This is a genomic window from Spirosoma aerolatum, assembly GCF_002056795.1.
In the GTDB taxonomy this organism is placed as follows: Bacteria; Bacteroidota; Bacteroidia; order Cytophagales; family Spirosomataceae; genus Spirosoma; species Spirosoma aerolatum.
Genome location: NZ_CP020104.1, coordinates 1274045 through 1331715, shown reverse-complemented (window position 1 = coordinate 1331715; position 57671 = coordinate 1274045). Strand labels below are relative to the sequence as shown.

General features: G+C 49.7%; 32 protein-coding genes (1 of these 32 cut by a window edge). 21 read left to right on the top strand and 11 right to left on the bottom strand.

What is annotated here, in order from left to right; translation table 11 throughout:
* Positions 1–219 precede the first annotated feature (219 nt).
* Both B5M13_RS05360 and B5M13_RS05355 read left to right on the top strand, forming a co-directional pair.
* Positions 220–1467, top strand: coding sequence for an efflux RND transporter periplasmic adaptor subunit (locus tag B5M13_RS05360; RefSeq protein ID WP_080054703.1), 1248 nt, complete (start codon positions 220–222; stop codon positions 1465–1467).
* Positions 1468–1529: 62 nt separating this feature from the next.
* A complete protein-coding gene (locus tag B5M13_RS05355; RefSeq protein ID WP_020594761.1) occupies positions 1530–2207 on the top strand; it encodes an ABC transporter ATP-binding protein in 678 nt (225 codons plus the stop codon).
* A 90-nt stretch (positions 2208–2297) separates the two neighbouring features.
* On the opposite strand, the gene B5M13_RS05350 is transcribed toward B5M13_RS05355, so the two are convergent.
* Positions 2298–2744 (bottom strand): PDDEXK family nuclease, encoded by a 447-nt coding sequence (locus B5M13_RS05350; protein ID WP_080054702.1) that lies wholly within the window; start codon positions 2742–2744, stop codon positions 2298–2300.
* 43 nt (positions 2745–2787) lie between these two features.
* Between B5M13_RS05350 and B5M13_RS05345 the strand changes: the two genes are divergently transcribed.
* Positions 2788–5148 carry an ABC transporter permease gene (locus tag B5M13_RS05345; protein WP_080054701.1) on the top strand — a complete coding sequence of 787 codons (2361 nt, stop codon included), beginning with the start codon at positions 2788–2790 and terminating at the stop codon, positions 5146–5148.
* 24 nt (positions 5149–5172) lie between these two features.
* On the opposite strand, the gene B5M13_RS05340 is transcribed toward B5M13_RS05345, so the two are convergent.
* On the bottom strand, positions 5173–5616 hold the full coding sequence (locus tag B5M13_RS05340) for a hypothetical protein (protein ID WP_080054700.1): 444 nt from the start codon (positions 5614–5616) through the stop codon (positions 5173–5175).
* 34 nt (positions 5617–5650) lie between these two features.
* On the opposite strand from B5M13_RS05340, the gene B5M13_RS05335 reads away from it, so the two are divergent.
* From B5M13_RS05335 to B5M13_RS05290, 10 genes are all read left to right on the top strand, one after another.
* On the top strand, positions 5651–8068 hold the full coding sequence (locus B5M13_RS05335) for an ABC transporter permease (RefSeq protein WP_080054699.1): 2418 nt from the start codon (positions 5651–5653) through the stop codon (positions 8066–8068).
* A gap of 96 nt (positions 8069–8164) precedes the next feature.
* On the top strand, positions 8165–10603 hold the full coding sequence (locus B5M13_RS05330; protein ID WP_080054698.1) for an ABC transporter permease: 2439 nt from the start codon (positions 8165–8167) through the stop codon (positions 10601–10603).
* A 94-nt stretch (positions 10604–10697) separates the two neighbouring features.
* Positions 10698–13118, top strand: coding sequence for an ABC transporter permease (locus tag B5M13_RS05325; protein ID WP_080054697.1), 2421 nt, complete (start codon positions 10698–10700; stop codon positions 13116–13118).
* Positions 13119–13121: 3 nt separating this feature from the next.
* A complete protein-coding gene (locus B5M13_RS05320) occupies positions 13122–15563 on the top strand; it encodes an ABC transporter permease (protein WP_080054696.1) in 2442 nt (813 codons plus the stop codon).
* Positions 15564–15662: 99 nt separating this feature from the next.
* Complete coding sequence (locus B5M13_RS05315; protein ID WP_080054695.1) at positions 15663–18095, top strand: ABC transporter permease; 2433 nt, start codon at positions 15663–15665, stop codon at positions 18093–18095.
* Positions 18096–18142: 47 nt separating this feature from the next.
* Positions 18143–20542 (top strand): ABC transporter permease, encoded by a 2400-nt coding sequence (locus B5M13_RS05310; protein ID WP_080054694.1) that lies wholly within the window; start codon positions 18143–18145, stop codon positions 20540–20542.
* A 73-nt stretch (positions 20543–20615) separates the two neighbouring features.
* Positions 20616–22985 (top strand): ABC transporter permease, encoded by a 2370-nt coding sequence (locus tag B5M13_RS05305; protein WP_080054693.1) that lies wholly within the window; start codon positions 20616–20618, stop codon positions 22983–22985.
* 126 nt (positions 22986–23111) lie between these two features.
* A complete protein-coding gene (locus tag B5M13_RS05300; protein ID WP_080054691.1) occupies positions 23112–23339 on the top strand; it encodes a hypothetical protein in 228 nt (75 codons plus the stop codon).
* Positions 23340–23395: 56 nt separating this feature from the next.
* Positions 23396–24505, top strand: a complete 1110-nt coding sequence (locus B5M13_RS05295) for a DUF2911 domain-containing protein (protein WP_080054688.1) — start codon at positions 23396–23398, stop codon at positions 24503–24505.
* Between the two features lie 7 nt (positions 24506–24512).
* The gene (locus B5M13_RS05290; protein ID WP_080054686.1) at positions 24513–26954 is read left to right on the top strand and encodes an ABC transporter permease; all 2442 of its coding nucleotides are present in this window, start codon (positions 24513–24515) and stop codon (positions 26952–26954) included.
* 20 nt (positions 26955–26974) lie between these two features.
* Here B5M13_RS05290 and B5M13_RS05285 read toward each other — a convergent pair whose 3' ends face one another.
* Positions 26975–28933 carry a sensor histidine kinase gene (locus B5M13_RS05285; RefSeq protein WP_080054683.1) on the bottom strand — a complete coding sequence of 653 codons (1959 nt, stop codon included), beginning with the start codon at positions 28931–28933 and terminating at the stop codon, positions 26975–26977.
* A gap of 531 nt (positions 28934–29464) precedes the next feature.
* On the opposite strand from B5M13_RS05285, the gene mgtA reads away from it, so the two are divergent.
* Together mgtA and B5M13_RS05275 are read left to right on the top strand one after the other, a co-directional pair.
* On the top strand, positions 29465–31987 hold the full coding sequence (gene mgtA / locus B5M13_RS05280; protein WP_245859784.1) for a magnesium-translocating P-type ATPase: 2523 nt from the start codon (positions 29465–29467) through the stop codon (positions 31985–31987).
* A gap of 155 nt (positions 31988–32142) precedes the next feature.
* Positions 32143–34560: an ABC transporter permease gene (locus B5M13_RS05275; RefSeq protein ID WP_080054677.1), complete on the top strand. Its 2418-nt coding sequence runs from the start codon at positions 32143–32145 to the stop codon at positions 34558–34560.
* Positions 34561–34583: 23 nt separating this feature from the next.
* Here the strand turns inward: B5M13_RS05275 and B5M13_RS05270 are convergent, their stop codons facing one another.
* Entirely contained in the window at positions 34584–35027 is a 444-nt protein-coding gene (locus B5M13_RS05270; protein ID WP_080054675.1) for a hypothetical protein, read from the bottom strand.
* Between the two features lie 83 nt (positions 35028–35110).
* On the opposite strand from B5M13_RS05270, the gene B5M13_RS05265 reads away from it, so the two are divergent.
* A complete protein-coding gene (locus tag B5M13_RS05265; RefSeq protein WP_080054673.1) occupies positions 35111–37510 on the top strand; it encodes an ABC transporter permease in 2400 nt (799 codons plus the stop codon).
* A 50-nt stretch (positions 37511–37560) separates the two neighbouring features.
* On the opposite strand, the gene B5M13_RS05260 is transcribed toward B5M13_RS05265, so the two are convergent.
* From B5M13_RS05260 to B5M13_RS05245, 4 genes are all read right to left on the bottom strand, one after another.
* Positions 37561–39849, bottom strand: a complete 2289-nt coding sequence (locus B5M13_RS05260; RefSeq protein ID WP_080054671.1) for a family 20 glycosylhydrolase — start codon at positions 39847–39849, stop codon at positions 37561–37563.
* A gap of 84 nt (positions 39850–39933) precedes the next feature.
* Positions 39934–42486, bottom strand: coding sequence for a carboxylesterase family protein (locus tag B5M13_RS05255; RefSeq protein WP_080054668.1), 2553 nt, complete (start codon positions 42484–42486; stop codon positions 39934–39936).
* A 31-nt stretch (positions 42487–42517) separates the two neighbouring features.
* A complete protein-coding gene (locus tag B5M13_RS05250; protein WP_080054665.1) occupies positions 42518–43978 on the bottom strand; it encodes an alpha-L-fucosidase in 1461 nt (486 codons plus the stop codon).
* Positions 43979–44001: 23 nt separating this feature from the next.
* Positions 44002–45159, bottom strand: a complete 1158-nt coding sequence (locus B5M13_RS05245; RefSeq protein ID WP_080054662.1) for a glycoside hydrolase family 18 protein — start codon at positions 45157–45159, stop codon at positions 44002–44004.
* Positions 45160–45399: 240 nt separating this feature from the next.
* Here B5M13_RS05245 and B5M13_RS05240 point away from each other — a divergent pair, with 240 nt between their 5' ends.
* Together B5M13_RS05240 and B5M13_RS05235 are read left to right on the top strand one after the other, a co-directional pair.
* Positions 45400–46635 carry an ROK family transcriptional regulator gene (locus B5M13_RS05240; RefSeq protein WP_080054659.1) on the top strand — a complete coding sequence of 412 codons (1236 nt, stop codon included), beginning with the start codon at positions 45400–45402 and terminating at the stop codon, positions 46633–46635.
* 33 nt (positions 46636–46668) lie between these two features.
* Positions 46669–48231 (top strand): FG-GAP repeat domain-containing protein, encoded by a 1563-nt coding sequence (locus B5M13_RS05235; protein WP_080054657.1) that lies wholly within the window; start codon positions 46669–46671, stop codon positions 48229–48231.
* A 237-nt stretch (positions 48232–48468) separates the two neighbouring features.
* Here the strand turns inward: B5M13_RS05235 and B5M13_RS05230 are convergent, their stop codons facing one another.
* Together B5M13_RS05230 and B5M13_RS05225 are read right to left on the bottom strand one after the other, a co-directional pair.
* Positions 48469–50073: a SusD/RagB family nutrient-binding outer membrane lipoprotein gene (locus tag B5M13_RS05230; protein ID WP_080054655.1), complete on the bottom strand. Its 1605-nt coding sequence runs from the start codon at positions 50071–50073 to the stop codon at positions 48469–48471.
* A gap of 14 nt (positions 50074–50087) precedes the next feature.
* Positions 50088–53402, bottom strand: a complete 3315-nt coding sequence (locus tag B5M13_RS05225; RefSeq protein ID WP_080054653.1) for a SusC/RagA family TonB-linked outer membrane protein — start codon at positions 53400–53402, stop codon at positions 50088–50090.
* A gap of 280 nt (positions 53403–53682) precedes the next feature.
* On the opposite strand from B5M13_RS05225, the gene B5M13_RS05220 reads away from it, so the two are divergent.
* Positions 53683–54138 (top strand): SRPBCC family protein, encoded by a 456-nt coding sequence (locus B5M13_RS05220; RefSeq protein ID WP_080054650.1) that lies wholly within the window; start codon positions 53683–53685, stop codon positions 54136–54138.
* 42 nt (positions 54139–54180) lie between these two features.
* Here the strand turns inward: B5M13_RS05220 and B5M13_RS05215 are convergent, their stop codons facing one another.
* Positions 54181–55359, bottom strand: coding sequence for a hypothetical protein (locus B5M13_RS05215; RefSeq protein WP_080054648.1), 1179 nt, complete (start codon positions 55357–55359; stop codon positions 54181–54183).
* A 179-nt stretch (positions 55360–55538) separates the two neighbouring features.
* Here B5M13_RS05215 and B5M13_RS05210 point away from each other — a divergent pair, with 179 nt between their 5' ends.
* Entirely contained in the window at positions 55539–56255 is a 717-nt protein-coding gene (locus B5M13_RS05210) for a DUF5020 family protein (protein WP_080054646.1), read from the top strand.
* 186 nt (positions 56256–56441) lie between these two features.
* Positions 56442–57671, top strand: the 5' portion of a protein-coding gene (locus tag B5M13_RS05205) for an ABC transporter permease (RefSeq protein ID WP_080054644.1). 1179 nt of this gene lie beyond the right edge of the window; only the first 1230 of its 2409 coding nucleotides appear in the window; it begins with the start codon at positions 56442–56444; its stop codon lies off the right edge, out of view.

The window sequence follows — 57671 nt, the reverse complement described above, 5'->3', positions numbered from 1 at the left end:
GACATTGATTATGGCATAACTCAACCAATTAACGGCTCCCCAAAATCGGACAAAACCCGTCCGAAAGCGGACAAGCGGCTATGTTCTACAAAAGTTAAACTATTGATTATCAACACCTCATTTCATCTGGCATGACTATTGGCACAGGATAGAGTAGTCAATGAGGCCTGCGAATTGAATCGCTCATTAACTAATTCACTCATTGACAATTAAGTAACAATGGATCGCGTCTTACCTAAACGATTTTGGACAACACAACGCATCGCTATTTTTGGTGGCGGTGCCCTTCTGGTAGGCTTGCTTGCCTACACGTTTTTCTTTGCCGACCGTCGGTCGAAATTGAATGTTGAAAAAGATAAAATAACCGTATCGGACGTCACCACCGGCCCATTTGAGGATTTCATTGCCGTTACGGGCGTCGTTCAACCGCTGAAAACAATCCGGCTCGATGCCATCGAAGGCGGATACGTAACGCAGAAACTGGTTGAGGGCGGCAACATGGTTCAGAAAGGGGAAGTACTGCTAAAACTGGAAAACCAAAGCCTGAAACTGAGCTTCTTACAATCGGAAACGGAGGCTAACCGACTCGTCAACGATCTGCAGAATACCCGTCAGCGGATACAGATCGAACGGTTCACCCTCCGCAAAACATTGGCTGATGTAGATGCCCAAATCGCTCAGGCGAAGGATACCTATGAACGGCAGGAAAAGCTCTTCAAAGATAAAGTCGTTTCGGAAGAAGATTACCTGAAAGCCAAACGGGCGTATGATCGGCTGATGAGTCAACGCACGATTGAAATCGAAACGCAGAAGTACCAGGAGGAAAATGCAAAATTCCAGATCAAACAATTAGAGGGCACCTTGCAACGTACGCAGAAAAACGTCGCTCTTTGGCAACAGACACTGGATAATCTCGTAGTAAAAGCGCCGGTTTCGGGTCAGTTATCGAGTATCGATGTCGAAGTCGGTTCAAATATCAACCGGGGCCAGAACATCGGCCAGATCGACGACCTGAATGGGTTTAAAATGCGGGTGGGTATTGATGAACACTACATCAGCCGGGTATTTTCGGGTCTGAAAGGTTCGTTTGAGTTCAATGGAAAAAACCACGAACTGGAAATCAGCCGGGTATATCCAGAAGTAAAAAATGGTCGGTTCGAAGTCGATATGGTTTTCCCGAAAGGTACGCCGGAAGGCATCAAACGGGGGCAATCGTCGCCTATTCAGTTGGAGTTGGGTAAAGCTGCCAAAGCTACACTACTGCCCGTTGGAGGCTTCTTCTCCGACACAGGTGGCAACTGGGTCTACGTAGTGGATAAGTCGGGCAAGCGGGCTGTTAAACGTTCGATCACGCTGGGTCGTAAAAACCCGGAATACTACGAAGTGTTGAGTGGTCTGGAGCCGGGCGAGCAAGTCATTACATCGAGTTACGAGAATTTTGGTGATAACGAAGTCCTGGAATTTTAATTTGTTGACAGGATTAACAGGATTCTCAACGACTCCTACAGTCCTGTCAAAAACAAAAAACTATGATCCAAACAATTAACCTGCAAAAGCTCTTCGCTACCGAAGAAGTAGAAACCACCGCCCTGAACGGGATTAACATGGAAGTTAAAGATGGCGAATTCGTAGCCATCATGGGACCCTCCGGTTGCGGCAAGTCAACCCTGCTCAACATACTTGGCTTATTGGACAACCCAAGCGAAGGCGAGTATAATTTCTACGGCACGGAGGTCGCCAAAATGACCGAGCGTCAACGGGCCCAGCTTCGGAAGGGTTCGATTGGCTTTGTGTTCCAGAGCTTTAACCTGATCGATGAGCTAACCGTTTATGAAAACGTCGAACTCCCCCTCTTGTACCTGAAAACCCCGGCCGACGAACGCAAAAAGCGGGTGGAAGAAGCGCTGGAGCGGATGAGCATCATGCACCGACGCAACCACTTTCCACAGCAACTCTCTGGTGGTCAGCAGCAACGGACGGCTATTGCCCGCGCTGTTGTGGCAAAACCCAAGCTGATCCTGGCCGATGAACCGACGGGTAACCTCGACTCGAAAAATGGCGAAGAGGTAATGAAGCTTCTGGGTGAACTGAATGAGGAAGGGACTACCATTATCATGGTAACCCACTCACCCTACGACGCTGGTTTTGCCCATCGCATTGTCAATCTCTTCGATGGCAAAGTGGTAACGGAGAATTTCCACGTATAATCGCTTCGGTGGCCCGGCAGGTTTGATCGGATTGGTTACTCCACCAATCCGATCAAACCTGCCGGGCCACCGAAGTAGTTCAGCATACGTTCAGACAAATACGCCCAGGTCTACGTTGAGTACTTCTGAAAAGGAAGATTCGGTGGCTACTCCACCATCACCTTTTCGATAGCGAAGCCACTGCTGGGTTTTGTAATTATATACGAAGCCTTCCCGAATACCATACTCATTTTCCTCAATGAGCTTAATGACTTTGTTGGTATCATGTTTATGGCCACTATTCTGACAAACTTCAACAATAACTCGTGCCTGCTCGGCCTGATGGTCGTAAAGAATCAGGTCAGGGACAGGGGTTGCATATCCATCCGTTAACATGGTTTCGGGCAACGGCTCAAATGGAATCTGCCCAGACTGGTAAAATGGGTAAAGTCCGGCAGTCAACCGGGCTATAACGCTTTGATGGATAATAGGTGCATTAACACCCATTTCGTCTTCCATGACGAGCGCTTTTATTGAAGCTGGCAGTGAGTAATTCATTCGAAGTAATACGATTTGTATACCAAATCTAACCAAAACATACATGTTTCGCAACTACATTAAAATCGCGGTTCGGAGCTTGCTCAAACACAAATTTTACTCACTCATCAATGTGTTTGGGCTGGCCCTGGGCATGGCCTGTAGCTTGCTGATTGGTCTGTGGGTCCGCGATGAACTGAGTTACGACCGTTTCCTGCCCAATGCCGAGGCCATCCATTTTGTGCGCGTTAATTTCCCGACGCAGGAAGGCGACACGGTAACCAACACGGTTACGCCCGGCCCTTTGCAGGAAGCCATTGCCAACGATATACCGGAAATAGCTGCGGTTACCAAACTAAATTACGGGCCGGAACTGCTCATTAAAGTCGGCGAAAAAACAGCGAAGGAAAAAGGGCACTATGCAACCGAAGACTTCTTCGGCGTCTTCGATTTACCTGCGCTTAATGGCAATCCGAAAGCGGCCCTACACCAGACCAACCAGATTGTCATTACCCGAAAGATCGCCGAGAAATTTTTCCCGAATGGCCAGGCCGTCGGCAAAACGTTGCAGTTAGACAACGATAAATTTTATGTAGTCGGGGCAGTAATTGACAATCTACCGGCCAATTCCACCCTGCAATTCGACTGGCTGGTAAACTGGAAAGTGCAGGAGCAGGACTGGATGAAAAAATGGGGTAATAATTCCTTCTATACATACGTCCGGCTCAAGCCTCATACGACTGCCGCACAGGCACAAGCAGCTCTGTCTAACATTTATCCGCGCTTTGCCGGGAAAAACTTCGAAACAGCCCGCCCTACCCTACAGCCCATCACAGACCTGCACCTGTATGGCGACTATAAAAATGGCAAGAGTGTTGGTGGCCGGATTGGATACGTCGCCGTGTTCTCTGTGGTGGCACTGTTTATTCTGCTGATCGCCTGCATCAATTTCATGAATCTGGCCACAGCCCGCTCGGCAACACGGGCCAAAGAAGTAGGAGTTCGGAAAGTGGTAGGCGCCATGCGCTCGTCTCTCATTGGCCAGTTTTTAAGCGAGTCGATCCTAACCAGTTTACTGGCAGCTTTGCTGGCGATTGGCTTGGTCTGGTGTGCGTTACCCACCTTCAACGAGGTCTTCGGCAAACAGTTGACCCTCAACGCGGCAGAGCCTGCGCTTTGGCTGATCATCGCCGGACTGCTACTGATCACCGGTTTTTTGTCGGGAAGTTATCCGGCGCTTTTCCTGTCGTCGTTACAGCCAATCAAGATCCTGAAAGGACGTTTACAATTTGGTTCAGGTCCGGCCTTTTTCCGACGTGCGCTCGTTGTGTTTCAATTCTCGCTTTCGATCTTCCTGATTGTCGGTATGCTGACAGTCGGCAAACAAATGAATTATCTGCGTACCAAAAACCTGGGACTGGATCGCGAACATGTAGTTTATATACCCTTGGAGGGTGAAATCGCTCAGCCTAAAAAAATAGAAGCATTTCGGCAGGAAGTTATGCGCAAGCCGGCTGTCGCATCGGCTACCACCACCATGTCGTTACCCATCAATATCCAAAGCACATCGGGCGACCTGACCTGGCCGGGTAAAGATCCTAAGCTGGAAACCAATATTTCCTGCATGTTTGTAGGCAGTGACTTCATCAAAACACTCAACATCAAGTTACTGGATGGTCGTGATTTCCGAAACGGAAGCCTTGCCGACTCCACAAGCTATCTTGTCAACGAAGCAGCTGCCAAACTAATGGGGGTTAAAAATCCGGTAGGGAAAGAGGTTAGCTTCTGGCCGGGCAAAGGGCAGGTAATCGGGTTAATGAAAGATTTTCATATTAACTCGCTGCATCAGGCAATTACGCCCCTGATTCTGTGTTTCGATACTCGTAACACCAGCTACTTACTGGTGAAAACGCGGCCGGGCCAAACCCAGCAGGCCATTGCCGATCTGGAACATTTATCGAAAGAATTTAACCCGAATTACCCGTTCAATTACCATTTTCTGGACGAGGAATATGAGAGTCTCTATCGGTCCGAACAGGTCGTTAATAAGCTGATCAATTACTTTGGCGTACTGGCGATTCTGATTTCATGCCTGGGTCTGTTTGCGCTGGCGGCTTTCACGGCTGAGCAGCGAACGAAAGAAATTGGCGTTCGAAAAGTATTGGGAGCCAGTGTGTCGAACATCGTAGGGCTGCTCTCGAAAGACTTCCTGAAACTAGTCGTTATCGCGCTGGTACTGGCTTCACCGCTGGCCTGGTGGGCGTTGAGTACGTGGCTGGATACATTTGCCTATCAGACGAAACTATCCTGGTGGTTATTCGGAGCCGCTGGCTTCCTGGCTATCGTGATCGCTTTTCTGACGGTGAGCTATCAGAGTATAAAGGCAGCCACAATGAACCCGGTAACGAGTTTGCGCAGTGAGTAAATCCGGCCGGGCCGCCGTAGCGGTTCAGATAAACGTATTGAGATCTAGTTGGAGGATTTCAGAGAAGGATGATTCAGCAATGAGGCCCCCATCGCCAAAGCGGTAGCGGTACCACTGCTGCGTTTTGTAATTATAAATAAATCCTTCCCGAATGCCATACAGGTCGTCATCGATAAGTTGGATAACTTTAGCAATATCACCCTTTTGCCCATTCGTTTTGCAAACTTCAATAATGATTGGCGTTTCATCCGTCGTATTATCAACCAGTGATAAATCCGGCACCGGACTAGCTTTCGCATCATCAAGCATCGTCTCTGGCAGGGGTTCCAATTGGATTGCTTTTTTATGATGGTATAGAACACCCAAACCAATGGTCAACTTGGAGATAATACGCTGATGATCGGCGGGTGCCCATACGCCCTGACCTTCGTTGGCAAGAACAAGTGGATTTGAAGTAGGGAAATACATATGTAACGGTTTTTACCAAATTTACTAAAAAATCATGTTCCGCAATTACCTAAAAGTTGCTTTCCGCACCCTCTGGAAAAACCGGACGCATACACTCATCAACATCGTAGGCCTGTCGGTAGCATTCGGTACGGGCGTGCTGTTGTTTCTCACGGCGGCCTTTGAACTATCGTATGACCGATTCCATACCGATGCCGACCGGATATTCCGGCTTTATTTTCTGTCGTCGAATCGGGATGGTTCGCCCGATAAAGGGTCTACCATGCCTTACCCCATTTCGCCCTCTCTCAAAGCTGAATTCCCCGAAATCGAAGGCGTGACGCGCTGGTTCGACCGTAGTGCCAGCGTCCGGCGGAATGAGCAGACATACAACAAGGATGTGCGGATGGCCGATGCCGATTTTCTACAGATGTTCTCGTTTCCGCTTCGGAAGGGCAATGCCAAAACGGCCATGAACAGCCTGAGCGACGTTGTCATCAGCGAAAAAATGGCCGACGAAATTTTCGGAGCTGAAGATCCTATCGGCAAACCCCTCCAGTTGCGACTCAACAATGCCTGGCAGGCCTTCACCGTGACAGGTGTGCTAAGCGATGCGCCCAAAAATTCGACCTTCGAATACGATGCGCTGATTCGTAGTGAAAACGCAGGCGATTATCAGGAATTTAAAAGCCGCTGGGATCACGGAAACCACGATGTATATATCAAACTGAAACCGGGCACCGATCCACAAACGCTTCAACGACGTACACAAGCGTTTATGGACAAATACTTTGCTTCCGATATTCAGGAACGGCAAAAACAGGGTTGGCCCAAAAACGAACTAGGCTTCCAACGTAGTCTATTATTTCAGCCATTACTCAATGTTCATTTCGATACCGAAACGACCCACGGTATGGGCATCAGCCGGACCTATGTGTTTACACTGTTACTGGTCGGTCTGTTTATTCTGGCCATTGCCTGCATCAACTTTATCAACCTGACCATTGCCCAATCGGTTTCGCGGGCAAGGGAGGTTGGCGTCCGTAAATCGCTGGGTGCCCAACGGGGGCAATTGTTCGGGCAGATCTGGGGCGAAACGGTATTGGTATGCGCCATTGCTCTGTTCATCGGCTTAGGTATGGCGTACAGTCTATTGCCCACCTTCAATCGATTGTTCCGAAGTCACTTGGCCATAGCCGATTTCCTGACCCCGTCCATTTTAGCGGTCACAGGCTTGAGCTTTCTACTGATTACCCTGATTGCAGGGGGCTACCCGTCCTGGTTTGTCACACGTTTCAACGCGGTAGAGGTACTCAAAGGAACGTTGAAAGTAAGTCGTCCGGGGCTACTGCGCAATTCTCTGATTATAACCCAGTTTACCATCGCTTGTCTGCTCATTGTCTGCACGTTGATCATCCGTCAGCAGATAAGTTACCTGCAACAAAAGCCGATGGGTCTCGACAAAGAGCAAGTCATTAGCGTTCCCGTAGGCACCGAATTAGATGGAACTGATGTGCTTAAAACGATGCGAACCCGGCTAGCCAATCAGCCAAATATCGTAGCCATTTCGGGCTCATCAGTAAATATCGGAGCGGGCCTGGATGGCGGCTCATCGCGCATGGTTTTTGGCTTCCTCTATGGGCAACGGGATATTGCCTGCGACTGGTTACGTATCGATACCGATTACCTCAAAACGATGGGTATCAAACTCCTGCAAGGCCGCGACTTCAATGCCAGCTTTAGCACCGATTCAAGTTCATCCGTGCTCATTACCCAAAGCATGGCCAAAGCCCTGTGCGAGAAAAATCCGATAGGAAAGTTTATCAAGCCTGATAATAAGGAATATCAGATTGTCGGGGTTGTATCCGATTTTAACCTGTATTCATTACACCAGGAAGCCCGGCCCATAACGTTGCAAATGCAGTCAAAATGGCCCATTAACTACATCCTGATTCGGGTAAATCCACAAAATCTGATGGGGGCGATGGAAACCATCAAAGCCACCTGGAAAACGATTGCTCCCAAACAGGAATTCATCGGCTCATTTCTGGACGAAAATACCGAACGCTGGTATCGACGTGAGCAACGACTGTCCAACATTTTCTCCTCGGCTGCTGGTATTGCGATTCTCCTCTCCTGCATGGGCCTGTTCGCCATTGCGTTGCTGACCATCCAGCAGCGAACGAAAGAAATTGGCGTTCGGAAAGTGCTAGGGGCATCGGTCGCTAGCATCGTCACGCTGCTTTCGAAAGATTTTCTGAAACTGGTCATTGCCGCCATCTTGATTGCCAGCCCTATTTCCTGGTGGGTTATGGATAAATGGCTGGCCGACTTTGCCTATAAAATCGACATCGAATGGTGGGTATTTGCGCTGGCGGGTACGCTCGCTATGTTGATTGCCTTCGTTACCGTTAGTTTCCAAAGTATAAAAGCGGCCTTGATGAATCCAGTTAAATCATTAAAAACGGAATAATGTAGAGACGCGATCCCTCGCGTCTCATGGGCGTCAGCAATAACCATCCGGATATGAGACGCGAGGGATCGCGTCTCTACAAAAATCTCTAAAACCATGCTTCTTAAATACGTAAAAATCGCCCTGCGTAATCTGTGGAAAGCCAAGATCTTCACAGGTATTAATGTCGCGGGCCTCGCTATGGGCATCACGGCGTTCGTGCTGATTCTGGAATACCTTAGCTTCGAGAAAAGCTATAACCAGTTTCACTCGAATCTTCCTAATCTGTATCGCGTCCTGCTTCAGGATGGCCCGTCTGGTACGCTTGAATCCTACGCCCCTTCGGCAGTTGCCCCAGCCTTAAAACAGAACTTTGCCGAGGTAACCTCCGTTTGCCGACTTGCGGAAGTGCACAAAGGAATTGTCACCCTATCCGACAAAGCCAATACCTTTAAGTCCTTCAAGGAAGAAAACGTTCTGACGGCTGATGGCGATTTTTTTCGGATGTTTTCATTTCCGATCGTAGCGGGTTCATCGTCTCTCAGTCAACCCAATACTGTAGCCATTTCGGCCACCAAAGCCCGTACCTATTTTGGAAATACCAATGCTGTTGGCAAGACCTTCACCCTCAACAACCAGTTTGGCAAAACATTGTATACCGTCACGGCTGTTTTTGCGGATGTACCAGCCAACTCCGACTTACAGTTCGACATGGTTTACTCACTCTCGACGCTGGAAACGCCCGCTGGCCGCAATGGGAACGACTGGGCGAGACTGGATGCCTGGCAGGGCTCGTTTTCACAAACAGTGGTCCAGCTAAAGCCTCAGACAAACGTGGCATCGTTCGAAAAAAGCGCTGAGCAACTTATTCGGAAAGCCCGTCCGAATTCGAAGGGCTTTTTCGCACTACAGCCACTTCGGTATGTGCACCTGGGCGATGGGCTTAGCGATAACCGGCCAACAGAGGCTAAACTAGGCTTCATTTACCTGCTAGGCGGGATTGCCTTATTGATTCTGACGATTGCCTGGTTGAATTACATCAACCTATCGACAGCAGGCGCGATGAAACGGTCGAAAGAAGTAGGCGTTCGAAAAGTGGTGGGAGCCAATCGGGGACAAATTATCAGCCAGTTTCTCAGCGAGTCTCTGCTGCTGAATCTGCTGGCGTTGTTTGTTGCAGCCTGCCTGATCGGTCTGTTACAACGACCATTCAACAACCTGATCGGTAAAGACTTGTCGCTGGCCGTTTTTCAGGGAAATCAGTTATGGGCAGTTGGTCTGGGCGCCATCCTGATCGGGGCGTTGGTATCTGGCAGCTATGCGGCTTTTGTACTGTCGGGCTTTTCGATCATTACCGCCTTAAAAAGCAACAAAGCCAGCGTTGGACGGGGCTCGATAAACTTTACCACGTCGGTTCGGCAAGGGTTGGTCGTGTTTCAATTCGCTATTTCTGTTCTGCTGATGGTGGCTACGGTCGTACTGTACCGACAGCTATCCTTCATGCAGACTCAGGATCTGGGGATGAACATGAAGCAGCTACTGGTTATCAAAGGTGCTGAAGTCGGTGACGACGATGCCCGACGTGCCGGACGGACGGCGTTTCGCAATGAACTCGGGCGTTTACCATATGTCGAAACCTATTGCAATTCGGGCAGTGTGCCGGGTGGCTTTTACAACTTCAACGCGGATGGCATTACCCGCCAGAACCCAGCACCCGGCGACGAAAAAAAGAGCTATGCCATTACTTATGCTGATGATCGGTTCCTGCCAACCTATGCCATCAAACTGGCAGCTGGTCAGAATTTTACCCCCGACATGTGCGACAAAGGGATGAAAGCCCTTCGGATTCTGATCAACGAGAAAGCCGTAAAATCGCTGGGCTTTGCCTCGGCGAAGGCGGCTGTAGGACAAAAAGTAAAATTTGGAGAGGAGTTCGAAATTGTTGGGGTTCTGAACGATTACCACCACGAATCGCTACAGAAAGCGATTCAGCCGCTGATTATTTTTCCCGGCTATCCTAGCAGTAACTATACCCTCCGTCTGTCGACCGATCAGATTCAGGCTAAAATTGGTAACCTGGAAAAGCTTTATAAGCAGCTATTCCCCGGCAATCCGTTTGACTACTACTTTGTAGAAGAGCAGTACGACAAACAGTATAAAACCGAGCAGCAATATGGGCAGATTTTTAGCACAGCCGCAGCGCTGGCGATCCTGATTGCCTGTTTGGGGCTATTTGGTCTTACGACGTTTATGGCCGAACAGCGGACGAAAGAGATTGGGGTTCGGAAAGTACTGGGGGCATCGGTCGCCAGCATCGTTACCCTGCTTTCGAAAGACTTCCTGAAACTGGTAATTATTGCTTTTGTGATTGCCAGCCCGCTTGCCTGGTATGCAGCCAACCAATGGTTAGCTGATTTTGCTTACCGAACTTCGGTCGACTGGTGGATTTTTGCATTAGCAGGTTTCCTGGCGATTCTTATTGCCTTCGCCACGATCAGTTTTCAAAGTATAAAAGCCGCTTTAATAAACCCAGTGAAATCGCTTAAAACGGAATAATGTAGCGACGCCATACCTGGCGCATATACGTCAGCCATAAATCATCTGGTCAGGAGACGCGAGGTATCGCGTCTCTACATACCCCCTCTACCCGATGCTCACAAACTACCTAAAAATCGCCTGGCGGAATCTGACGAAATATCCGACTACTACAGGCATCAACTTAATCGGGCTCACGCTTGGCCTGACGACCTGTCTGCTGATTGGTCTGTTCGTTCACTATGAATGGAGATTCGACCGATTTCACCCATTAGGCGAGCGGATTTACCGCATTAACGAAATCACTCAAACCGGGAATGAAACCGAGAAGTCGGGAATTGTCCCCTATCCACTTGGTGCTGCTATGCGCGCCGATTTCTCAGACTGGCCTGTGGTAGCCAGCATCCACGCCGAAGAGAACACCTCCGTAGTGCTATCGCCCGACAAAATTCTGTCGGAAGAGCGGGTGTTGTTTGCCGAGCCGCAGGTGTTCGATCTGTTTGCCCTGACCATGCGCGTCGGAAATTCAAAAGCGATTCTGGATCAACCCAATCAGGTGATCCTGACGGAAAGTACTGCCCGCAATTTCTTTGGCACAACGTCTGCCATTGGCAAAACATTTAAGCTGGGGCAAACAACCATGCTGCGGGTAGCCGGTATTATGGCCGATATGCCCGCCCAAACGCACCTGAATGCGAGCATGATTGTGTCGTACAAGACCCTGAAATCATATATGTCCTGGGATATTACGCAATGGGGCTTACGGTCGGCGGGAAGTGTATACGCACTACTGCCCGAAGGCCGGCAACCTGAACAGTACGCAAGTCGACTGGCAACGGTATCGAAGAAGTATTTTGCGGACGAAAACAAGACGGGTAGCCAACGGCATCTGGCTTTACAACCACTCGAAGATATCCACCTGAATCCCGACTTTGAAGGTACGGTCTATGTACCGCCCATAGCACCTACTTACCTGTGGGTTTTTGGCATTATCGGCCTGTTTGTGCTGCTGATTGCCTGCGTCAATTTTGTCAATATGGCTACAGCAAGGGCCACAACGCGGGCTAAAGAAGTAGGGGTTCGGAAAGCGATTGGCGCTACGTTCAATCAACTGGTGGGGCAACTTCTGGGCGAAGCATTCTGGCTGTCGATGGTTTCAGCTGGACTGGCCATATTCTTAGCGTACCTTGTTTTGCCATCACTCAACAGCTATTTGCAGAAGCAGATTGCGTTCAACGGAATCATGATTGCCGGTTTCGTGCTAACACTGGCATTGCTGACTACTCTATCGGCTGGCACCTATCCTGCTTTTTTTATGGCCCGATTAAAGCCGGTAAAAGTGCTGAAATCACGCGCCGATGTGGGGCGGGGTAGTCAGAGCTGGATTCGCCAGGGGTTGGTTGTCTTCCAGTTTTCGGTTTCGATTATTCTGGCGGTGGGTGTACTGGTTATTTATCAGCAAATGAAACTGTTCCGGGAAAAAGACCTGGGGTTCAATCGGGATGCCGTCGTGACAGTTTCGCTACCCGATGTTGATAAAAGTACCGCAGCATTCCAGCATTCGCTCCGCGAGATTCCAGGTGTTCAGCAGGTTTCGTTTGCCATTGGTGCGCCCACTTCGCGCAACAACTTTACAACGGGGATGCATCCCGACCCCGCCAATCCAACCCAGCGCATCAATGTCAACGTGAAAGTGGTGGATGCCAATTACCTTCAAACCTATGGGATGAAACTGGCTGCTGGCCGATTCTTTACCGATGCCGATACGTTGGGTTTCTCGAAAACGGTTCCTTTTGAGAAACGGCGGTATGTTTTTGTGGCAAATGAAGCACTGGCCAGATCGCTTGGGTATGCAAAACCAGAGAAACTGCTGGGGCATCGGGTAAAGATCGGCCTGAACGATATAACAGCCGAAATTGTGGGCGTTACCCGCGACTTTCACGCCAGTTCGCTGCGAGAAACGATTCAGCCGGTCATTATGCTCAACTTCCCCGATTACTATTTTACGGCTGGCCTGAAATTGCAACCGACCAATCTCCCAGCAACAATGGCCGCCATTGAACGGGTTTATAAGCAGTATTTTCCGAACTCACTCTATGAAGCCGAATTTCTGGATCAAAGCCTGCAAAAGCTGTATGAAGAGGAATCACGGCAGTTTACCCTGCTGCGGGTCTTTGCGTGTTTAGCCCTGGTTATCTGCTGCCTGGGTTTATGGGGGCTGGCTACGTTTACCATCGAACGGCGCACCAAAGAAATAGGCATCCGAAAAGTACTGGGTGCATCGACGAGCAACGTTGTCACCTTACTCTCGAAAGATTTCCTGAAACTCGTTCTCATTGCCTTAGTGGTTGCCTCGCCCATTGCCTGGTACGCCATGAACCAGTGGCTGGACGATTTTGCCTATAAGATCACCATCGAATGGTGGATGTTTGCCTTAACGGGTCTTCTGGCCGTCGGTATTGCGCTATTAACAGTCAGTTTCCAAAGTATCAAAGCGGCCTTGATGAATCCGGTTAAATCACTTCGTTCTGAATAGCCCATGTTGCGTAACTACCTTAAAATCGCCCTTCGCAACCTGGCGAAGCACAAAGTAAACACAGCCATCAACATGGCCGGTTTAGCAATTGGCATGGCCTGCTGTCTGCTGATTGTTCTGTACGTGACGGACGAATTAAGTTACGACCGCCACTGGTCCAATGGTGACCGAATCTACCGCATGGCACTGGAACGAATCTATCCGGGACGAAGTACCAGGTATGCGATTATTCCGCCTTCCTACGCCCAGTCGGTGAAGAAGGAGATTCCGGAAATCGAGCAAACGACGCGGGTGTTCACCTTCGGCAACAACCAGCAGCCTACGCTCATCAAACTGGACGGCCGGACGCTGGAAGAAAAGGGGTTTCTGGCGGTCGACTCTACCTTTTTTCAGGTCTTTCAAATTCCATTACTACGAGGTCAGGTCGATAAGGCTCTGAGTCGTCCGAATACGGTTGTACTGACCGAAAGCACCGCCCGGCGGTTGTTTGGCACGGCAAACCCAATTGGAAAAATGTTCGAAGTGATACAGGGGCCCAGGCTGGAAGTGACGGGCATTTGTCCTGACCCTACGCATAATGCGCACTTTACGTTTAATTTCTTATCCTCTACGCGCGGGTTTCCGCTGGCCGAACAGCCCAATCATATCAGTTTTGCCGCTCATACGTACCTTCTTCTTCGGCCCAATACCCGACCGGAGGCCGTCGAAGCTAAACTTCCCGCCGTAGTCGAAAAATATGCGGCTGGTGAAGTAGAACGCACTTTTGGTGTTTCATACCCCGACTATGTGAAGGCCGGAAACGGGTATTTTTATTTCCTGCAACCGTTGCCCGCTATTCACCTCGACTCCCATCTGGAAGCTGAATACCAGCCCAATGGGAGTCGGTCGCTGGTATCAATTTTCTCAATCATTGCGGCTTTTGTGCTATTGATAGCCTGTATCAACTTCATGAATCTGGCTACAGCCCGGTCGTCGGAGCGGGCGCGGGAAGTCGGGATTCGGAAATCGCTGGGTTCAACAAATCAACAACTGGCCGCTCAATTTCTGACTGAGTCGGTGTTGCTCAGCCTTGCCAGTTTGCTCGTTGCCGGTATACTGGTTTCGGCACTACTTACCCCATTCAATACCTTAGCAAGCAAGTCGCTTACAGTAAGCTCGCTGGTTCGCTGGGAAACATTACCGTTATTAATCGGAGGTGCTGTAGCCGTAGGCTTATTGGCTGGCAGTTATCCGGCTGGGGTACTATCGGCGTTTGAGCCAATCAAAGTGCTGAAAGGTCGGTTCTCATCAACCAAACAGGGGCATTGGCTCCGCAACGGATTAGTTGTATTTCAGTTTGCGATTTCGGTACTCCTGATCGTCAGCACTATTGTGGTATTTAGCCAGTTGAATTTTATTCAGCAGAAAGAGCTGGGCTTTACTAAAGAATCCGTCGTTACGGTAAAAAGCGCCTTTTTTCTGGGCAACAATACCGAAGCGTTTAAGCAGGAAATTGCCAAGCTGTCGGGTATAGCGAGTGTAGGCGGCACCAGCAGCGCACCGGGCGAAGAAGGCTTCTTCGGCATAACCTTCCGTAAAAACGGCGACAACGAAACCGTAACCGGCAAAGGCTGTGCGGTGGATGAACAATACCTTCAGACCATGCAGATGACGATGCTGGCTGGTCGCCCGTTCAGCCGTCAGTTCGACGACTCGCTTTCGGTTATTCTCAACGAAGAGGCAGCCCGGCAACTAGGTATGTCCGACCCTGTCGGTAAGCAAATTACCAGCCCCGACAACTTCACCCAGCAGGATGGACCTCCCGTTACCTACACGGTGGTTGGTATAGTCCGCAATTTTCACTTTGGTTCGTTGCATCAACGCATCAGTCCGCTGTTTATTCTGAACGACCGAATCTTCCGCCGGACCGACAATCAGGTAGCCATCCGGGTTCGGGCCGATAATCCGAGCACGGTGGTGAGTCAGGTCGAGCAGGTCTGGAAACGTTACCTCCCCGACCAGCCTTTCCATTACTCCTATCTGACCACCGACTGGAGTGACCTCTATAAGTCGGAGCAGGTAGCCCAGCGGATTTTTGGGCTGTTTGCCTTACTCGCCATTTTCATCGCCTGCATGGGATTACTCGGTCTGGCGATGTATGTGATTCGACTACGAACCAAAGAAATTGGCATTCGGAAGGTATTAGGCGCATCGACACCGGGGCTAGTTGCCCTACTCTCGAAAGATTTCCTGAAGCTTGTACTGATTGCCATTGTCATTGCCACGCCCATTGCCTGGTACATGATGAATCGCTGGCTTCAGGATTTTGCCTATAAAATCGACATGGAGTGGTGGATGTTTGCCGTGGCTGGGTTGCTGGCAGTAGGTATTGCCGTACTGACCGTAAGTTTTCAGTCGATCAAAGCAGCGTTAACGAATCCGATTACGTCTTTGCGGAGTGAATAACGTACTGGTAGAGACGCGAGGTATCGCGTCTCATTGCCGGATGGTTTATTGCTGACGCTCATGAGACGCGAAGGATCGCGTCTCTACACGAATTTCCCTATGCTACAAAATTATTTCAAAATCGCCTGGCGGAATCTGGTCCGCAACAAAGCCTTCTCGGCTATCAATATCCTGGGGCTTTCCATTGGCATTGCGGCCTGTGTGCTCATTTTGCAATACGTCACGTTTGAGCTGAGCTACGATAATTTTCATACCAAAGGCGACCGGATCTACCGTGTTCTTCAGGATCGGTACGATAAGGGGAAGCTCAGTACCCAATGGGCTGGTGGCGCACAGGCGGCTGGCAATTCGTTCAAAGCGGCTTTTGGCGAGGTTGAAGACTATGTCAAAGTGCTCAAACAACGAGCGCTCATTGCGGACTATGGCGAGAAAAGCCTGAAAGTTGAGCGGGTCTTTATTGCCAGCGAATCATTCTTCAAGATTTTTTCCTATCCGCTTATTGCTGGCGATGTCAATACGATTCTGGCCGAACCCAACACAGTTGCCCTCTCAGAATCGGTCGCGCATCGGTTGTTCGGCAACGAAAATCCGATGGGCAAAACCATCCGAATCAATCAGGAGCGGGCGGTTAAGGTCACGGGCGTGTATCAGGATATGCCCGCGAATACGCATCTCCACGCCGATCTGCTGATTCCGCACGTAACCTTTATCAAAGATATGGGTAAGGACAACAACCCCGACCAGGCCTGGATGTGGGACGGTGCCCTATCTTATCTGCTACTCCGCCCTGATCGCAACGGCGAACCGGCCAACCCCAAGGCTCTTGAAGCCAAGTTCGAGCCCTATATCCAGAAAACCATTGGCGCTGAACTGAAGAAATACGACGCCGATGCCGTATACAAACTCCAGCCCCTGCACGACATCCATTTGTATTCGCACTATATGGAGGAGGCCGAACCCAATGGCGACGGCAACACGGTGTATCTCCTGCTGGGTATTGCCTTCTTCATTGTCGTGATTGCCTGGGTCAACTACATCAATCTGGCCACCGCACGCGCCATTAACCGGGCCAAAGAAGTAGGCGTTCGGAAAGCGGTAGGGTCGTTACGGGGGCAGCTTATCCGGCAGTTCATGACCGAATCGGTTGTACTCAATGGGCTGGCCGTTGGACTGGCGTTGGTGATTGTTGCCGTATCGATACCGATGTTCAACCAACTGTCGGGTCAGCAGATGTCGTTTTCGCTGCTCGTAAGTCCTACCTTCTGGTTGCCCTTGCTTGGGCTATTTGTCATCGGTGCCTTTCTGTCGGGCTTATATCCGGCGTTTGTACTGTCAGGGTTTAAACCCGTGTCGGTGCTGAAAGGGAAAGTCAGCACCTCATCACAAGGTATTGTCTTGCGCAAATCGCTGGTCGTGTTTCAGTTTGCGGCTTCCCTGTTTTTGCTGGTCGGCACGCTGGCGGTCTTCCATCAGATCCAATACATGCGGGCGCAAAGCCTGGGCCTGAACATCGACCAGACGCTGGTGATCAATCCGCCCATTGTCAAAACCGACTCCACCTTTATGCGGCAGATGCTGGCCTTTAAAGATGAGCTTCTCCGTCGACCCGGCATCCGGTCCATTGCGGCTTCGACAGTGGTGCCGGGTCAGGCTTCGGACTGGAATGCGGGGGGTATCCGACTCAAGGGGACCGACGAAAGTAAAAGTCAGCAATACCGAATCATTGGCGTCGATTACGATTTCCTGAAAACCTTCGATCTGAAACTGCTGGCCGGGCGCAACTTCGCTAAAGAGTTCGGCAGCGACCCCAAAGCCCTCATTTTCAACAAAAAGGCTGTTCAGCAATTGGGTTTCAACCGACCGGAGGATGCCATTGGCAAGCAGATTGAGTTTTGGGGCGAAACCTTTACGCTGGTCGGGGTTACGGACAATTTTCATCAGCAGTCCTTGCGCGATGCCTACGAACCGCTCATCCTGCGCCTGATTCCCGATGTGCGCGGGTATTTCTCTATCAAGCTGGCATCCAGCGAACTCAACAGCACCATCGCAACCATTCGGACGGAGTGGAATCACTTTTTCCCCGGCAATCCGTTCGAGTATTCGTTTCTGGACGAACGGTTCAACGAACAATACCGCGCCGACCAGCGATTTGGGCAGGTGTTTGGCTTATTCACGGGACTGGCTATTCTGGTCGCCTGCCTGGGGCTCTTCGGCCTCGCTTCGTTCACGACGGCGCAACGTACCAAAGAGATTGGCATTCGGAAGGTGCTGGGCGCATCGGTCGCTGAAATTGTGCAGATGCTATACCGTGAATTTGCGGTGTTGATTCTGATCGCTTTTGTAGTGGCTACTCCGCTAGCCTGGTATGCTATTAGTCAATGGCTTCAGGGATTTGCTTTCCGGGCAGCGATTCAGTGGTGGCTCTTTGCGCTACCGTTTGCCTTAGTGCTATTAATTGCGTTACTTACTGTTAGCTTCCAGAGTATCAAAGCCGCATTAGCCAATCCAGTGAAATCATTACGATCCGAATAAATGTAGAGACGCGATACCTCGCGTCTCTACATAAAACCCTCTTTCTTATGCTCCAGAACTACCTCAAAATCGCCTGGCGGGGGCTGCTAAAAAACCGCCTGTTCACCTTCCTCAACTTACTTGGGCTAGCAACCGGACTGGCCGTTGCCCTGTTGCTGATGCTGCATGTGAAAGACGAACTCCTGTTCGACAAGTACCATACTAAAGCGGACCGGATTTACCGGGTCGGTTTAACGGCCACCTTCGATGGCAAAAGCATGAACTGGGCTAATTCGCCTAACGCTGTTGGCCCAGCCCTCAAAGCCGATATTCCCACGGTAGAGCAACAGGTACGTTTTCTTCGTCATAATTTCGGGCAAACCGCTTTTGTTAAATCTGGCAATAAGAAATTTGCGGAGACCAATTTTTACTGGGCCGATGGTAGCCTGTTCGACATCTTCGACGTTGAGTTGGCGAAAGGCAATCCTAAAACAGCTCTGGATGGCCCCCACAAGGTTGTGCTGAGTCAGGCAACCGCCGAACGGTATTTCGGCACTGCTAACCCGGTTGGAAAAATCCTGTACATCGATAATAAAGACACGCTGGAAGTAACGGGGGTTTACAAAAATTTCCCCGGCACCTCGACCCTCGATGCAGACATGATTGGCTCGTTCAGCAGCGTTCGCTGGGCCCGAAATCCAACCTGGGACAATGCCAGTTTTGAAACCTACGTTCTGCTCCGTCCACAGGCAGAGCAAGCTCAAGTCGAACGGCAGATGGCAGGTATCATTAACAAAAACATTCCGAAGGCTGAACAATGGTTCAACATCTGGCTCCAGCCGCTTACGGATGTTCACCTGTACTCGGCCGATATTACCAACGCCAACACCACCCGTATCGGCGATCTGCGTCAGGTAAAGATTCTGCTCATCCTCGCCATTGTCGTCCTGTTAATTGCGTCGATCAATTATATGAACCTGGCAACAGCCAAAGCGCAGATTCGTTTCCGGGAGGTTGGAGTGATCAAAACCGTTGGGGCATCGGCACGGGATCTCATCACCCGCTTCTATCTGGAAACGGGCCTGATGGTTACGCTGGCCCTTATACTGGCGATTGGCCTCGTTACCCTGGGTTTGCCGCTTTTCAATCAGATGAAGGACAAACAAATACCGTTCATGGCCCTGCTAACGCCCGAAGTAGTCGTCGGCCTGTTGCTGATTGGTCTGCTGATTACGCTCATTGCGGGGTCCTACCCGGCCTTTTATCTATCGTCATTTTCGCCCAAATACCTGCTCAGTACTAGCTTCCGAAATCAGTCGGGGGCGGGTCTGTTCCGGCGGTCGCTGGTGGTGATTCAGTTTGCCGCTTCAGTGATTCTGATGGTTTGTACGTTCATTTTCTACCAGCAGTTACAGTTTATTCAGTCGCAAAAACTGGGCTATGAGCCCACGCAGGTTGTGGCGGTTATGACATCGGCAGCGAAGGATATAAGCCAGATCGACGCCCTGATGAACGATTACCGAAGTCTCAGTAGCGTGGTCGATGTGTGCCGGGCCCAGACGTTTCCGGGTCGTGGCGGTAGCGGACGTACGATCAGTCGATCAGGCAATTTGGGCAGTTCCAACGAAGGCATGGCCATTCAGACCAACCGGGTCAGCAACGAGTTTATGAATGTGCTGGGTCTGAAACTCCTGGCTGGTCGTACCTTACCGGCCACCAAAGACGCCAAAGACACAACGGTTCAGGTTGTTCTGAACAAAACGGCGGTCAATTATCTGGGCCTTACTCCCCAAAAAGCCATCGGCCAGAAAGCCCACAATCTATTTGGCTGGGACCAGGCCGAAATTATAGGAGTCGTCGATGACTTCCACTTCCAATCGCTTCATACGCCCATTGGTGCCTACGCCTTCCACAATGCCGATACCGAATCGCGCCCTTACCTGCTGGTTAAAACCCGTACGGCCCAATTGAGCCAAACCATGCGTCAACTGGAAGCTGTTTTCCAGAAAGACATGCCCGATTCGGCTTTTGAATACACCTTCCTCGATGAGTTCCTGAATACGCTGTACCGTTCGGAGCAGCGGACAGCGCAGGTGGTGCTGGTATTCTCGGCACTGGCTATCCTGATTGCCTGTCTGGGTCTGTTCGGGCTGGCAGCTTTCACCGCCGAACAACGGACCAAAGAGATTGGCGTTCGGAAAGCGTTGGGTGCCTCGGTGTCCAGCATTGTTGGGCTGCTCTCGAAAGACTTTCTGAAACCTGTCCTGATCGCAATTCTGCTGGCCAGTCCCATTGCCTGGTGGGCCATGAATCAGTGGCTGGCCGATTTTGCCTACCGCGTCAATATCCAGTGGTGGGTTTTCGCGCTGGCGGGTCTTTTGGCCGTCGGTATTGCCCTGTTAACGGTCAGTTTCCAAAGTTTCAAAGCCGCCTTGATGAATCCGATTAAATCACTTCGCTCTGAGTAGCGTGGTGCGTGGGGAAGGGGCTGAAATACGCCCTGCTCCACGCACCACGCTCCATGCTCCTTACCCCTGCTCTATGCTTCTCAACTATCTCAAAATCGCCTGGCGAAATCTGGTTCGAAATAAGACCTTTTCGATCATTAACATGCTAGGCTTAGCCCTGGGCATGGCGTCTAGTCTGCTCATTTTATTATGGGTTCAGGATGAACGGAGCATAGGAAAACAATATGCCCATGCCAATTCGCTGTATCGGATCATGGAAAATGAGATCGCCGACGGACGGATTGTTACGGATGAAGATACCCCCGGATTGCTGGCTCCTGAACTGAAAAGAGTATTTCCAGAAGTACTGTATGCGGCTGGTTTTTCGGGCGAAGATCAGGATGTACTAAGCGCTAACGATAAAGTGAGCCGGTACAATGGACACGCTGCCGGAGCCGATTGGTTTAAGATGTACAGTATTCCACTGCTAGCCGGTACGGCAAGTACGGCTCTGAATGCACCCAATGGACTGGCTATTTCCAGGAAAGTAGCCGAGACGTTTTTCAAGACACCCCAGGCTGCTTTAGGGAAGTCGATTCGGTTCAATAACGCCATTGATTATCAGGTAACGGCCGTATTTGAAAATCTACCCCATAACTCAACAGATCAATACGACTACCTGCGAAACTGGGATAACTACCTGAAAGGCCAGCCCTGGCTACAAGGCTGGGAAAATGGCGGCCCAGACACTCGACTTCAACTTCGGCCTGGGTCAAATCCTGCCAACGTTAACGCCAAACTCAAATCGTTTCTGAAAGGCCGCAACAAAGATATTGGCCCAACCTTCAACATCGAGCTGTTTCTCCAGCCCGAAACGGAAGCCTATCTATACTCAAATTTCAGGAATGGTCAGCGCGACGGTGGGCGAATTGAGTATGTTCGGCTTTTCATCGTAGTCGCTGCGTTTCTGCTTCTGATTGCCGGAATCAACTTCATGAATCTGGCCACGGCTCGATCCGTAAAACGAGCACGGGAAGTGGGAGTTCGCAAAGCTGTAGGCGCCGAACGGTTCGTGCTTATTCAACAGTTCCTGGGCGAGGCCTTTCTGATGACCACCATCTCGCTGGCGCTGGCCATCATACTGGTTGGCCTGGTGCTCCCTACGTTTAACCAATTGACGGATAAACAATTGGTTTTACCTTTATCTCAGCCCACCTTCTGGGCTTTTCTGGCGGGTTTATTGCTACTCACGGGCGCTTTATCGGGTAGTTATCCGGCTCTATTTTTGTCGTCGCTGAATCCAGTGCGCGTCCTGAAAGGCACCCTTCGCTTTGGCGCAGGCGCTCAGTTTTTCCGGCGGGGCCTTGTCGTTTTTCAGTTTGTTTTATCCATCCTTATGATTGTCGGAACGGTTGTGGTGTACCAACAACTCCGATACATTCAGACCAAAAACCTCGGCTACGACCGTGAAAACCTGATTAATGTTCCGGGAGAGGGCGAAATCGCGAAGAAATACCAGGCATTTAAACAGCAACTCCTACAGCTACCGGGCATTCAGTCTGTTTCGCATATACAGACGAATCCCCTCCGCAATGGCAATACGACCGATGGCGTAAAATGGGTCGGCAAAGATCCCCGATCTGCCATCCAGTTCAATAATACCTGGGTCGGCTACGACTTCGTTAAAACGATGAACCTTACCTTAATCGGTGGACGCGATTTTTCGCCCGGCTACGGTATGGATTCAACGAATTACCTCATCAACGAATCGGCCGCGAAACGACTTTCGTATAAAGACCCGGTTGGTCAGCCGCTCACCTTCGGAGACCATCCCGGCAAAATTGTCGGTGTCGTGAAAGACTTCCATTTCAATTCGTTACATGTACCTATTCGCCCACTGATCATTCGTCTGGCCGAAACCTGGAACTACGACAACATTCTTATCAAAACGAAGCCTGGCCAGACCAAACAGGCCCTGTCCAGTATCGAAGCCCTTTGTCGGCAAATGAATCCTCAGTTTCCGTTCATCTATTCGTTTGTGGATGCTGATTTTCAACACATTTACAAAAGCGAAACCGTTGTTGGGACGTTAGCAACCCTGTTCGCGTGTCTGGCTATTTTCATCGCCTGTTTGGGGCTATTTGGTTTAGCTGCTTTTATGGCTGAACAACGGACCAAAGAAATTGGCGTTCGGAAGGTATTAGGAGCCTCTGTTACCAGCATCGTGACGCTGCTTTCGAAAGACTTCCTGAAACTGGTTCTGGTTGCCATTTTCCTGGCTTCTCCGTTATCCTGGTGGGTGATGCGGCAGTGGCTACAGGGGTTCGCATATAAAATTGACCTGGCATGGTGGATGTTTGCCCTGGCCGGTTTGGCAGCAATAATTATTGCGCTGATCACCGTCAGTTTCCAAAGCATCAAAGCCGCCTTGATGAATCCGGTCAAATCATTACGGTCCGAATAAATAGCAAAGTGGTGGGTACCCAGCACCTTGTCCACCCCCGTACAAATTCTGTCCGATAGCGGACACGCTCAGCAAGACAAACTATTATAAATCAAACGATTACCTATATGGCATAATCTTGGAGGTATGGCTTACGCAGCCTTACCTGTTGCGTACAACCGAACGATGAAAGCACAACTAATCTTTCTTAGCCTGTTCCTAAAAGGATTATGTATGCTGTTGATTATTGCTATTTGCTATCTGGTTAAACCCCCAAGTACAGCCGATACGCAGAAAGCCCAATCCTGTTTAACGCCTAAAAAGGGAGCACTGGCTTTAGATACGACCAGGCAGGCTGGCACGACAAAAATTTAATGGTCTGTCATTCCCGGCCAATTCGCCATCTGTAATTCCTCTCATTGTTTGTCCCTATGCGTAACGTTACGCTCACCGTCTATCTTTTCGTGTATGCGCTGGTGTGTCAGGCGCAACTCACGACACCGCCAATTGGTGGCAACAAAAAAGCATCGGTCTCTGAGCAAATTGGCCTGACAACCGTTACGGTCCACTACGACCGGCCGGGGGTGAAAGGTCGCGAAGGAAAAATCTGGGGAACACCCATTGCCCACTATGGCTTCCAGGATCTGGGCTACGGTCCTGGCAAACCCGCTCCCTGGCGAGCGGGTGCCAACGAAACCACAACGATTACCTTTTCAGACGATGTGAAGGTGGAAGGTAAACCACTCGAAGCCGGAACCTATGGGTTATTTATGAACCTGGGCGAGGAGGAAACCACCGTCATTTTCTCCAAAATCGTCGTCTCCTGGGGCAGCTTTTACTACGACCCCGCCCTGGATGTGCTCAAGGTTACGGTAAAAAATCAGCCGCTCGACCGATCGGTTGAACTGCTTACGTATTCGTTCGTGAACCAGACCGATAGCTCAGCAGCCGTGGCATTGTCGTGGGAAAAACGTATGATCCCGTTTACAGTGAGCGTCGATCTGGTGGGCCAGCAGATGGCGTCATTCCGCAAAGAATTGCTTTCCAAACCCGGCTTTACTTGGCAATCGCTGGTACAGGCAGCCACCTATTGCCTGGAAACCAGTCATGATCTGAACCAGGGCCTCATTTGGGCCGATCAAGCCATTAATGCCCGCTACATTGGGCAGAAGAATTTTCAGACGTTACATACGAAAGCGTCTATCCTGGCTGCGATCAACAAAACGGATGAAGCCACGGCGCTTATGAAAGAAGCTATGCCTCTGGGCACACTCAACGAGTTGCATCAATACGGCCGTAGCCTGCTGGCTCAGAAACGGAATCAGGAAGCCTATGCGGTTTTCAAAACCAACTACGACAAAAACCCGAATCAGTTTACGACAAATCTGGGCATGAGTCGTGCGTTAGTGGCCCTGGGAAAACCCAAAGAGGCATTGCCGTATCTACAGGCGGCACTCCCACAGGCACCGAATGCCCTGAACAAAACAAACGTAGAGGCTATGATAAAGGCCATCAACGAAGGAAAACCCGTTATTAACTGACTTTCTTATGCTAACGAACTATCTCAAAATCGCCTGGCGAACGTTGCAGAAACAACGGGGCTTTGCCTTTATCAATATCTTTGGCCTGGCGGTTGGGCTGGCCTGCTGTCTGCTCATAACCCTCTATGTGCTGGATGAACTCAGTTACGACCGATACAACGAAAAGGCCGACCGGATTTACCGGGTTCAGTCCGACATTAAATTTGGCGGCAACGATATGCGGTTTGCCGTTTCGCCCGATCCCGTAGGCCCTACCCTCAAAAAAGACTATCCGCAGGTTGAGCAATACGTTCGGTTGCACCAGCGTGGCACATGGCTGGTAAAACGAGCGGGCGAAACCACCAATCTGCGCGAAGACAACGTTACGTTTGCCGATTCTACGTTGTTCGATGTCTTTACTTTACCACTTATTTCCGGTGATCCGAAACGGGCGCTGGCCGAACCTAATACGATTGTTATTAGTGAATCAGCCGCAAAACGGCACTTTGGTAATCAGAACCCGATGGGTCAAACGCTACTTCTGGACAACCGGCTGACGTTTAAAGTATCGGGCGTTATGCGCGACATGCCGAAAAATGCCCATTTCCATGCCGACCTCATCCCAACCATGCTCAGTGATGATTATCCGTGGGGGCAATGGCTCAGCAATAACCATTATACCTATATACTGCTCAGAACCGGTACCGACCCAGCGGCTTTTGCGAAGAATTTCGATGCCGTTATCGAAAAATACGTAGGCCCCCAGGTACAACAGATGATTGGCAAGAGTTTAGGCGAATTCCGGAAAGCAGGCAATAGTGTCCGGTATTGGCTGATGCCCCTGACCGACATTCACTTGTACTCAAAACAGCAGATTGAACTGGCTCCCAACGGCGACATTCAGTACGTATATATTTTCTCGGCGGTAGCGCTCTTTATTCTGCTGATTGCCTGCATCAACTTCATGAATCTGGCTACGGCCCGCTCGGCCAATCGGGCCAGGGAGGTGGGCGTTCGGAAAGTGATGGGTTCGGAACGGCAGCAACTCATCGGGCAATTTATGACGGAATCAGTACTGACATCAGCGCTGGCGATGGTACTGGCCGTTTTCATTGTTGCACTGGCGTTACCGGGTTTCAATACCATTTCGGCAAAGGAGTTAACCATCAACCAATTGGCTTCGTCCTATCTGTTGCCGGTACTTATTCTGCTGCCGTTTGTTGTGGGCTTGGTTGCCGGAAGTTACCCTGCCTTTTTCCTGTCATCGTTTCAACCAATAAAAGTGCTGAAGGGCGGCTTATCAGCATTGAAAATGGGAGCTGGCTTCAGTAGTGCGAGTTTACGGAGCGGACTGGTCGTGTTTCAGTTTATGATGTCGGTCATTTTGATTGTAGGCACTATCATCGTTTATCGGCAGATTACGTTCATCCAGACGAAAAATGTTGGTTTTAACCGCGAACAGGTCCTGACTATCAACGATGCGTATGCTATTGGCAAACAGGCCGAAACCTTCAAACAAGAAGTATTGCGGTTACCCGGCGTACTGAGCGGAAGTATATCGGGCTATCTGCCGACGCCATCCAACCGGAACGACAATGCCTACTTTGCGGAAGGTCAGACCGATATGAACAAAGGGTTTAGCATGCAAACCTGGGGAGTCGATCACGATTACCTGAAAACGATGGGGATGCAACTGGTGAAAGGCCGTGAATTTTCGCGGCAGTTTGGTTCTGATTCCTCGGGGATTATCCTGAATGAAGCGGCCATAAAAATCCTGGGCTTTAAAGACCCTATTGGTAAGCGCGTCTGGCGATTCAATGATGGGGAAGGCAAAACCCGCAAGACATACACGATTGTTGGGGTTGTTAAAAACTTTCATTTCGAATCGCTCCGGCGAAATATCGGGGCATTATCGCTTGTTCTGGATTCAAACTCGGGAGCGGTATCGTTCCGGCTAAGTGGGGCCGACATCCCCGCACTGGTACGCCAGATTGAAGCGAAATGGAAACAGCTGGCTCCCGGACAGCCCTTCAGCTACCAGTTTATGAATCAAAGCTTCGACGAGATGTACCGGGCTGAACAGCGCGTTGGCACCATCGCCCTCACATTTGCCATGCTGGCTGTCCTGATCGCTTGTCTGGGTCTATTTGGGCTGGCAGCGTTTATGGCCGAGCAGCGCACTAAAGAGATTGGCGTTCGGAAAGTACTGGGGGCCAGTGTCACCAGCATTGTGGGTTTACTCTCCAAAGATTTTCTGAAGCTCGTCCTGATTGCTATTCTGATCGCCAGTCCGATTGCCTGGTGGGCCATGAATCAGTGGCTGGCCGACTTTGCTTATAAAATCGACATCGAATGGTGGATGTTTGCTCTGGCCGGACTGGTAGCCGTTGGTATTGCGTTAGTCACCGTCAGCTTTCAGAGTATCAAAGCCGCGTTGATGAATCCGGTGAAAAGTTTGCGCAGTGAATAAAGTACATAGGGCAGGATGCTTTACGATCTGCCCAGGGGCAGATACACCCGAAATGTACTGCCTTTGCCGGGTTGGCTGCTGGCAGTGATGGTTCCGCCGTGGCGCTCCACAATTTTATGACAGATCGCCAGACCAATCCCCGATCCGGTGAATTCACTACGCCCGTGCAAACGCTGGAACACCTGAAAAATCCGGTCGAGGTATTTCATATCGAAGCCGATTCCGTTGTCGGCAATGGAAATTTCGGCAAATCGGGTAGTTGATGACTTCGTTTTTACCGACGTTGCTGACGCCATCAGCCCTAGGGGTATATCCGCCCGATCTACAAGTCGGCTGCTTATTGAAACGACAGGTATGATGTCACCTGCACAAAACTTAATGGCATTGGAGAGTAGGTTCTGGAAGAGTTGACGCATCTGCGACTGATCGGCCATGACCAGAGGCAATTCACCCACATGAATTTCGGCTTTACGCTGGTAAATCGTTTCCCAAAGCTCATGCTCCTGCAACTCCTGAATCAGACTGGCGATGTTTACAGATTTAAACGAATCCTGCCGCGTCTGTACCTGCGAATACGCCAACAGGTCATGAATCAGCAAACGCATGCGGATAGCCGATGTATTGATCCGTCGGACAATATCGGTTGGCTCAGCATTGAACTGGTCGGCGTATTGCGTGGCCAGCATGTCGGAGAACGATATTATCTTACGCAGTGGTTCCTGCAAATCGTGCGAAGCCACAAAGGCGAACGACTGCAGATTCTCGTTCGACCGCTTTAGTTCGATATTAGTCAGTTCAAGTTCCTCCCGGTACTGGTGGGTAGGCGTAATATCCTGCGCTGCCAGCACCACCCCATCTCCAAACCGAACTACCGAAAAATCATACCATCGGCCAGCCCAGGGCACTTCCATCCGAATGGGCACACCTGTTTTGATCACCTGCCTGCATTGCTCAAACAAAGGGGTTTCTATAGAACCGGCAATGTAGCGGGACACGCGACGAAACTGAATCTTTTCGATTGGGTTTTGCAGGATGTCGGCAGCCATCTGGTTGAGCTTCATCATGCGTAAGTCAATGATCTCGCCCGATTCATCCCGGATACTCTGGTTCAGGACAATGGCCGCAGGGGTCATATTCATCACCTGTTCGAGCAGGGCTACGTTCTGTTGCTGTTCCAACTCTGCTTCTTTATAAGCTGTTACGTCGGTATAGGTATATAGTATGCAGCCATCCACACAGGTGAACGAGCCATCGAACCAACCCTTCATTCCGTATTGCTCATAAAAAAAGACAATTCGTTTGGGTTGCTGAGTCTCAACCGCTTCTACATAATGCCGGAACAAGTCTGAATGCTGCCAGCCAGGAAATAAGTCACCGACCAATGCCCCGGTCATCTCCGCCACCGACCGACCCGTCGTGCGGGCATTGTATTCGTTGGTTAGAATGTATTGAAAGTCGATTATCTCGGCCTGCTCATTTCGAATGGGTCGAGCCAGCAACAGACCCGCCTGCGTATTATCAACTACCTGCTGATAAATGGTATCCTGATGTAATATACTCCGCTCCGATTGCGCCAATACCGTTGCCTCCAGTCGGGCGTGCGGCCGCCGGTTGTCGACATCCTGATAGCTCACCAGGACCCCATCATCCACTTTCGTCACCTGTAGTTCACAGGCCAATCCTTTCTGAGGGCTATCCATGTCGAATCGCACAGCCCGCCCATAATCGACGACAAGGCTAAACTGTCGGACCAGATAGAAAGCATCGGCTTCAACTACCAACTGACGAAGCAGTTGCCCAATGAGTTCGCCTTGCGGGCGACCCCACAGCTCCAGAGCAGGAGCATTGAGCATCAGAAGCTGAAAGTCAATAATCTGACCATCGGAATCGCGTATAGGTCGATACAGTTCCATGCTGGTACCCGACGCATTCAGGTCAATATCAGGAAGCAGGTTAGTCGATGTAAACAAGGATTCCATGCGGATAAATAACAAGTTGACGGCATATAATTGAGCAATACCTACGGTTAGATCCCTCAGAAAAATGCGGGAGTCTGCCAGCTAGCCGAAGCATTACTTACGTAAAGAAAGCATTGTATAAATCTAACCCTTTTCGGCCTATAACCATAAACTTGTTTAAACTTCATAAAATTGAGCTATAGCCGGTATTTTTTTCTGTTATGGCCACGAAGGAACCATCTTCGGAAATAGGCAGAAAACGCTTTCAATGAAGATTGCGCCTTCGTCGCCAGACAAAAAATCTGTTTAAACGCTTTTAAACAGATTCATCATTTAGAATCATGCTAACGCTGTCACCGATAAATACGAGTCTTTGGCCTGATTTTTATCATAGGCCCGTGAGGTTCATCAGGTGTATCATTGCTTCATCATAGCGTTGTTTAACCGCAAGGGCGCAAAGACGCAAGGGCTAATGAGCTGATTTATAACAGCTTGCCCCTATTGCACCTTTGCGGTTAAATTCAATAACGGCTGCAGTTAACTATCACTGATTTGAACACCGCCAACAAAACAGATACTTTCTGGACAAAGACGACTCCTTACTGGGCGCAACAACTCGGTAGTTCCGAGAACGGACTAACCGAACAGGTCGCCCGGCAACGATTAAAAACAGCGACAGGACCCCACTCCGAATCTGCTTTGCAAAAAGACATCCGGCTGTTTATTACGCAGTTCAAAAGTCCGCTTATGCTCCTGCTCATCGGTGCTGTGCTCCTGTCGGCTTTTTTAGGGGACACCTCCGATGTCATGATTATCCTGTTCATCCTGCTATCGACGGGGTTGATCAGCTTTTTTCAGGAGCGAAATGCCGGACGAGTCGTAGAAAAACTACAAACTCTGATTACCATTAAAAGCTCCGTCATTCGCGATGGCCAGGAAAAAGAGATTCCGGCTTCGCAACTGGTCCCTGGTGATGTACTCCTGTTCAACGCGGGCGATGTGGTGTCAGCCGACTGCCTGCTTATTGAGGCCAATGAACTACAGGTCAACGAAGCCAGTTTGACGGGCGAATCGTTTCCGGTACGGAAAGAACCCTGTATTTCGGAAGCGAGTGCGGCCTTATCGCAACGTCCGAATTGTCTGTGGGAAGGCAGCAACATTGTTAGTGGTAGTGGCAAAGCTCTGGTTATCCATACCGGGCAGCATACGGTGTTTGGTAACGTCGTTCAAAGTGCCGGTTCAGTTATCGAAACATCTTTCGATAAAGGCTTGAAGGACTTTGGGTTTATGCTCATGCGTATTACGCTGGCATTGAGTGGATTTATTCTGATTATTAACCTCATCAATCAGAAAAGCCTGATCGATTCGGCCCTGTTTGCACTGGCGCTGGCCGTTGGGATGGCCCCTGAATTGTTACCGGCCATTACGACCATTGCGATGAGTGCGGGGGCCAAACGACTGCTGGACAAGAAGGTAATCGTTAAGAAACTAAATTCCATTCAGAACCTCGGTGAAATCAGCCTGCTCTGCACCGACAAAACGGGCACTATTACCGAAGGGGCCATTCAGATCAACGGGCTTGTCGATGCGTGGGGGCAACCCAGCGACTTTGTCAAAATGATGGTGTATTACAATGCGCTGTTTGAAACGGGCTATTCTAACCCCATCGACGAGGCCATACGGTCTCTTACCTTCGATACACCCGTCTCGAAACCAACCAAACTGGGCGAAATCCCCTACGATTTTACCCGCAAACGACTAAGCATTGCCATCGATACCGGCATCGAAAAACGGCTCATCAGCAAAGGTGCCTTTGCCGAATGTCTGTCCATTTGTTCGGCTGTACGCATGCCCGACGGAACCATAAATCCAATCGTTACTTATCGGCCAGCTATTGAACAGCAGTTCGAACAGTTCGGACAAAACGGTATGCGAGCCCTTGTGGTCTGTTATAAAGATGGTCAGTATGAAACTTTCTCCAAAGCCGACGAAGCCGATATGACCTTTGCCGGTTTTGTGCTGATGAAAGACCCAATCAAAGCGGGGGTTGTGGACGCTATTGGTGCCTTAAAGCAACTCAACATCGACTTTAAAATCATTTCGGGCGATAACCGAATCGTGGCTCAGGCCATTGGTCGACAGATCGGCATCGAAAATCCGGTTGTGATGACGGGCCAAGAACTACTGACAATCGACGCGACAACACTAGCCCAGAAAGTAAAATCGGCGCATATTTTCTCGGAAGTGGAGCCCCAGCAGAAAGAGCACATTATTCAGGCCTTACGGCACTCGTACACGGTGGCCTACATGGGCGATGGTATCAACGACGTACCGGCCATCAATGCTGCCGATGTGGGCATAACCGTCGATAATGCAACCGATGTGGCCCGCGATGCTGCCGATTTTATCCTGCTCGAAAAAGACTTATCGGTCATTGCCGACGGTATCAGCGAAGGGCGCAAAACATTTGCGAATACGCTGAAATACATCTACATCAGCACGGGCTCCACGTTTGGCAATATGTGCAGTGTGGCACTGGCTTCGCTTTTTCTACCCTTCATGCCGATGCTGCCCAAGCAGATTCTGCTCACCAACTTCCTGACCGACTTCCCCTTCCTGAGTATCCCCTCCGACAATGTGGATCAGGAACAGATTGCCAGACCCGGCAAATGGAATATCCAACTGATCAAGCGCTACATGCTGGTGTTCGGGATTCATAGTTCGTTGTTCGACGTCTTCACGTTCAGTACCCTTCTGTTCGGCTTTCACCTGAAAGAATCGGGTTTTCAATCGGGCTGGTTTATCGAGTCGATCCTGACCGAATTGCTTATTTTCTTCATCATCCGTACCCGTAAGAATTTCTTCAGGAGCAGACCCGCCCGGTGGATTACCCTGTTAAGCATTCTATGTATTCTACTAACAGTGTACCTCCCCTATTCACCAGTTTCGGCTGCATTCGGCCTTACCCCGCCACCCGTTCACCAACTCGTAACTATCCTGCTGATTATCTTAGGCTATGTGCTCACCGCCGACCTGCTAAAGGTCTGGTTTTTCCGCCACTATAAAACAGAGTAGCCTGTTAATATCCTCCCCTTCTCCTTACTCCTTATACCCGGCACTCTGCCCTTAACATTTTTTAACACCCTGTCAATCAGATTAAAAGACAAACGAAACGCGATAGTCGATACCTTCACGGCGTCAACTAGCAGGTCGCCTAAATCGTTTGTCTCATGCTTCAGAATTACCTTAAAATTGCCCTTCGCAATCTACGCCAGCGCCGGTTCTACGCACTGGTTACACTTCTCGGTCTTACGGTTGGCATTACGTTTCTGCTGCTAATTGGCAACTACATTCAGGGTGAACTAGCCGTCAACAAAACGTTGCGGAACGTAAACCAACAATATCTGATACAAAGCCGCTGGAAGGAGCCAACGATGGGTATGGATATCACAAGTCTGGGGCTCCTCGGCCCAACGCTTAAGCAACAGTACCCTACCCTGGTAGCAAATTATTACCGCTTTTACGGGGTCACAGCCATTGTTTCGAATGGCGATAAACATTTCCGGGAAGGTATCGAGGTCGGCGACTCCACCCTGCTGTCGATGTTTGGGTTTCCACTGATGCATGGTGACCCAAAAACGGCTATGCTGGCCCCCAACTCTATCGTGATTACGGAAGCTATGGCGCAAAAACTGTTTGGCAGAACCGACGTTCTCCGACGAACGCTTACTGTCCAGACTCCGCTTGGTGGCAAACAGGTATTTACGGTAACCGGCATATTGCAGGAACCACCCCGCAACAGTGTACTAGACTTGCTCCCCAAGCGCGACCAGATTTTCATTCCGATGCGCGATGTCGGTTATTTCACGCCCAAAGTGGGGATCGATTCGTGGCAAAACCAATACATACCAACCTATCTGGAATTGCAACCGGGTGTTATGGCCGATCAACTTACCAAACCGCTTACGGATGCGTTAACCACCTATGCGCCATCGGGTTATAAAGAGAATTTGCATGCCTATCTGAGCCCGCTGTCAACCCTCTACCTAAAGGCTAATAATGGGCTGGTCGAGAAAATGGTGCTGACCTTGAGCCTGATCGGCGTATTCATTTTGCTGATGGCTGTAGTCAATTTCATCAACATCACCATTGGTATGTCGGCAACCCGGCTGCGGGAGATTGGTGTACGGAAGGCACTTGGTGGCATCAAGAGCCAGTTGATCGGCCAGTTTTTGACCGAATCCCTTTTGCTTACCGCTGGCGCTACCATGCTGGCTCTTGGATGCCACGAAATTTTCCGACCAATGTTTGCCAACATACTGGAGCGACCTATCCCCTCATTCATTAGTTGGTCGCCATTAGCATATGTGGCGCTCATTGGGCTGGTCCTGCTCATTGCCATACTGGCGGGTAGTTACCCGGCTTTTATCCTGTCGAATCTGCCCTCGGTCGAATCGCTGAAAGGGAAGCTGACAGCGTCGGTCCAGAAAGGGATTGGTTTACGCCGGGCCTTAATCGTGTTTCAGTTTACAGTGGCCATTTTCGTGTTTGTCGGGGCTATGGTCATCGGTCGGCAGGTAACGTACTTTTTCAGCAAAGATCTGGGCTATACTAAAGATCAGGTCCTGACGGTAGCTTCAGTGCCACGCGACTGGTCGCCAGCAGGGGTGCAGCGTATGGAAGGTATCCGCAACCAACTGGCGCGAGTGCCAGGTGTAAGCGATGTAAGCTTTTCGTTTATCGTTCCCGATGGACGAAGTAGTGGAAGCGGCCAGGTGTTTCGGCATGGTCAGGACAGTACTAAAGCGGCTACCATAGAGGTACTAACCTCTGATGAACGATTTGCCCAAACCTATGGGCTTCGACTCCATTCAGGACAATTTTTCAATGCCAACGGCGGAGGGTATGATTCGACAGAAGTAGTTTTAAACGAATCAGCTGTGAAAGCCCTGGGTTGGAAGGATCCAGCCAACGCAATTGGTCAACAGGTACGATTTTATGGAGGAGGCTACCCCTTGAAGATCGGAGGGGTCCTCAAAGACTTTCATTTCAATTCGCTGCACCAGGCCATAAAGCCAATTATCTTCATTAACGTTCGGTCAAATCCGGTTTACCGCTATTTCTCGTTCCGGCTCAAGCCGGGGCAGTTACCCCAAACGGTAGACGCAATCGGGCAGGAATGGGCCCGCTTGTTTCCGGATGCGCCGTTTGAGTATTCGTTCATGGACGATACGCTCCAAAAGCTTTATCAGATAGAGATGCAATTGCAGAAAGCATCCCGGTTAGCTACGACCTTAGCTCTAATTATCGTATTGCTGGGTGTGCTGGGGCTGGTTTCGCTGAACGTGACCCGCCGAACCAAAGAGATTGGGATTCGGAAAGTACTGGGCGCCAACACCATCGGCATCGTCAATCTATTTATAAAGGAATTTGCCCTGATTCTGGTCATTGCCAACCTGATTGCCTGGCCGTTGGCGTATTATCTTTTACACGACTGGCTCGCGCATTTCGCTTACCGAATCGATTTATCCTGGGCACCGTTTGTGTTCGTAGCTGCTATACTGGCTTTATTAACAAGCCTAGTCGTTAGTGCACAAGCTGTCCGGGCAGCCCTGGCCAACCCCATAAAAAGTTTACGTAGCGAATAAGTCTGCCGGGTCGCCGATACGGTTTAGATAAACTGATTCAGATCCAATTGGAGAATGTCAGAGAAAGAAGATTCGGAAGCCATACCATTGTCACCTTTTCGGTACCGAAACCAAATACCCGTCCGGTAATTATAGACAAACCCTTCGACGATGTCGTATGGAAAATCTTCGATCAGGCTGACCACTTTTTGCAAATCACCTTTTAAGCCGCGCGTATGGCACACTTCGACGATAATCGGTATATGATCGCGCTCCTTATCGTACAGAATCAGGTCGGGAGTTGGACTCGTACGGCCCTCGTCGAGCATCGTTTCGGGCAACGGTTCCAGTGGGATAGCTTTGTCATAATAATAAAGCTTACCCAAACCTACATTCAATTTACTGATAATACGCTGATGATCCATAGGCGCATTGAGGCCCATTTCATCTTCATGCACCATCGACAGACTGTGTTTGACTTCGTACATAACCAATGACTGGCTCTAAATCGATAGCAATTGATCCAGAGCCAGTTTTTAGAAACTTGTAAACAAAAGTAGACAAAACGTTTATGGTTCGCAATTACCTCAAAATCGCCCTCCGTAACCTGCGCTCGCAACGCACGTATACACTTCTGAACGTCGTCGGACTTACCATCGGTATGGCGGGCGGATTGCTCATTTTTCTGTTTGTCCGGTACCACCTCAGCACCGACCGACACCATGCCAACTTCGACCGTATCTACCGCATCGTTCTGGACCTCCATCTCGACGACGGATCTGTTGAGCACTACCCCGAAGCGCCATTACCGATGGCCAAAGCACTCCGAACCGACTATCCGCAGGTCGAACAGGCAGCTTTTTTGATGGCCAATCGGTCGCTGACGGTCAGCATTCCTCAACCGGGCCAGGCCCCCAAACGGTTTCTGGAGCATGATGGTACAGCACTGACCGAAGGCGAACTGTTTCAGATTTTTGATTACCAATGGCTAAGCGGTGACCCGAAAAAGGCGTTGCGCGAACCCAATACGGTTGTTATGACCGAATCGTGGGCCAGGCGGTATTTCGGCACGAGTAACCCAATAGGTCGTACTATTGAACTCAATCACACGATCAATGCAACCGTCACGGGTATCATCGCCGATCCTGTTCAGCCGACCGATACAAACATTGGCCTGTTCATTTCGATGCCAACCCTCCGGCAGCTCGACCCCGATTTTAACATAACTGCATGGGGGCAGTTGAATAGTAATTATCGTCTTTATTGTACCCTAAACGATAATTCACCAGCCACAGCGAAGCGGGTGGAAGCAACGTTTCCAGATTTATCGAAAAAACATTTCGGCGACGTGGCTCACGCTTTCCAATTTCATATCCAGCCGCTGGCCGATGTGCATTTCGACGTTGACCGCGTAGGCGGAGTTATCCGGCCTTCGTTGCTTTGGTCGCTGGAGTTGATTGGCCTGTTTCTGGTACTGACTGCCTGCATCAATTTTGTCAATCTGGCAACAGCCCAGGCATTTCGGCGCAGCAAAGAAGTGGGCGTTCGCAAAACACTGGGCAGTTCACGCGTTCAACTGGCCTGGCAATTTCTGCTCGAAACAGGGTTAATTGTTATTGTGGCAACCGCATTGGCAGTGGGGGTAGCCTTGCTGAGCCTACCCTTATTCAACAACTGGGTACATATACAGCTTTCGCTCAAGCCTGACCCATCTATACTCTTATTTATCAGCTTATTGACACTTACTGTAAGTCTACTGGCAGGCGGGTATCCGGCTTTTGTATTGTCAGGGTTCAGCCCCTGGGCTAGCCTGCGCGGGAAACTCACGGCCGCTATAGTAGGGGGCTACTCGCTGCGAAAAGGGTTGGTTATTCTGCAATTCGTCGTTTGTCAGGCACTGCTAATTGGGGCGTTGGTCGTAATGAAACAAATGAACTTCATTCGGCAGACCGACCTGGGTTATCGGCAAGATAACATCCTAACTGTCAACCTTCCTCTCTCCGAAAAGAAGTCGTGGGAAGCCTTCAAAAATGAACTCCGCCAATACCCCGGCATTAAATCGGTAACCCTTCAATACCGTCCACCCTCGGCTAATGTCATGAATGGCGGCTCATTCAAATTTGGGGCAAAAAACGACTGGACCAACTTCCCGGTCCGGGAGCGGCTCGCCGATGCCGATTACCTGAAAACATACAATTTAAAAATCGTTGCAGGCCGTAACATTACGGAAGGCGATTCGATCCGGGAGTATGTCATCAACGAAACGCTGCTCCACAAACTCGGCTTCCGCGATCCACAGGCCATTCTCGGCAAACGGATGCAATATTACCTGTCGTCGGTACCAATGCCTATCGTGGGTGTGGTCAGGGACTTTCACCAGAAATCGTTGCGTGAGGTGATTGCCCCCTGCTTTATTGCCACATACCCCACTATGTACAAACAGGCGGGCATTCGGATTTCAGGCGCATCATCGACCCAAACACTGGCCCACATTCGGACGGTTTGGCAACGGCTGTACCCGAACGATGTGTTTGAATATGAGTTCCTAACCGACCAACTAGACAAATTCTACGAGACCGAAACGACGATTTCGAAACTCGCCAATACGTTTGCGCTGATGGCGATGGTCATTTGCGGACTTGGCCTATATGGGCTGGTAGCCTTCACGGTTGGGCAACGTACCAAAGAGATCGGTATTCGGAAGGTGCTGGGGGCTTCGGTAGCCAGTATTGTAACTCTACTCTCCAGAGACTTTATGAAACTGGTGCTTCTGGCTATTCTGCTAGCTTCGCCACTGGCCTGGTATACGATGAACGAATGGCTGGCCGGTTTTGCCTACAAAATCAATATTGCCTGGTGGGTCTTTGCATTGGCAGGTATGTTCGCCATTGGCCTTGCCTTGCTGACAATCAGTTACCAAAGTATCAAAGCAGCCTTGATGAATCCGGTGAAGAGTTTGCGGTCAGATTAAGCGCTCGTCCGCGATTGCATTGCGGACGAGCGATGCGGTAGAGCGTATTACTAATCCAAGTAGTGCGTAAACCAGCTATCGGGAATATCCATTGGCTCGGAGCCGTTCAGACTATATTTCAATTTCAGCGTAAAGCCGCCACCACCTTCGATAAAATCCGCTTCGAATGGGTGAGCGCCTTTTTGTAAAGCCACTTGTCCACTTTTTTCGATAGGGAAATGGTTACCATCATTATCCACCACCATTCGGTCGGCAATGCGCAGGATACCGCCATCATCGCAGGTGTAGAAGAAACTATAAACACCTGTTTCGGGTACGGTTAAATACCCCCGAAACTGGATACCGAATCTAGGCGCATTGACTGATTTTGGTACCACCAGATTGCTGATCGTATAGGTACTGTCGGCTCTCTGCTGCTTCATCAGTTTCGTTTCTTTAAAATACTTCTTGAAGTAACTACCCTGTAAGCCAGCCTGTTGATGAACCACCGAAACTGGCGTTGCGTAAGCCTGCTGCTGATACCGTAAGCTGTAGACATCGCCACGCACCCCCGATGGCGTAAAAGCCGCTACCTTAACCGTTTGCGGTTTGGTAATGAGCAACCCCATGGGTAGTTCCGGTGAGCCTGGCTGCGGCTGCGAACCATCGGTGGTATAGCGTAGCGTATAACTGTCCAGCGGCTTTTTGATGCGAAGCGTAGCCTGATCGACAAAAACATTCTCTTCGGCAAAACCCGTTAGGTCGGGCAATCGGTAATGGATTCCCATTTTTTCCATACGCAGGTAGTGCGGCAAAAGTCGTTTCTGAAACGATGAAAAATCATTTTTGCCTGTCCAGATTACTTCTGAAAGAGCCGTCATCCGAGGCATGCTCATATAATCGACCCGGTTCTCGGTAGAAATATACTCCGTCCAGATGTTGGCCTGTGCGCCCAGAAACTGCTTCGTTTGCTCGGTGGTAACCCCCGGAGGCACTACCGCCAGATTATACACATTCTCGACCGACCGGATGCCGGGTGGGCTATCGAAATAGAGGGTACTGACGGGCGTCATCACCACATCATTTCCGTTCCGGGCGGCTTTCTGGGCAGCATCTTTCACCCAGCTACGCCAGTACATAACGGCTGTAGAGGGTTTGAGTCCACCTTCAAGGGCATCGTCCCAGACCATCAGCTTTTTCCCCTTCGACTGCACAAATTGTTCAATCCGATGGACGAAGTAGCTCTGCAATTCCTCTACATTCTGAATACTTTCGCGCTTCATCAATTCCTGGCAAGCCTGCGATTGCGTCCAGGTCGATTTTTCCACTTCGTCGGCTCCAATATGTATGTATTCGCTGGGAAACAGAGCCATCACTTCGCTCAGCACCGTTTCCATAAACGTATAGGTCGGCTCGTTGCAGGGACAAATTGGTACAGAAAATGTTTTCCCCCAGCCTACCTGGCCCGTGCAACTCAGAAACGGATATGCCTTAATGGCGGCCGTCAGGTGACCGGGCATGTCGATTTCCGGAATAATGGTGATGTGTCGAGCGGCTGCATAGGCAATCAGGTCGCGCATTTGGGCCTGCGTATAAAATCCACCGTACTGCGTCTGGCCATTCTGCTGGCGAATAAATTGCTCTGGCAGGTCAAAATCAGAGTCAGAGATAGCCCGTTTCAGAACAACCGAATCCTGATTATTGAAGGTTCGCCAGGCGCCCTCACTCGTCAGTTTAGGATAGGCCTTGATTTCCAGTCGCCAACCCTGATCGTCGGTCAGGTGCAGATGAAACGTATTAAACTTATACAACGCCAGCCGGTCGATGAATTTCTGCAAATAAGCCATTGAAAAGAAATGGCGCGACACATCGAGGTGCATGCCTCGCCAGGCATAGGCTGGTTGATCCTGAATCTGAACCGCTGGCAGTGGCAATGACATCGACGTGCTGGGCCGTCCTTCAATCGCTACAGGCAACAGTTGCCGGATGGTTTGAATAGCCCGAAACATCCCGACAGGCTGACGGGCTTTCAGCGTTATCTGCTGTGGGTTGATCTGTAGCGTATACCCTTCCGACGCGGAACTAGTCGGGTCGTATTGGAGCACAATTTTGGGTCCTTTGCCTTTTCCTGGCAGCCGCTTTCCTAGTCCCTGCTGCATCAACTCCTGCAACTGCCCTGCTTCAGCAGTAAATCGACTGTCCTCAACAACCAGTGCGGTTTGAGTGGTTATGGTGAATTGCCCGGACGCGGGTGTTAGCGATGTGGGGTATGGGATAAGGGGATACCGCCGGGTAAAGTCCTGAGCCTGCAGATGAATGGTAAACAGTAGGGCAAGACACAGGAAAGACAATCGACTCATGAGAATACAGGTATAGAAGTTCCCTTTTTTTGTGATGGCAAGTATTCACACATCACAGTAATTTGGCCTGGATGCTATAGCCTTTTAATTACTTCCACGCATCTGCCCATTGACAACGTAGTGCTCCGGTGCCAGTTGCCAGTTGTTGTTATAGAAACCAGCCATGCGAACGCCCTTGCTGCCATCCCGGACCATATCGAGTCCGAAAATCATGAAGTCGGGAAATCCGCTGGCACCAGCAAAATACTGATTAGCCGATGCCGCTTTCATTCCCTTTAGCCCAGTCCCTCCAATAACCGCTACCGATGCAGTTTTCGACCCTTTGATGGGCCAAACGAAATAGGCACCCAGGTCGTCGCCCTGCCATTGCTGGCTCCCAGCCTTAATTCGGTTACGTTCTACCTGAATGGGGCAATCGGCCAATAGCGCCTGCCAGGCCGCGTTGTTGGTCGCATTCCCAAACAGAACCACACCTCGATCCGCATAGCTGGTCATTGAAAACTCTGTGTCGGCAATGATGTCTACGGCTCCGTTACCCCGATACAGCCAGGTTTCGGCATCGTAGCGGGCTTTCTGGATATTCCAGTCGTTTTCGTCCTTTGTCCCTTTTGTACCGTACACAAACACCATTCGGTTGTTGAATGCGTCTTTAAACGTGCCGTTCCGGTGAGGACCTTTCTGCCAAGTGTCCGGTTGTTTGGTCTGTACCCATTGCCCACTTTCGCGATGTAGGAATACTGTATCCTGGGCGCTAGCTGTGGTGTAGGTCAGTGCGGACGTACCATCCAGCGTAATCGTCACCAGTGTTTTCGCGCCAAATTCATTCAGGGCCAGTTTGAGCAGGCTGACATTCGACGTTGTTCCTGTAATAGACGATCGCTGGCGGGTTAACTGGATGCGGCTATAAAGCAGGGGTTGGGTTTGCTGCTCAATCGATGCCCACCGATAGGCCGACGAAATCCCCGGATTCGCGGTTGTAAAATCAATGGCATTTACGGCTGAGTCGGCAGAAATCTGGTGCCATTTGAAAAAATCGAACAGAGGCTTCCAGTCGACGCTGTGGTCACCAAACCAGTGACTACCTCCGGGATATTCGTAGTAGCTCATGTCGGGTTGCGACTGACCTAATAGTTTGCGCATCTGTCGGGCATAGGTCACAGGCACCGTTCGGTCGGCATCACCATGAAAGATGTATACGCCCAGCGGTTTATAATTGGCCGTTAGTTTCAGCACATCACTCTGATTACCCGACCGCAACAGCATCTGTTCCAGCGGATTGCTACTGGTATCGGGAATAACCCCATCGGCCGAACCGTACTCTTTCAGGGTCGGATAGCCAGCGCAGGGAGCAATAGCCGCCCACTTATCGGGATAAGTCGCGCCCAGAAACCAGGTGCCATGCCCACCCATCGAATGGCCCGTCAGGTAGATGTGCTGCGGATTGGGTTTAAACTGATTTCTGGCGATGGCTAGTACCTCCAGCGCATCGATCCGTCCCCAGTCTTCCCAGTTGAACCCGCGTGGTCGGCGGTTGGTAGCTGCCACCAGATTACCCCAGTCTTTGGCCTTATACGCCCGCGCCTGTCCGCTAGCTTCAACACCAGCTCCATGCATCGACAAAAACAAGGCCGATGAAGCCGTGTTAACCGACGATTGGGGCGTTACAGCATAGTATTGCAGGCTCCCATCAATCCGACTGACAAATGTTTGACTATACGACGCACCGGGCGGAACAGCCTCGACAGTAATTCGCCCTGCGTCAAGCATTTTCCCCTTCTGAATCAAACTTAACTCCGTGGAATGTGGGCCTTTTTCGGTAACGCCACTTCCATCGAACCCAAATGCCACTTTCCGGCTCGATAGGGGTGGTATGTCGGGAAGCGTTGTTGTTTGACTTTTACCCGCCAGCTTACTGACTAGTTGCAGATCGGTGAGGGGTTTGGTTGATGCATTGATAACCACCAGGGCACCCTGTAACGCATTATTCGATTCGCCTAACCGGATGCTGGGTAAGGTAGGGTCGTCGGTACTGAGTAGTGTTGGCTTATTTGGAAAATCCAGGGTGGCCGTGATCATAATCCCCCGCACATACAACTCATTTATGCCTTTGCGCAACTTTACCGGAATGTGCAGATAACCCATATTATAAGCATCGCCCATGTGCAGTTCACCATTTACATAGACGTTACTATTGCCTTTTATGGTCAGCAACGCCATCTGTTCGCGCGATGAGGGGTAGGTCAGATAGGTGTAGCCACCTCCTCCACCGATACCTCCCCGCAAACTACCGGCCACCACACCCGGTCCTGCCGGTGCTCCGCCATTACCCCGATTGTTGCCACGCAACCGAAGCCGACCCAGGCTATCCGCTGCTACAGCCATCCAGGTAATAGCACGACCTTGATCGTCGGTGCCGAACGCGGCTCCTTCTGCCGGGGCTGTTAGCGTACCCGAATACAGCCGATACGCCAACGGATCGGTATAAATGGCTTCGCGACCATATCGGCTACCGGTCAGCGCCACCAGCCCTCTGGTAAATGTATAAGCTGTTGGCCGAACGGGTTCCGGGGTCGTTTGCGCCCACAGTTGACTGGTTGACAAGAACGAGAGGGCCAGGCTGGCCAGTAGTTTTTGCATTGCTGATTAAATATCAAGGACCAAAATAAAGTTACCGTTCCGACACTTTGAAAACCCAGGCAGGTTGTGATTGCAACCACTTACGAGCGGCATCGGGCAACGTAACCACAAAACCATCGGCTGATTTACTGAACTTGAGCGGCTTGATATATCCCAGCAGTTTAATGGTTGGCTTGCTTATCTTACCGATTGCACTGAGCGTTAGCGTAGCAGGTGGTGTTTCCTGTTCGGCAGGCAGATATGTCTGATAAACCGTTGATCCATTGCCCGTATACGCCCACTGCTTTTGCCGATACGGTGCAACGGGTTTGGTGTCATAAATCGATTCGCCATTGATGCGCAGCCAGGCACCAATTTCCTGCAACCGCTGGTAAGCCTCCGGGTGCCAGTCGCCATTGGGGCTGGGGGCAATGTTCAGCAGCAGGTTACCGTTCTTGGCAACAATGTCGACCAGTGTATGAATTAGCTTACGCGTTGGTTTAAAATTCTCTTTCGGAATATACGACCACGAATCACCCATGGTCATGCACGACTCCCACGGAATGGGCATATACGCATCAGGAATGGATTGTTCGGGGGTTACGTAATTTTCAAATTCACCCGTTACGGTCCGGTCTACGACCAGCAAACCCGGTTGGTGGCTACGGCCCATACGGGCAATACGAGCCATGTCGATATCCTGATCATAAGGGATGGTACGCTGCCAGCTAATGGTTGAGTCGATGGTTGTTCGTGGTCGCACCCAGCCTCCGTCGAGCCAGAGAATATCGATTTTACCGTAATCGGTCATCAATTCCTGAATCTGATTGTAGGTAAAATCCTTGAATTTCTGCCAACGCTCCGGATATTTCTGGGGTGAGTAGGATACGTTTCGGTCTTTGGGCGGGAAATAGGGGTCCCAGTAGTAGGGTATATGCCAGTCGGGCTTCGAAAAATAAGCCCCTACCATAAAGTTCTGAGCGCGAAAGGCATTGAAAACCTCTTTGGCAACGTTGCTGCGGGGATTCGACGAGAACGGTGATTTCGGATCGGTAATTTTGTAATCCGTTTGTTTGGTATCAAACATACAAAACCCATCGTGGTGCTTGGTCGTAAACACCACGTATTTCATACCAGCCTCTTTAGCCGCCGTGGCCCAGCGGTCGGGATTGAACTGCGTAGGATTGAAGCTGGTCTGAAGGTTTTCGTAAGCCCGTTTATAGTCGTACCAGTTGGCTGCGTATGGACCTCTCCGTACACACCAACCCTCATCTTCGGGGCATAGCGACCAGGATTCGACAATACCCCACTGGCTATACGTTCCCCAGTGCATGAGAAGCCCAAACTTGATACCCTGCCACTGCGCAAGTTTCTGACGAACCAGGCTATCCTTAGGCGTTATGTAGTGCGTATGATTCTGTTCGGAGTGCTGTTGCGCCAGCAACGCACCAGGCAGCAGGCAAATAGCCAGTAACCAGGCATAACAGTTTGCGTAAAACGGGGGTATCTTCATCGTATTTTCTGCCGGGAGTTGGGTTAGTTCAGGCCGTTCACAACGGTATCGAGCAAGGCTTTGTGTTTCAGATCGTAAATGTATTCCCAGAACATAATGCCGCCCAGCCCCTTCTGTTTCACGTAGTTGAGTTTGGGAATAAACGATTCGGTATCGGCATAGGAAATAAACGTGCGCGAAGTTGGATTCCATAGATAGGGAGCTTTGGCATCGGCATCCCAATAGCGTACAAACCCATTTTTGTTGATGTACTTATCTACCAGTTCATCGTGGCTAAGAAAGGAATGCTTGCCCGTCGACGGCTGATATAGACCGTTATCGACCGGACGAACATCGGACCAGCCGCGCCCATAGAAAGGGATACCTAAAACGATTTTACGAGCCGGAACCCCTGCCTTAATATGCCCATCCACCGCCGACATAGAGCTGTTACGCGATTGATCGCCCTTTTTCGATTGTGCCAGTGGACTGTGATGCCCAGTTACTTTATCATTGCCATGATACAGGTCATACGTCATGATGTTCACATAATCCAGGTAGCGTTGCGCTTCGCCCAGGTTCGTATGGCTCACAAAAGCCGTATCGCCCCCGGTAGCGGCCGTCAGCAGATAGTGATTGGAGCCCGTGCGCTTATCGCCTTGCCCCTGCTTGTCGAGCTGATCCCGGATTGCTTTGAGAAACAACGTAAAATTGCCCTTGTCTTCGGGCCGAAAAATGTTTCCGGCACCAATTTGCGCAGGATACTCCCAATCGATGTCAACACCGTCGAGCTTATATTTTTTCAGAAAAGCCACCGCGCTGGCCGCAAATTTCTGCCGGGAAGCGTCAGTCAGAGCGGCATCGGAAAAGTACTTACAACCGCCCCAGCCACCAACCGAGATCAGTATTTTCAGGTCTTTGTTAACGGCCCGGAGCGATGTTAGCGCCACCAGATTAGCCGAATCTTTTGGGGAAATAGGCGCAAATTCACCGTTTTGTGCCGGAACGGCAAAGGCGTAGTTGATGTGGGTCAATTTACGGGCGTCAATCTGCTCTTTGGTCCATCCGTTACCGCTTACGTATCCAATAAGTACGTATCGTTTTGGGGCAGACTGAGCTATAGCCTTTGTAGAATGAATAAAACACAGGCCGATGAGACAAGCGGCCAACGAATTGACTACGATCTGAAAATGTGACTTCACTTTTTTGTCAAGATGAGATAGAACAAAGATACCGAGATTTTAAATTTTTTATAAAATACGACCTTATTAAGAAAAATATTTATTAACTATGTTAATGAAATGCCATAATTGCTGCCCGACATTATGCAATTGGTAAGTTTTTTGAGTTTATCAATAGAAATGGCACGCTTATGTCTTATAAGTACAGGACTTGTTCGCTTCTAATTGAACGACCGCTTTAGGAAGGAGTCGTTAACGTATATGCTCTCATCTGCCACTCCGGAAGGAAATCTTCTTACTACCAAACGCTCCATTGTTGCTTTTAAAAAAAACCAACAGGTTAAGAAAGCACTTCTCCATCTGTATCAGGAAGGCTCTTTGACACTGGCGAAGCTAGCCGAATTATTAAATACCAGTATTCCATCGGCCACCCAGATTATCGACCAGTTGACGGATGATGGCTGGGTCAATACCGTCGGAACGGTATCAGGTAATAATGGTCGGCGGCCTGTTCTTTTTAGCCTGAATCCAGCAGGTCATTACGCTGTTATTCTGGATAGTAATACGCACGATACTACCTTGCTGCTGGTAAACCCACTACGGGAGATTATTTTTCAACAGCGTGTCGACATGGCACTGGAAAACAGTCCACGTTTTTCAGAATTTCTGGTATCGTTCGTTAATGAAGCCGTTACCGAGTCAGGTATCGATAAATCCAGCATCGTCGGGGTTGGCCTATCGTTACCCGGTCTGATCGATTCACAGCATGGACTTAACTTAAGCTATGCTAACCTGACTTTACCCGATCAGTCGCTTACAGCCTGGCTGGAGCAGCAGTGGGGTTTGCCTGTGTTTATGATTAACGATACCAAAGCCACCGCTTTGGGTGAACATCGGTTTGGGAGCAGTGTGGGTAAACAACACGCGCTGACCATCAATATCGACTGGGGGGTGGGTTTAGGCATTATTATCAATGGCGAGGTTTTTCATGGTGCTTCGGGCTTTGCGGGCGAACTGGGGCACATCCAGGTAGCTCCTCAGGGTGAGTTATGCTATTGCGGGAAAATAGGTTGTCTGGATACATTGACCTCTGCATCGTCGCTCGTTAAGCGAGTACAGCGAGAAGTGAAGGCTGGTCAGGCAACCAAACTAGCGGTCTTCCACGACGATCCAAGCCAGATTACGATCAGCCACGTGATCCAGGCAGCTTCTCAGGGTGATACCTTTGCCATCGATCAACTGCACGAAACAGGCTATCAGCTTGGCAAAGGACTGGCCATTGCCGTTACGTTGTTCAATCCCGAGATAATTGTGATCGACGGTGTACTGGCCGAAGCGTCTCTGTTCATCACCAATTCCATCAAGCTAGCCATTAATAAACATTGCCTGAGTGGCTTCCGCAATAATTTACTGGTTGAGGTTACGCAACTAAATGGTGCGGCCAAGTGGTTAGGTACACATGCGCATGTGCTCGAAAGCCTATTCGCCGATACCTGATTTTCTTCTTATTTTCTGTAAACGAATTGCCGAATGGTTCCCTTAAAAGCGGGTCTGCTTCTTTTCATCGCTATTGGCATTGTCTCTTTTGCCAGTATTGACCAGGATTTCACACCGGTTCGTCAGGTAAAAGTTGTCAAGGATTCGGCCTTAATCGGAAAGCAACTGGCATCGCGTTATTGTGGGAGTTGCCACCTGGTTCCAGAACCGGAGCTTCTGGATAAGAAAACCTGGACCACCCGTGTTTTGCCCATTATGGCCATGCGCCTGGGTCTTAAGCTGCCGGGGCAGGACACGCTCCAGTCACTTTCGCCCGAAGAAGAAAACGCCATCAGACCGCTGCATATTTACCCGGAAACGCCCGTACTATCGATGAGCGACTGGGAAAAAATCGTCAGCTACTACGAACAGACGGCTCCCGAAGCACCTTTACCCCAAAAGTCCCACGCTCCCATAAAGGATAGCCTTCCGCTTTTTACCATTAAAGCGCTATCGCTCGGCGATAAGCCCGTGCCGCAAACAACCCTTTTGAAATATGATAGCAACAAGGGGCAGTTGTACGTAGGTGACGCTCAGAATGCGCTTTATGTACTGGACAGAAATCTCCAACTAGCCGATACCTGGTGGATCGATACCCCACCAACCGATATAGATTTTCCTCAAAACGCCCCTCCACGTCTATTAACCATCGGCATATTCAGCCCATCCGATCAGCATCTGGGCCGACTGATGACGCTGGAACGGTCGGCTAAGCCGGGTTCCTCACCCATCAATATCAAAGAGTTACCCCGTCCGGTTCAGTTTGCAGCCAGCGACCTGAATGGGGATGGCAGGCAGGACGCTCTCATCTGTGGTTTTGGAAATAATGCCGGAAAGCTGTTCTGGTACGATGGGCTCGACCCCACGAAAGAGCATGTTCTGAAGGCATTGCCCGGTGCCCGAAACGTACAGATTGCCGATTTCAACCACGATAAAAAGCCCGATATTATGGTGTTGATGGCCCAGGCACGAGAGGAGGTAACTATCTTCTATAATCAAGGTAAAGGTCAATTCACCGAAAAAACGGCCTTGCGGTTTTCGCCTTTATTCGGGTCCAGCTATTTCGAACTCGTTGATTTCAATAAGGATGGGTTTCTGGATATTCTGCTGGCTAATGGCGATAACTGGGACTATTCGGCCATCCATAAAAATTATCATGGTGTGCACATCTACCTGAACGACCGGAAAGATAACTTCAAAGAGGCCTGGTTTTTCCCCATATACGGAGCCAGCAAAGCCATTGCCCGCGACTTCGATAACGATGGCGATGTTGATATAGCGGCTACTGCTTTTTATACCACACTGGAGCAGCCCGAACAGAGCTTTATTTATTTCTCGAACGAAGGTAAGCTAAACTTTAAACCCTTTAGCACGCCCGAAGCTGCTTACGGAAAATGGCTCACTATGGAAGCCGCCGACATCGATCAGGATGGCGATACCGACATTGTGCTGGGTTCTTATTTTCATACGGTTGGCGAAATGACCCAGCTCCTGTATAAAGGCATTACCACCTTTCCGCAACTGCTCGTGCTGGAAAACCAGCATCAACAAAAATAGGCAGGCCAATGACCTACCTATTTCTTATACTTAACCAAACCTACTCTAACTTAACTATAACTCCTTAATAATAAACAGTTTATAGTATACAATAAAGGCGTTTTTGTCATGCTGACGAAGGAAGCATCTTCGGAGATAACCTTATATCCTACTTCCGAAGATGCTTCCTTCGTCAGCATGACAAAAAATAACCTAATCCATTTTTAGTAAGCTGCTTATCTATTGCAGTTGTACTAATTACTTCACATCCCAGAAAACCTTGGTGGTTAACTTATCAGATGCCCGTACGGTCTCGTAGTTGGCGGTGTTGTACGTGATCTCGTTACCTGGAATGGTCCACTTCACGGGGGGCAAGGTCTGATTGTTCGAGTTATCGGTCCAGAAACTCAGTACTGGGTAATCTAAACGGCGAACATCCGACCAGTTTTCATAGGGCTGAACCAGGTTATAATGCAACCATTTCTGGGTGGCAATCAGCTTCAATTTATCAGCACTTGTAGCCGCTTTAGTCCAGCTTACTCCATTGCCTGCAATGTAGGAGGCAATAGAGGCATCAGTAGCGGCTGCGGGCTTCGCCGACCCCGTAATACCAGTCGCATTGGTAAGGGCCAGAATGCCATTGTAGAACTGAACCGACTGAGTGATGGCCGTTTCATAAGCCGTTTTGGCAGCAGCATCGTTATTGGTCCGCAGGTAATATTCTGCCTTGATCAGATTGACCTGAGCTGCATTGATCAGAATACCAGGAAAGAACTGATTACGACTCAGCGTATAGCGGTTATAGATCGCAATCTGACCGCCATTGATTTGTGCTGTCTGGGTAGCCGACGTAGCCATTGGATCAACACCTACGTATTTTCCACCAGCATTGGCACCGGGTTCAAACAGTACAGGCAGACGTGGGTCATTATTGGCATTCATGTTGTCGATGATTGCCTTACCAGCCGTATTACCATACCAGCCATCGCCTTCAATACCATCGCGGAAGCCTTTGGAATTGATATCGGTGTTGATATCATAAACATTCATCTGGATGTTCTGCGCATTCGTCTCAACAACCGGATAGGTATTCGGATTGCCCAGAATTTCAGCGATTTCTGAATTTGAACGCGATTTAAACGCATCAACATCCGAAACCCGGTTTAGCAGACGCAAACGTAGCGAGTTGGTATACCGTTTCCACAGCGACAGATCGCCTTTGTTGAGGAAATCCTGGGTCTGGAACGACTTCTGGTAGCCAGCATTCAGCGTGATTGTATTCATTTCGGTGGCGATGCTTTTCAGATCGTCCAGCAGGAAAGTGTAAATACCATCGGCCGTATCGAACTTAGCACTCGACGTCTGGTAATCACCCCCATTTGTGCTTAACAAACCCGCCTGGCTGAAAGGAATTGGCCCAAACAGGTCAACCAGTTTTGCCGTGTAATCGTACACAAATACCGCAGCACTCAGCATAAATATGCGCAGTTCTTTCTGCTGATCAGTCGGCTTTGACGCATAGACTTTCTGCAGTTCACGGTACTGCGCCAGTACGTTGTAGTAGTTATACCAGACATCTTCCACACCCGACGAACCCGGTACATACTGACCTGATTCGTTAGGCCAGCCCACAGCCTGGTTGTAGCGGTTCAGGGATGTACGCAGTGTAACGAAGTAGAACCGATAGCCCGGCAGGACATAATCACGGCTTGCATACAGAACGCCGGTGAATTGCTTTTCAACCGTTGTCGTCGAAATCTTGGAAGGATCAGGATAGGCTTCGGTAAACTCTGAATCCTTACAGGCTACGTTTGCCAGGAGCATTCCTGATAAAAGCAGTAATGATATATGTTTCTTTTTCATGATTGCAGTAAGATTTAGAAGCTAGCCCGTAGCATGACGCCCATTGTACGGAAAGATGGGTTGTTTCCGGCATTGCTGATGTTATCGGTCCAGCGGGTTCCGGTGTTGGCCTGTTCAGCATCCATATCTTTGATGGTTCTGTAGATGAAGAACAGGTTCCGGCCAAATACTGACAACGTCAGGTTTTGCGTACCGATCTTACGGGTAAAGGCAGCAGGCAGTCGATAGCCAAGCGAGATCTCCCGCATTTTGATGTAGGTGTTATCCTTTACGTACAGTTCGTACCGGGCGCTGCCATACTGTGGGCCACCCCAGTTGTAGGTCGAGTTGTAGTAAACTGCCTGCGAAACAATATTGGTATTCTTTTCGCCAGTAGCCAGTACACCATCCATCAGCATACCATCGTGGTAAACGGTTTCGCCGTTAGGTCCGGCTGCACCTGTAGTTTGTACGCCTTTACCGTTCGCATCGACATAGTAAGCTAATCCACCATGCTCGGCATCCATAGCCGTCAGGCTCTCTTCGGTCAATCCACGCGAGGTCATCCAGTTGATACCCGTCGGCATGATGGCGCCACCAAAACGGAAATCAGCAATCACATCCAGCGTAATTCCTTTATAGGTGAAGTTGTTCAGCAAACCACCCGTCAGTTTTGGCATAGCGTTACCAGCCTTGATCCAGTTGTTACCGTCCAGTTGATAGATACCGTTCGGACCGACAATTTTCTGGCCTTGCGCATTGGTCAGGATTCCATGTACGTAGATGTCGCCCATTGGCTGCCCCACGATTGAACGGAGCTGAGCAGCATTCCCATCATAATCCGCATGCAGAAGCTCGGTAGAACCGTTGGCCAGCTTTTCTACCTTGTTGGTATTTTTGGCCAGGTTCAGCGTCAGATCCCAACGGAAATCGCTCGTTCGAATGGGGGCGATGTTCAACGCCATTTCCAGACCCTGGTTGCGCAGTGTACCGATGTTGGCCAGTACCGATTTGGCACCCGACGAAGCGGCAATGGTCAGTGGCAGAATCTGATCTACGATTTGTGCATTATAGTAAGCCAGGTCGACACGTAACCGATCTTTGAATAGGCGGGTTTCTAAACCAAATTCAAACTCACGCTTCTGTTCAGGCCGAATTTTGTCGTTGCCATAATCGCTGCTGATGTTCGTATACAATACAGAGCTTCCGCCCGACTGCTGTACGCTTAGGTTACCCTGCGTATAAGCATTGTTGGCGCGATAGATAGCGGGGTAATTACCCACGATACCGTATGATGCCCGCAGTTTGGCATAGCTGATAGCTGTAGGCAATTTAAACAGTTCGCTGATGATGAACGACGAATTTACAGATGGGTAAACGAACGCGTTGTTGCCAGGAGCCAGCGTCGATGTTTTATCCCGGCGCAACGTTCCTTCTACATATACTACGTCTTTGTAGTTGAAATTCACGGTACCCAGGAAAGCATCGCGCACCCAACGATCCCGCGAGCTGCTACCACCTACGGTGTTTACAGAAGCCGACAGATCGAAGAAATTCTCCGTGCTCAGACCACCATTGGTCGACCGGGTCATCAACGTATTCAACTGCTTATAGGCGTTATACCCACCCATTGCCGAAAGCGTGATATCGTCGTTCAATTTCTTGGTATACGACAGCAATACGTCGGTATAGACATTGCTATACAGGTTGTTGCTTAGTCCGAACGAACCCGAGTATCCAAACGCCAGCGGGATTGAACTCCGTTGTTTGTCTTCGATACGCTCCGAGGTAAAATCGGTTCCCAGACGACCACGCAGGTTCAGATTCGGTACGATTTCCCAGTTCTGAGTAACGCTGGCAATAACCCGGTTGCTGTATTCATCGTAGGTATTCGCCCGCGTACTCCATACATAGTCACCAATGTCCGTTTTGAATCCATTCCGAATAATGTTTTCGTTCGGAGTCAGGCTCTGGTTGGTGCCGGTTACATATTTATACCCCAGGCTGGTCTGATACTTGTTGAAATACCAATCGGCCGACTCAAAGCGGTTCATCATCCCGGAGAAGTTGTTGATCATCCGGTCAACTTTGTACGGGCGATTGTGGGTATATTGATTGATGTAGTTCACGACCAGATCCGTCTTCAGATTTTTGCTCTCATTGAAGCTGGCATTCAGGTTCATGATATTCTTTTCGTTTTTCGCTTTGTAGCTGATCATGCCGTTGTCCTGACGGGTATACGAAAAACGAATCGACGAGTTTTCAGTAGCCTTCGAAATTGCAAGGTTGATGTTGGCACTGTTTGCACTCTGGAACAGGTCAGCGTAGCTGTTGTTTGATGCCGAGTATGGGCGAATAACCCCATCGAATGCCATGACAGGCTGACCATCGAATTTAGGCCCGAAGTTTACGGTCGCGTTAAGCAGACCTCGCGTATCCCCTTTCCCATCCCCATTGGTATCGTAATAAATAAAACCATTGGCATCCTGCCCGCCATTGTTGTAGTTCAGCATGTAACCAGGGCCACGAACATTCTGATAACGGGGCAGATAGGCGATTTTATCGACACTATAGCTGGCGCTGAAGTCGATGCCCAGGCCTTTCCGGCCTTTGCCACTTTTGGTCGTAACCAGAATAACTCCGTTCACCGCTTCGGAGCCATACAGAGCGGCTGCCGAAGCTCCTTTCAGGATCGACAGGTTTTCAATATCGGCTGGGTTCAGGTCCAGGATACCGTTACCCCGAATCCGTTGATCACCCCAGTAGTCGTTATTTCGGGCTTCGCCGTTCCGAATGGGGATACCGTCCATCACGATCAGCGGCTGCGTATTACCCGTAATCGACGACAGACCACGAATATTGATGTTTACAGCACTGGTAGCACCACCCGGTGTCGCGTTGATCGTTACCCCTGGAGCCTTTCCGTACAGAGCGGTGGCAAAGTTTGGAGTAGCCGTTTTCACCAGTTGATCATTGTTCACAATGGCCGTAGCGTATCCCAATGCCCGTTCCTCTTTCTTGATACCCAACGCTGTAACGACAAATTCATTCAGCATCGTAGCATCTTCTTCCAGGGTTACATCGACCGTTGTACGATTGTCGATGGCTACTTCTTTGGTTTTGTAGCCAATGTAGGAGAACACCAGCGTTCTGTTCCGACCAGACGCAATGCTGTATTTACCTTCAGCATCCGTTACAGTACCCGTATTGGACCCTTTTACCACAATGGAAACGCCCGGCAAGGGCTGCCCATCCGTTGTTGTGGTAACTTTACCCGAAATGGTCTGCGCCAGTACGGGGCTACTTATTACCAACAGTAAGATAATAAGCCTAAGTACAGTTTTTGCCATAGAAAAATCTGTTAAATCTTCAAATAGGTTAATGAGAGACAATATTAATATATTTTTTTAATTACCTAAAACAAAATAAATTTTTTTAAAAAATAACCTGATTAATTAAAATAAATTAGACAAAACCCGTATTAGGGCAAAATTTGAAGCTATGATCAACCATTTTCCCATAAGATTAGCTCATTTCTACCGAGCGTCCACTACCAACAAGATGAGACTTATCGTGTATTAAGCTAGTTATAAATCGTGAATCGACTGACTAGAAATACCTATTTCAACCATGCAGCCTGACGCTATAGTATATAGGACAGTGCCCATCAAAGCGCCCCTTTCAACCGTATGGGATTCGTTGACGAACCCCGATTTGATAAAACGATGGATGTGGGATTCCGATGTTACAATCTATACCGACTGGAGCGTCGGCAGTCCAATCCGTATCCAGGGTGATTTCCACGGGGTTCGTTTTGACAATAAGGGGACCGTTTTGCAGTATATCCCAGAGCGTACCCTTGAGTACACCTATTGGAGTACGTTATCCGAAATCGCTGACGCGCCCGAAAACTATTCGATCGTCGAATTTTCGCTGGATGCACATGCCGATCAGACGATCCTTATGCTTCGGCAAAGCCAGTTCGCGACCTACGCCATCTACAAACACTTCGAATTCTATTGGAACACAACGCTTCACATCCTGAAGCAACTGCTGGAGAACCCTCTTTCAACAGACCAGAATTAGACAGGTAGTTCGTAGTAAGATCCCGAAGGAATCATACACGTATTAGTTGCACAGCTGCCCATCCAGTCGAAAATAGCGGATTTTTACGGGCGCTATCGCCGTCGAATCGACATAACCTTTGAGGGCAAACAGACCTATATAGTTCGGTGCCATACCAAATTCGTAGGTAGTTAGCTCCTTAAACGAAAAATTGTCGACCGGGCTGGCCGAGTAGAGAATCCGAAATTTCCGACCCTGTTTCTCGATTCGAAAGGCAACGTTTTTCAGGTTGGTATCGGCAATACGACGATCTTCGGCATTACTGATATGAAACAGAGGCTGATGGATAAACTCTTCCAGATTGGCATCCGCTTTCCCATACGACGAAATAGCCTGAATCAGAATCTCGGCCGGACGCTTAAGGCCCCCGAAAAAATCGTTGTACGAAAGCGATAACCGGATGCTTTTACCCGTAAATAGTGTATCTTCCATGAGCAGCAAACCTGCCTGCTGCCAATTACCACCGGGCACAAAATCAGTCATGTGAATTTCGGTTCGGAAGCAATCGTTCCTGATTTCACGAATCAGCAGGTTCTGTACGCGTGGGGTTTCGCCAGACTTAGGCCAGTTATCTCCCTTTAGCGTAAACAGCGTCAGACGGCCGGAGCTTTCATTCCGCCGTTTCCAGTAGGATTCATTTTTATGCTGTACCGTCCAACCGTTCTGGCTAAGGTAGGCATCGGATGTATTGTGGAAATCTTCCTGAATCTGCTCCAGATTCGCCTGATGAAAAAATAGATAGCCTAACACCAGCACGATCAATACTAGAACCACTACGAGCCAGCCATCGCCCGACCGTTTCGGCTTCGTATTGGCTGTCTTTATCAGTGTCGGTGTGCCAATCTGTTCGCGGTATCGAAACCAGTACGAAAAACTCTCACCTGCTTTTTTACGTTCGACTTCATTGGTAGTGGGCGCGTCGAGTACATAACGCGCCAGGGTATCGAGCGTAGCTATGGACGGATTTTCTTGCTTGCCGGTCGAAGGGTTCAGGACAAAAGCTGTATAGTTTTTAATGCTTCGCCAGCCGATCACCAACCCGGTTCGTTCTTCGATCTCGGTACTCAGGTGCTTACTCTCCGGCTCCGACAATGGGCTGTTCAGTGGATGATCAAAGCATTTTCTGACCACCGCATCCATTAGTTCGGCAAACGCCCGCCTATCGAAGTCGTCTCTATACATACGCTATGTAAATGAATAATGGATAATGTACAATGAATGACAGATAATTAACATACACTTTTCAGTATGCATTATTCATTGTGCATTTTTGCAGAATTCACATTTCCGTGACGTTTCCGCCCTAATTCCGCCCGATTCAGGCCATACGACGAAGTTTTGCCGAAACAATTTCGTCGTCAATGAAAACGCTGCTTCTGTTTTTTTTCTGTTTAATTATGCTGGCTGGTCAAGCGCAACAGCTTCAACTTCATTATGATTTCCGCCATTCGCTCGACCCCACTTTGAACCGAACGAATTTTACCTCCCTTTCTTTTGAATATTTCAAGAACAATGACTCAACTGGCTCGTTTCTCCTGAAAATGCAGACCGACTTTTCGGGCGAAAATAACAACATCGGGCAGCTTTTCGTACAGGTGTCCAGGAATCTACGGTTCTGGCGGCCGAAGGTATATCTGGCGCTGACCTACAGTGGCGGTCTAGGGGTAGCACCGCCATCCTTTGGGTATTACCTCACCAATACGTTTGGCTTGGGTGCCGCTTATCCATTTCAATGGCGTGGTGCCTGGTTCAGTACGAGTCTGGTCTATCGATACAATGCCTTCCCCAAGCCAAGCTACGATCCACAGCTAACGTTTTATTTCGGGAAAGGCTTTTTCAACTATCGGCTCATGATTGCCGGGAGCCTGGTGGCCTGGAGTGAAAACCGCAACCAGGGTAATGATTTTACGAAAGGGCTGGCTGGTAAAAAAGTAGCGTTCTTTGGCGACCCTCAATGCTGGGTTAAAGTAGGCAAAACGGTTTCTGTCGGCTCGCGCATCAACCTGTTTTACCATACCCTAACGAACGAAAACCGGATTCAGGTGTACCCTACACTGGCGTTGAAAAATCAGTTTTAGAGCAAGGCGCAGGGCGCGAGGTGCGAGGAGTAGGCACATAAGTACGCTGCTGTCCGTAACTGAACTTATCACGTCCATAAACGGACATTTACGAACAGGCATAAAACGCAAGTATTTAACAGCCAACAAGTTACCTTTCTGGTACGGCATTTGGGTATCTTTTATGAATAAACTTCAGATGCTGGTATGCTACGCAATTATTTGCTAATCGCTTTTCGTAATCTGCAGAAGCACAAAACGTTTAGTTTCATCAATATTGTTGGAGTAGCCGTTGGATTAGCGTGTTTTCTGCTCATCGCTCTGTATGTACAGGACGAACTCAGCTACGACCGCTATAATACGAATGCCAACCGGGTTTACCGGCTTACCCGAACTTTCCTTACATCGGACGGATCACCCTCGCTGAAACTGGCGCAGGCCGCACCGCCCTTTGGCCCCCTAATCAAACAGGATTTTTCAGAAGCCGAGCAAGTCGTCCGAACGCTGGATCTAAGCAATGGTCTGTTACGCGTTGGCGAACATTCGTTCAATGAGCCGGACATTTTTCTGGCCGAAGCGAATTTGTTTAAAGTACTTGATTTCGACATGGTTAGTGGCAATCCTGATCAGGCGCTGGTCAATCCGTTTTCGATCATGTTCTCCCGGCCCATGGCGACGAAGTATTTCGGCAGCGAAAATCCCGTGGGCAAGACGGTTCGATTCAATAACCAGTTCGACCTGACTGTTACAGGTGTATATGAACCACTACCTACTCAGGCCCATTTCCATCCCGGCTTTCTGATTTCGTTCTCGACCCTGAACGACAACCGAATTTACGGAGCCGAAGGTTTACGGACCAACTGGAGCAACAATTCCTTCAACACCTATGTTCTTTTGAAGCCCAATACGGACCCCGCACGGGTTGAAGGCGCTTTCCCGGCCTTTCAGGACAAGCATATACCGCCCGAAGAAGGCCGCAAGGCGTCTACCTGGTCGGTGCTGAACCTGCAAAAGCTGACGGACATTCACTTACGCTCACATACCGATTCGGAAGTAGAGCCCACGGGCGACATTACCTACATTTATCTTTTTTCGGCTATCGGTTTATTCATTTTGCTGATTGCCTGCATCAATTATATGAATCTGGCCACTGCTCGTTCGGCGGGGCGAGCCAAAGAGGTTGGTATGCGCAAGGTTGTAGGGGCCTTGCGCAACCAGCTCATTGGTCAATTCCTGAGCGAATCTCTGGTACTGGTTCTGTTTGCACTCGGGGTGGCTGTCTTTCTGGTTATGCTGGGATTACCGGCACTCAACGATTTCACCAACAAGCAACTCTCATTCAGCCAACTGTTGAATCCGGTTTTTCTGGCCGTTCTGGTTGGCATTACGCTTCTGACAGGGCTGGTAGCTGGTAGCTATCCCGCTTTTTTCCTGACT

Excerpts from the sequence above, each read along its gene's own strand:
- B5M13_RS05360 (WP_080054703.1), top strand. The coding sequence starts at position 220 with ATGGATCGCGTCTTACCTAAACGATTTTGGACAACACAACGCATCGCT.
- B5M13_RS05355 (WP_020594761.1), top strand. The coding sequence starts at position 1,530 with ATGATCCAAACAATTAACCTGCAAAAGCTCTTCGCTACCGAAGAAGTA.
- B5M13_RS05350 (WP_080054702.1), bottom strand. The coding sequence starts at position 2,744 with ATGAATTACTCACTGCCAGCTTCAATAAAAGCGCTCGTCATGGAAGAC.
- B5M13_RS05345 (WP_080054701.1), top strand. The coding sequence starts at position 2,788 with ATGTTTCGCAACTACATTAAAATCGCGGTTCGGAGCTTGCTCAAACAC.
- B5M13_RS05340 (WP_080054700.1), bottom strand. The coding sequence starts at position 5,616 with ATGTATTTCCCTACTTCAAATCCACTTGTTCTTGCCAACGAAGGTCAG.
- B5M13_RS05335 (WP_080054699.1), top strand. The coding sequence starts at position 5,651 with ATGTTCCGCAATTACCTAAAAGTTGCTTTCCGCACCCTCTGGAAAAAC.
- B5M13_RS05330 (WP_080054698.1), top strand. The coding sequence starts at position 8,165 with ATGCTTCTTAAATACGTAAAAATCGCCCTGCGTAATCTGTGGAAAGCC.
- B5M13_RS05325 (WP_080054697.1), top strand. The coding sequence starts at position 10,698 with ATGCTCACAAACTACCTAAAAATCGCCTGGCGGAATCTGACGAAATAT.
- B5M13_RS05320 (WP_080054696.1), top strand. The coding sequence starts at position 13,122 with ATGTTGCGTAACTACCTTAAAATCGCCCTTCGCAACCTGGCGAAGCAC.
- B5M13_RS05315 (WP_080054695.1), top strand. The coding sequence starts at position 15,663 with ATGCTACAAAATTATTTCAAAATCGCCTGGCGGAATCTGGTCCGCAAC.
- B5M13_RS05310 (WP_080054694.1), top strand. The coding sequence starts at position 18,143 with ATGCTCCAGAACTACCTCAAAATCGCCTGGCGGGGGCTGCTAAAAAAC.
- B5M13_RS05305 (WP_080054693.1), top strand. The coding sequence starts at position 20,616 with ATGCTTCTCAACTATCTCAAAATCGCCTGGCGAAATCTGGTTCGAAAT.
- B5M13_RS05300 (WP_080054691.1), top strand. The coding sequence starts at position 23,112 with ATGGCTTACGCAGCCTTACCTGTTGCGTACAACCGAACGATGAAAGCA.
- B5M13_RS05295 (WP_080054688.1), top strand. The coding sequence starts at position 23,396 with ATGCGTAACGTTACGCTCACCGTCTATCTTTTCGTGTATGCGCTGGTG.
- B5M13_RS05290 (WP_080054686.1), top strand. The coding sequence starts at position 24,513 with ATGCTAACGAACTATCTCAAAATCGCCTGGCGAACGTTGCAGAAACAA.
- B5M13_RS05285 (WP_080054683.1), bottom strand. The coding sequence starts at position 28,933 with ATGGAATCCTTGTTTACATCGACTAACCTGCTTCCTGATATTGACCTG.
- B5M13_RS05275 (WP_080054677.1), top strand. The coding sequence starts at position 32,143 with ATGCTTCAGAATTACCTTAAAATTGCCCTTCGCAATCTACGCCAGCGC.
- B5M13_RS05270 (WP_080054675.1), bottom strand. The coding sequence starts at position 35,027 with ATGTACGAAGTCAAACACAGTCTGTCGATGGTGCATGAAGATGAAATG.
- B5M13_RS05265 (WP_080054673.1), top strand. The coding sequence starts at position 35,111 with ATGGTTCGCAATTACCTCAAAATCGCCCTCCGTAACCTGCGCTCGCAA.
- B5M13_RS05260 (WP_080054671.1), bottom strand. The coding sequence starts at position 39,849 with ATGAGTCGATTGTCTTTCCTGTGTCTTGCCCTACTGTTTACCATTCAT.
- B5M13_RS05255 (WP_080054668.1), bottom strand. The coding sequence starts at position 42,486 with ATGCAAAAACTACTGGCCAGCCTGGCCCTCTCGTTCTTGTCAACCAGT.
- B5M13_RS05250 (WP_080054665.1), bottom strand. The coding sequence starts at position 43,978 with ATGAAGATACCCCCGTTTTACGCAAACTGTTATGCCTGGTTACTGGCT.
- B5M13_RS05240 (WP_080054659.1), top strand. The coding sequence starts at position 45,400 with ATGCTCTCATCTGCCACTCCGGAAGGAAATCTTCTTACTACCAAACGC.
- B5M13_RS05235 (WP_080054657.1), top strand. The coding sequence starts at position 46,669 with ATGGTTCCCTTAAAAGCGGGTCTGCTTCTTTTCATCGCTATTGGCATT.
- B5M13_RS05230 (WP_080054655.1), bottom strand. The coding sequence starts at position 50,073 with ATGAAAAAGAAACATATATCATTACTGCTTTTATCAGGAATGCTCCTG.
- B5M13_RS05225 (WP_080054653.1), bottom strand. The coding sequence starts at position 53,402 with ATGGCAAAAACTGTACTTAGGCTTATTATCTTACTGTTGGTAATAAGT.
- B5M13_RS05220 (WP_080054650.1), top strand. The coding sequence starts at position 53,683 with ATGCAGCCTGACGCTATAGTATATAGGACAGTGCCCATCAAAGCGCCC.
- B5M13_RS05215 (WP_080054648.1), bottom strand. The coding sequence starts at position 55,359 with ATGTATAGAGACGACTTCGATAGGCGGGCGTTTGCCGAACTAATGGAT.
- B5M13_RS05210 (WP_080054646.1), top strand. The coding sequence starts at position 55,539 with ATGAAAACGCTGCTTCTGTTTTTTTTCTGTTTAATTATGCTGGCTGGT.